The 55,881-nt window shown below is 68.5% G+C and carries 55 protein-coding genes and 1 tRNA gene (1 of these 56 only partly in view); 14 read left to right on the top strand and 42 right to left on the bottom strand.

Annotated features, from left to right (window positions below; translation table 11 throughout):
- The 10 genes from T336_RS24645 to T336_RS0102000 all read right to left on the bottom strand — a co-directional run.
- Positions 1-2,164, bottom strand: partial view of a ribonucleotide reductase barrel domain-containing protein gene (locus T336_RS24645; RefSeq protein WP_035225165.1) — the 5' portion only. 1,472 nt of this gene lie to the left of the window's left edge; only the first 2,164 of its 3,636 coding nucleotides appear in the window; its start codon is at positions 2,162-2,164; its stop codon lies off the left edge, out of view.
- Positions 2,165-2,332: 168 nt separating this feature from the next.
- Positions 2,333-3,244 (bottom strand): peptidylprolyl isomerase, encoded by a 912-nt coding sequence (locus T336_RS0102040; protein ID WP_026431308.1) that lies wholly within the window; start codon positions 3,242-3,244, stop codon positions 2,333-2,335.
- Between the two features lie 24 nt (positions 3,245-3,268).
- A complete protein-coding gene (narI, locus tag T336_RS0102035; RefSeq protein ID WP_013593114.1) occupies positions 3,269-4,051 on the bottom strand; it encodes a respiratory nitrate reductase subunit gamma in 783 nt (260 codons plus the stop codon).
- Positions 4,048-4,827, bottom strand: a complete 780-nt coding sequence (narJ, locus tag T336_RS0102030; protein ID WP_026431307.1) for a nitrate reductase molybdenum cofactor assembly chaperone — start codon at positions 4,825-4,827, stop codon at positions 4,048-4,050. The genes narI and narJ overlap by 4 nt, the downstream gene beginning before the upstream one ends.
- A gap of 1 nt (position 4,828) precedes the next feature.
- Positions 4,829-6,352, bottom strand: a complete 1,524-nt coding sequence (narH, locus tag T336_RS0102025) for a nitrate reductase subunit beta (RefSeq protein ID WP_026431306.1) — start codon at positions 6,350-6,352, stop codon at positions 4,829-4,831.
- A complete protein-coding gene (locus T336_RS0102020; RefSeq protein ID WP_026431305.1) occupies positions 6,349-10,176 on the bottom strand; it encodes a nitrate reductase subunit alpha in 3,828 nt (1,275 codons plus the stop codon). The genes narH and T336_RS0102020 overlap by 4 nt, the downstream gene beginning before the upstream one ends.
- Positions 10,177-10,390: 214 nt before the next feature.
- Entirely contained in the window at positions 10,391-11,851 is a 1,461-nt protein-coding gene (locus T336_RS0102015; protein WP_035225160.1) for a NarK family nitrate/nitrite MFS transporter, read from the bottom strand.
- Between the two features lies 1 nt (position 11,852).
- A complete protein-coding gene (locus tag T336_RS0102010) occupies positions 11,853-13,202 on the bottom strand; it encodes an MFS transporter (RefSeq protein WP_026431303.1) in 1,350 nt (449 codons plus the stop codon).
- A 147-nt stretch (positions 13,203-13,349) separates the two neighbouring features.
- Positions 13,350-14,111 carry a LuxR C-terminal-related transcriptional regulator gene (locus T336_RS0102005; RefSeq protein WP_051647027.1) on the bottom strand — a complete coding sequence of 254 codons (762 nt, stop codon included), beginning with the start codon at positions 14,109-14,111 and terminating at the stop codon, positions 13,350-13,352.
- 12 nt (positions 14,112-14,123) lie between these two features.
- Positions 14,124-16,031, bottom strand: coding sequence for a type IV pili methyl-accepting chemotaxis transducer N-terminal domain-containing protein (locus T336_RS0102000; RefSeq protein WP_035225157.1), 1,908 nt, complete (start codon positions 16,029-16,031; stop codon positions 14,124-14,126).
- Between the two features lie 97 nt (positions 16,032-16,128).
- Here T336_RS0102000 and T336_RS0101995 point away from each other — a divergent pair, with 97 nt between their 5' ends.
- Positions 16,129-16,953: a ChaN family lipoprotein gene (locus T336_RS0101995; protein ID WP_026431300.1), complete on the top strand. Its 825-nt coding sequence runs from the start codon at positions 16,129-16,131 to the stop codon at positions 16,951-16,953.
- A gap of 20 nt (positions 16,954-16,973) precedes the next feature.
- On the opposite strand, the gene T336_RS0101990 is transcribed toward T336_RS0101995, so the two are convergent.
- From T336_RS0101990 to T336_RS0101980, 3 genes are all read right to left on the bottom strand, one after another.
- Positions 16,974-17,690: an MgtC/SapB family protein gene (locus T336_RS0101990; RefSeq protein WP_013593103.1), complete on the bottom strand. Its 717-nt coding sequence runs from the start codon at positions 17,688-17,690 to the stop codon at positions 16,974-16,976.
- Between the two features lie 82 nt (positions 17,691-17,772).
- On the bottom strand, positions 17,773-18,144 hold the full coding sequence (locus T336_RS0101985) for a hypothetical protein (RefSeq protein ID WP_026431299.1): 372 nt from the start codon (positions 18,142-18,144) through the stop codon (positions 17,773-17,775).
- 294 nt (positions 18,145-18,438) lie between these two features.
- Positions 18,439-20,412 carry a putative bifunctional diguanylate cyclase/phosphodiesterase gene (locus tag T336_RS0101980; protein WP_026431298.1) on the bottom strand — a complete coding sequence of 658 codons (1,974 nt, stop codon included), beginning with the start codon at positions 20,410-20,412 and terminating at the stop codon, positions 18,439-18,441.
- A gap of 51 nt (positions 20,413-20,463) precedes the next feature.
- On the opposite strand from T336_RS0101980, the gene purU reads away from it, so the two are divergent.
- From purU to T336_RS0101960, 4 genes are all read left to right on the top strand, one after another.
- Positions 20,464-21,312, top strand: coding sequence for a formyltetrahydrofolate deformylase (purU, locus tag T336_RS0101975; protein WP_011793823.1), 849 nt, complete (start codon positions 20,464-20,466; stop codon positions 21,310-21,312).
- Between the two features lie 30 nt (positions 21,313-21,342).
- The gene (locus T336_RS0101970; protein WP_019699997.1) at positions 21,343-22,248 is read left to right on the top strand and encodes a LysR substrate-binding domain-containing protein; all 906 of its coding nucleotides are present in this window, start codon (positions 21,343-21,345) and stop codon (positions 22,246-22,248) included.
- 43 nt (positions 22,249-22,291) lie between these two features.
- Complete coding sequence (locus tag T336_RS0101965) at positions 22,292-24,286, top strand: UvrD-helicase domain-containing protein (RefSeq protein WP_026431296.1); 1,995 nt, start codon at positions 22,292-22,294, stop codon at positions 24,284-24,286.
- Positions 24,287-24,372: 86 nt separating this feature from the next.
- Positions 24,373-25,908 (top strand): FAD-linked oxidase C-terminal domain-containing protein, encoded by a 1,536-nt coding sequence (locus tag T336_RS0101960; RefSeq protein WP_051647026.1) that lies wholly within the window; start codon positions 24,373-24,375, stop codon positions 25,906-25,908.
- 71 nt (positions 25,909-25,979) lie between these two features.
- On the opposite strand, the gene T336_RS0101955 is transcribed toward T336_RS0101960, so the two are convergent.
- Positions 25,980-26,945, bottom strand: a complete 966-nt coding sequence (locus T336_RS0101955) for a hypothetical protein (RefSeq protein ID WP_244883858.1) — start codon at positions 26,943-26,945, stop codon at positions 25,980-25,982.
- Between the two features lie 309 nt (positions 26,946-27,254).
- Between T336_RS0101955 and T336_RS0101950 the strand changes: the two genes are divergently transcribed.
- On the top strand, positions 27,255-27,680 hold the full coding sequence (locus T336_RS0101950) for a hypothetical protein (protein WP_019699993.1): 426 nt from the start codon (positions 27,255-27,257) through the stop codon (positions 27,678-27,680).
- Positions 27,681-27,787: 107 nt separating this feature from the next.
- On the top strand, positions 27,788-28,216 hold the full coding sequence (locus T336_RS0101945; RefSeq protein WP_019699992.1) for a hypothetical protein: 429 nt from the start codon (positions 27,788-27,790) through the stop codon (positions 28,214-28,216).
- 22 nt (positions 28,217-28,238) lie between these two features.
- On the opposite strand, the gene T336_RS0101940 is transcribed toward T336_RS0101945, so the two are convergent.
- Positions 28,239-29,663, bottom strand: a complete 1,425-nt coding sequence (locus T336_RS0101940; RefSeq protein WP_019699991.1) for a DUF445 domain-containing protein — start codon at positions 29,661-29,663, stop codon at positions 28,239-28,241.
- A gap of 94 nt (positions 29,664-29,757) precedes the next feature.
- The gene (locus T336_RS0101935; RefSeq protein WP_026431292.1) at positions 29,758-30,897 is read right to left on the bottom strand and encodes an aminotransferase class V-fold PLP-dependent enzyme; all 1,140 of its coding nucleotides are present in this window, start codon (positions 30,895-30,897) and stop codon (positions 29,758-29,760) included.
- A 205-nt stretch (positions 30,898-31,102) separates the two neighbouring features.
- Here T336_RS0101935 and ltaE point away from each other — a divergent pair, with 205 nt between their 5' ends.
- On the top strand, positions 31,103-32,167 hold the full coding sequence (ltaE, locus tag T336_RS0101930) for a low-specificity L-threonine aldolase (protein ID WP_026431291.1): 1,065 nt from the start codon (positions 31,103-31,105) through the stop codon (positions 32,165-32,167).
- An 11-nt stretch (positions 32,168-32,178) separates the two neighbouring features.
- Here the strand turns inward: ltaE and T336_RS0101925 are convergent, their stop codons facing one another.
- A complete protein-coding gene (locus T336_RS0101925; protein ID WP_026431290.1) occupies positions 32,179-32,904 on the bottom strand; it encodes a YggS family pyridoxal phosphate-dependent enzyme in 726 nt (241 codons plus the stop codon).
- Between the two features lie 41 nt (positions 32,905-32,945).
- On the opposite strand from T336_RS0101925, the gene T336_RS0101920 reads away from it, so the two are divergent.
- The 4 genes from T336_RS0101920 to T336_RS0101905 all read left to right on the top strand — a co-directional run bounded on the left by T336_RS0101920 (position 32,946) and on the right by T336_RS0101905 (position 36,898).
- Positions 32,946-33,989: a type IV pilus twitching motility protein PilT gene (locus T336_RS0101920; RefSeq protein ID WP_011793812.1), complete on the top strand. Its 1,044-nt coding sequence runs from the start codon at positions 32,946-32,948 to the stop codon at positions 33,987-33,989.
- A gap of 84 nt (positions 33,990-34,073) precedes the next feature.
- A complete protein-coding gene (locus T336_RS0101915) occupies positions 34,074-34,712 on the top strand; it encodes a cyclic nucleotide-binding domain-containing protein (protein WP_013593088.1) in 639 nt (212 codons plus the stop codon).
- 27 nt (positions 34,713-34,739) lie between these two features.
- Entirely contained in the window at positions 34,740-35,876 is a 1,137-nt protein-coding gene (locus tag T336_RS0101910; RefSeq protein WP_011793810.1) for a PilT/PilU family type 4a pilus ATPase, read from the top strand.
- Between the two features lie 83 nt (positions 35,877-35,959).
- On the top strand, positions 35,960-36,898 hold the full coding sequence (locus T336_RS0101905) for an NAD(P)-dependent oxidoreductase (RefSeq protein WP_019699987.1): 939 nt from the start codon (positions 35,960-35,962) through the stop codon (positions 36,896-36,898).
- 130 nt (positions 36,899-37,028) lie between these two features.
- On the opposite strand, the gene T336_RS0101900 is transcribed toward T336_RS0101905, so the two are convergent.
- The 3 genes from T336_RS0101900 to T336_RS0101890 form a co-directional block, all read right to left on the bottom strand.
- Positions 37,029-37,685 carry a BON domain-containing protein gene (locus tag T336_RS0101900; protein WP_019699986.1) on the bottom strand — a complete coding sequence of 219 codons (657 nt, stop codon included), beginning with the start codon at positions 37,683-37,685 and terminating at the stop codon, positions 37,029-37,031.
- Positions 37,682-38,284 carry an SIS domain-containing protein gene (locus tag T336_RS0101895; protein ID WP_026431289.1) on the bottom strand — a complete coding sequence of 201 codons (603 nt, stop codon included), beginning with the start codon at positions 38,282-38,284 and terminating at the stop codon, positions 37,682-37,684. The genes T336_RS0101900 and T336_RS0101895 overlap by 4 nt, the downstream gene beginning before the upstream one ends.
- 71 nt (positions 38,285-38,355) lie before the next feature.
- Complete coding sequence (locus T336_RS0101890; protein WP_020424699.1) at positions 38,356-38,763, bottom strand: YraN family protein; 408 nt, start codon at positions 38,761-38,763, stop codon at positions 38,356-38,358.
- On the opposite strand from T336_RS0101890, the gene rsmI reads away from it, so the two are divergent.
- On the top strand, positions 38,763-39,725 hold the full coding sequence (gene rsmI, locus T336_RS0101885; RefSeq protein ID WP_019699984.1) for a 16S rRNA (cytidine(1402)-2'-O)-methyltransferase: 963 nt from the start codon (positions 38,763-38,765) through the stop codon (positions 39,723-39,725). The genes T336_RS0101890 and rsmI overlap by 1 nt on opposite strands.
- A gap of 9 nt (positions 39,726-39,734) precedes the next feature.
- Here rsmI and T336_RS0101880 read toward each other — a convergent pair whose 3' ends face one another.
- Positions 39,735-40,985, bottom strand: a complete 1,251-nt coding sequence (locus tag T336_RS0101880) for an Hsp70 family protein (protein ID WP_026431288.1) — start codon at positions 40,983-40,985, stop codon at positions 39,735-39,737.
- Between the two features lie 347 nt (positions 40,986-41,332).
- On the opposite strand from T336_RS0101880, the gene T336_RS25865 reads away from it, so the two are divergent.
- Positions 41,333-42,625: a D-glucuronyl C5-epimerase family protein gene (locus tag T336_RS25865; RefSeq protein ID WP_084151348.1), complete on the top strand. Its 1,293-nt coding sequence runs from the start codon at positions 41,333-41,335 to the stop codon at positions 42,623-42,625.
- A gap of 173 nt (positions 42,626-42,798) precedes the next feature.
- Here T336_RS25865 and T336_RS0101870 read toward each other — a convergent pair.
- The 21 genes from T336_RS0101870 to T336_RS0101770 form a co-directional block, all read right to left on the bottom strand.
- Positions 42,799-42,875 (bottom strand) — tRNA-Met (locus T336_RS0101870).
- A 19-nt stretch (positions 42,876-42,894) separates the two neighbouring features.
- On the bottom strand, positions 42,895-43,299 hold the full coding sequence (gene rplQ / locus T336_RS0101865) for a 50S ribosomal protein L17 (RefSeq protein ID WP_013593080.1): 405 nt from the start codon (positions 43,297-43,299) through the stop codon (positions 42,895-42,897).
- A gap of 98 nt (positions 43,300-43,397) precedes the next feature.
- Complete coding sequence (locus tag T336_RS0101860; protein ID WP_011793801.1) at positions 43,398-44,390, bottom strand: DNA-directed RNA polymerase subunit alpha; 993 nt, start codon at positions 44,388-44,390, stop codon at positions 43,398-43,400.
- Between the two features lie 111 nt (positions 44,391-44,501).
- On the bottom strand, positions 44,502-45,125 hold the full coding sequence (rpsD, locus tag T336_RS0101855) for a 30S ribosomal protein S4 (protein WP_019699981.1): 624 nt from the start codon (positions 45,123-45,125) through the stop codon (positions 44,502-44,504).
- A 104-nt stretch (positions 45,126-45,229) separates the two neighbouring features.
- On the bottom strand, positions 45,230-45,634 hold the full coding sequence (gene rpsK, locus T336_RS0101850; protein ID WP_011793799.1) for a 30S ribosomal protein S11: 405 nt from the start codon (positions 45,632-45,634) through the stop codon (positions 45,230-45,232).
- Positions 45,635-45,652: 18 nt separating this feature from the next.
- Entirely contained in the window at positions 45,653-46,018 is a 366-nt protein-coding gene (rpsM, locus tag T336_RS0101845) for a 30S ribosomal protein S13 (RefSeq protein ID WP_011793798.1), read from the bottom strand.
- 21 nt (positions 46,019-46,039) lie between these two features.
- A complete protein-coding gene (gene rpmJ / locus T336_RS25860; protein WP_011793797.1) occupies positions 46,040-46,153 on the bottom strand; it encodes a 50S ribosomal protein L36 in 114 nt (37 codons plus the stop codon).
- 145 nt (positions 46,154-46,298) lie between these two features.
- The gene (gene secY, locus T336_RS0101835) at positions 46,299-47,618 is read right to left on the bottom strand and encodes a preprotein translocase subunit SecY (protein ID WP_019699980.1); all 1,320 of its coding nucleotides are present in this window, start codon (positions 47,616-47,618) and stop codon (positions 46,299-46,301) included.
- Between the two features lie 27 nt (positions 47,619-47,645).
- A complete protein-coding gene (gene rplO, locus T336_RS0101830; protein ID WP_026431286.1) occupies positions 47,646-48,077 on the bottom strand; it encodes a 50S ribosomal protein L15 in 432 nt (143 codons plus the stop codon).
- 10 nt (positions 48,078-48,087) lie between these two features.
- Positions 48,088-48,270 (bottom strand): 50S ribosomal protein L30, encoded by a 183-nt coding sequence (gene rpmD / locus T336_RS0101825; protein ID WP_013593076.1) that lies wholly within the window; start codon positions 48,268-48,270, stop codon positions 48,088-48,090.
- A 14-nt stretch (positions 48,271-48,284) separates the two neighbouring features.
- Positions 48,285-48,803 (bottom strand): 30S ribosomal protein S5, encoded by a 519-nt coding sequence (rpsE, locus tag T336_RS0101820; RefSeq protein ID WP_013593075.1) that lies wholly within the window; start codon positions 48,801-48,803, stop codon positions 48,285-48,287.
- Positions 48,804-48,819: 16 nt separating this feature from the next.
- Positions 48,820-49,185: a 50S ribosomal protein L18 gene (rplR, locus tag T336_RS0101815; RefSeq protein ID WP_011793792.1), complete on the bottom strand. Its 366-nt coding sequence runs from the start codon at positions 49,183-49,185 to the stop codon at positions 48,820-48,822.
- Positions 49,186-49,196: 11 nt separating this feature from the next.
- The gene (gene rplF, locus T336_RS0101810; RefSeq protein WP_019699978.1) at positions 49,197-49,730 is read right to left on the bottom strand and encodes a 50S ribosomal protein L6; all 534 of its coding nucleotides are present in this window, start codon (positions 49,728-49,730) and stop codon (positions 49,197-49,199) included.
- A 23-nt stretch (positions 49,731-49,753) separates the two neighbouring features.
- Positions 49,754-50,149: a 30S ribosomal protein S8 gene (gene rpsH, locus T336_RS0101805; protein ID WP_011793790.1), complete on the bottom strand. Its 396-nt coding sequence runs from the start codon at positions 50,147-50,149 to the stop codon at positions 49,754-49,756.
- 18 nt (positions 50,150-50,167) lie between these two features.
- Positions 50,168-50,473, bottom strand: coding sequence for a 30S ribosomal protein S14 (rpsN, locus tag T336_RS0101800; protein WP_013593072.1), 306 nt, complete (start codon positions 50,471-50,473; stop codon positions 50,168-50,170).
- A 9-nt stretch (positions 50,474-50,482) separates the two neighbouring features.
- Positions 50,483-51,022: a 50S ribosomal protein L5 gene (rplE, locus tag T336_RS0101795; RefSeq protein ID WP_011793788.1), complete on the bottom strand. Its 540-nt coding sequence runs from the start codon at positions 51,020-51,022 to the stop codon at positions 50,483-50,485.
- A gap of 9 nt (positions 51,023-51,031) precedes the next feature.
- Positions 51,032-51,352, bottom strand: coding sequence for a 50S ribosomal protein L24 (gene rplX / locus T336_RS0101790; protein WP_013593071.1), 321 nt, complete (start codon positions 51,350-51,352; stop codon positions 51,032-51,034).
- Between the two features lie 9 nt (positions 51,353-51,361).
- Complete coding sequence (rplN, locus tag T336_RS0101785) at positions 51,362-51,730, bottom strand: 50S ribosomal protein L14 (protein WP_013593070.1); 369 nt, start codon at positions 51,728-51,730, stop codon at positions 51,362-51,364.
- Positions 51,731-51,920: 190 nt separating this feature from the next.
- A complete protein-coding gene (locus tag T336_RS0101780) occupies positions 51,921-53,513 on the bottom strand; it encodes a glycerol-3-phosphate dehydrogenase/oxidase (RefSeq protein WP_026431283.1) in 1,593 nt (530 codons plus the stop codon).
- A 150-nt stretch (positions 53,514-53,663) separates the two neighbouring features.
- Positions 53,664-55,397 (bottom strand): ABC transporter substrate-binding protein, encoded by a 1,734-nt coding sequence (locus T336_RS0101775; protein WP_013593068.1) that lies wholly within the window; start codon positions 55,395-55,397, stop codon positions 53,664-53,666.
- Between the two features lie 89 nt (positions 55,398-55,486).
- On the bottom strand, positions 55,487-55,795 hold the full coding sequence (locus T336_RS0101770) for a DUF2160 domain-containing protein (protein ID WP_026431282.1): 309 nt from the start codon (positions 55,793-55,795) through the stop codon (positions 55,487-55,489).
- Between the last annotated feature and the right edge of the window lie 86 nt (positions 55,796-55,881).

Below are 55,881 nucleotides of genomic sequence, written 5' to 3'. Positions count from 1 at the left end.
CCGGCTCGCCGGCGAAGCCGAAGGGGTGGCGCACGAAGCGCGGCAGGATGATGGGGCCGAGGTCGCAGCAGCCGTAGGAAGGCAGCGGTTGCTCTCCGCAGTTGTGCACGTAGAGGCCGTTGGCGTCGAAGGCATGGCAGTCGGCGACGGTGACGTCGTACACGTCTTCGTGCCCATCCGCCAGCACGTCCTGCACGGTGGCGGTAAATGGTTCTCGGTTCAGGGCGCGCCGGTATCCCGAGAGCGCCGCCGCCAGCCGCGCGGCCTTGTCCGTGTCTTCGAAGCCGATGCATTCGGCGAAGACGCGCAGGTTGTCGCCGCTCACGACGAGCTCGTGCTGCGCCCGTATGGCGTAGGGCTGCCGGCCGCCGCGCCCGTCGGGCAGCAGGCGCAACCCGGCCGTGCGCCGGTCCGGGTACAGCGTGGAGGCGATGCCCAGCCGCAGCAGCATGCGCTGCACGGCCTGCAGCAGTTCCGCATCGCTCTGCGCAAGGCGCACGCTCACGCCCTTGTCCTGGCGGCCCTGCACAGAACCATCGGTATCGAAGAGGCCGCGCAGCAGGCCCATGGAGAAGGCGGACGACGCGCGCTCCATGGCGGGAGTGATGGTTTTAGCGCCGGGGCGCATGCCCATGCGCAGCGCCAGCGCACGCACGGCGCCGCTGGCCATGCGCCGCTCCGCGCAGGCCCCGCCACTGCGCGCCACCGTGCGCTGAAAGCCGCGGAAATCCGCCCGGTGCGCAAGCGTCGCTGCGGCAGCCTCGGCAGCCCTCACGATGCCGTGCGCGCCGGCGGAGGGGACGGGCGCACCATTGGCGACAAGGCGCTCGTCTTCCTTCGCTTCCGCAATCCAGACGGAGATCACCGCCTTGTCGGCCTTCAAGGTGCCATCGCCGATCAGCAGGCCCAGCAGGTAGCCTTCGGCCTCGGTGCCCTCGCCCTTCCAGCCCGGCAGGGCGCGGTGGTCGTTCAGCACGATTTCGTCGCCAGGCTGCAGCGCGCCCGCGGCGATCCACTCCACCTCGCGCACGTAGCGGGTCTGCTTCGCCACGCGCCGCACCGGGTGGTCTTCCGTCAGCCGCAGCGCGTGGCCCTGGCGGGTGCGCAGCCGCAGCACGGGCTTGGGGCCGGTGGCGAAGAAGCCGGCGCTCAGCGTGGGGAAGGCGCGCCCGTCCACGATGGCATTGAAGGGTCTGCCGACGAGGTCGGCCACCTGCGCGGGGCCGGCATCCGTCATCACCCACGTGTCTGCGGTCACGCAGGGATTCGTGGCCGCGATGCTTTCGCAGTAGGCCAGGTTGTTGTCGGTGTTGACGCGGTCGAGGAACAGGATGCCCGGCTCGGCGAAGTCGTAGGCCGAGCGCATGATCGTGTCCCACAGCTCGCGCGCGGGCAGCGTGCGGTAGACCCATTGGCCATCGGCGCGCTGGCGGGCGCCCTCTTCGCGCAATGCGGCGCCGGGGCGCGCGGGGTGCACCAGTTCCCACGGCGCATCGTCCAGCACGGCCTGCACGAAGGCATCCGGCACGCCGACGGAGACATTGAAGTTGTTCCAGCGGCCCGGCGTGCGCTTGGCGGTGATGAAGTCCAGCACGTCCGGGTGGTCGATGCGCAGCACGCCCATCTGCGCGCCGCGGCGTGCGCCCGCGCTCTCCACGGTGGCGCAGGATTGGTCGAACACGTTGATGTAGCTGCAGGGCCCCGAGGCCATCGAGGCCGTGCCCTTCACCTCGGCGCCGCGCGGGCGGATGCGCGAGAAGTCGTAGCCCACGCCGCCGCCGCGCCGCATGGTCTCGGCAGCTTCGCGCAGCGCTTCGTAGATGCCGGGGTAGCCGCCCTCGTCCATGCCCTGGATGCAGTCGCCCACGGGCTGCACGAAGCAGTTGATGAGCGTGGCCTGGATGTCGGTGCCCGCCGCGCTCATGATGCGCCCTGCCCCGATCGCGCCGGCCCGCAGGTTGGCCAGGAAGCGCGCCTCGATCGCCTCGCGCACCTCGGGTGCCTCGACCGAGGCCAGGGCGCGGGCCACGCGCCGGTAGAGCGTCTCGGCATCGGCCTCTCCGGGCTTGAGGTATTTTTCGCGCAGCACGTCGAGGCTGATGGGCTGCTCGGGCAGGCGGGGCGCCGCATCGGGCGCGAGGGAGTCGATCGGATCGCGTTGCATGGGTTCCCGTTTCCTGAACACGGCCAAGCCGTCTTTCTACTCCTGCACCGGCTCGCCGCACTGGGCTATGTCAACGTCGGCGCAAAGGACTTGCCCGCCGTGCTCAATGCAAGGCACGCAGGGCGCACAGGGCCCTGCACCTCCAGGCACTGGAAGCGCAGGCGGGCGCTACTGCACGAGCGGCGTACCGGCGCCGTCCAGGTCCACGCCCTGCAGCGCGGCCTCGCCCGCGAGCACCTGCAGGTACTGCCGCAGCGCATTCATCCAGGACTGCTGGCGCAGCGCGAGCGCGACGGCCTCGCGCACCTCGCCGTAGCCGCGCTGGCGGCCCGCGTCGCGCGCCACCACTTCCACCACGTGCAGGCCGAAGCGGCTGTGCACCAGGCGCGGCAGCACACCGACTTCGCTGGCGCCGAACACCTCGCGCGCGAGCTCGGGCGCGCAGTCGCCGCGCGCCAGCCAGCCCAGGTCGCCGCCCTCCGCGCCCGTGGGGCAGTTGGACCATTGCCGTGCGGCACGCGCGAAGGATTCTCCACCGTCGTTCGCGCAGCGCAATTGCAGCAGCTCGGCCTCGGCGCGTTCGCGCAGGCGCTGCACGTCCACGCCCGGCGTCACGGCATAGAGGATGTGCCGCAGGTGCACGCGCTCGCCGTCGCGGTAGCGCGCGGCGTGGGCCTCGTAGTGGCGGCGGCAGGCCTCCTCCGACGGATCGGGCACGGCGAAGGCCTGCTCCAGCAGCGCCTCGATGGCCTGGGTCGCAGCTTCGGAGGTGGTGCCGTCGTCGGCGGGGGCATCGTCCGTGGCCAGCAGGCCGGCGCGCTGGGCGGCCTGGCGCAGCAGCTCGGTGCAGGCGCGCTGGCGCAGCGTGTCGGCATCGGGCGCATCGTCGGCGCGGTGCAGTGCGACGCCGTTCACCGAAGCGACCGGCACCGGGACGGCCGGCGCGGGCGAGCCGGGGCCGTGCCCGAGAAGGTCCGCATCGAAGCCGGGAGCGGTGCCAATGGCGGCATCCGTGGTGGTGCCCGAACCGGAGCCGCAGCAGCCGGTGGAGGCAGGAGAGTCTTGGCAGGTGCAGGACATGGCGTGCTCCGGTGCGAAAAGCCGCTAGCGCGTGGCGCGCGGGTTGTCGATGGCGCGGGCCACGTCGGGCGACGGCACGGCGCTGGGCTGGCCCGGCAGGTCGTGGCCGCGCGGCACGTTCATGCGGCGCGAGCGCACCACCTGCGGCGCGCGCAGCAGGTAGGCGACGGTGCCGAAGCCGCTCCACACGTGCACCAGCCGGCTGAACGGGAAGAGCAGGAAGATCGTCATGCCGAACACGATGTGGAACAGGTAGGGCCACGGCAGCACCGCGAGCGCGGTGGCATCCACCGGCCGCAGCGTGACGATGCGCTGCGCCCAGTCGGCCAGGATCAGCATCACGCTGCCGTCGGTGTGCTGCATCGAATACGGCAGCGTGACGAGTCCCACCACCAGTTGCACCCACAGCACCACGAGCACCGCGATGTCGGTCGCATGGCTGGTGTGGCGGATGCGCGGGTCGAACAGCCGCCGCCACAGCAGCATGCTGAGGCCGGCGAAGCACATCGCGCCCGCCACGCCGCCGGCCGAGACGGCCATCATCTGCTTGGCCGACGCGCTCATGAAGAGGCCGTACACGCTGTGCGGCGTGAGCAGGCCCACCATGTGCCCGAAGAACAGGAACAGCACGCCGAAGTGGAACAGGTTGCTGCCCCAGCGCAGCAGGCCGGCGCGCAGCATCTGCGAGGAATCGCTCTTCCAGGAATACTGGTTCTGGTCGAAGCGGATCAGGCTGCCCACCACGAACACGGTGAAGCAGACATACGGGTACACCTGGAACAGGAAATCGTGCAGGGCGGCGGTCATGGGTTCGCTCCTCGGGATGCGCCAGGGCCTCCGGCGCGGACGATGTGGATGGGCTGGGGCTGGGAGGGCCGGCCAGTGCGGGCCTGGCCGAGGTTCGCGCAGCCGTCGAAGGCCGCGGGCTCGGTCCAGCTCTCGTCGATGCCGGGCTCGGGTGCCGCCCTCGCAGGCACTGCGGGCACCTCGGGCACCGACTGGCCCGCGAGTTCCAGCAGCGCGGCGAACACGGCCGCGTAGGCCTGCGCATAGGGCGCCGCCTGCGCGCTGCCGCGCTGCACGAGGGCACCGTGGATGGCGGCCAGCAGGTGCGCGATCTCTCCGAGAAAGGCCCGAGCCTCGCGCGGCGGCTGGGTGGAGACGAACTCCAGCACCGCCGGCAGGTAGTCGGGCAGTTCGTCCTCGCGCAGCAGCAGGCCGGCGCGCGCGTAGGTCTCGCCCAGGTCGATCATGGCGGGGCCGCGGTCGCGCGAGTCGCCGTGCACATGCTCGAAGAGGTGCAGCGAGGTCGCGCGCCCGCGGTCGAACAGTTCCACGTAGGCCGTCTCGGCATCGAGCGGATCGCCAGCGCCGAGCAACTCCAGCAGGCCGGAGATCTGCGCGCGGCGCGGTCCGGCCAGCGCGGCATCGGCATCGAGCAGCGCAGGCAGTTCCGCCAAGTGCGCACGCAGGCCGGCGCCGGGGTAGTCGAGCAGCGCGCCCAAAACGCGCAGCGTGGCACTGCCGGGGTGTCGGCCAACGATGGCCGCCTGGGCGGAGCGAAGTTCGGTGGTGGCGCCCATGTCAGACCTCCGCGCGGATGGGGATGGTGCGCTTCTTCTCGGCACCGAACAGGCTCACGTCGCTCACGCCGTCGGAGCAGCCGTTGCCGAAGCTGAAGCCGCAGCCGCCGCGCACGTTGAAGGCGTTCTCCGCATACTCGCGGTGCGTGGTGGGAATGACGAAGCGGTCCTCGTAGTTGGCGATGGCCATGGTCTGGTACATGTCCTCCACCTCCTCCAGCGTGAGGCCCACCTGCGCGAGCACGTCGAGGTCGGTGCGCTGCTCCACGTGCTTGGCGCGCTGGAAGGCGCGCATGGCGAGCATGCGTTCGAGCGCGCGCACCACCGGCGCGGTGTCGCCGGCCGTGAGCAGGTTGGCGAGGTACTGCACGGGAATGCGCAGCTGGCCCACGTCCGGGATCAGGCCGTTGGCGCCCACGTGCCCCGCGTTGGCCGCGGCGCTGATGGGCGAGAGCGGCGGCACGTACCAGACCATCGGCAGCGTGCGGTACTCGGGGTGCAGCGGCAGGGCCACCTTCCAGTCCACCGCCATCTTGTAGACGGGGCTCCTGCGCGCGGCCTCCATCCATGCGTCGGGAATGCCGTCGATGCGGGCCTGCGCGATCACCTCGGGATCGTTCGGGTCCAGGAAGATGTCGAGCTGCGCGCGGTACAGGTCGCGGTCGCGCTCCACGCTCGCGGCCTCGGCGATGCGGTCGGCGTCGTAGAGCAGCACGCCCAGGTAGCGGATGCGGCCCACGCAGGTCTCCGAGCACACGGTGGGCTGGCCCGACTCGATGCGCGGATAGCAGAAGATGCACTTCTCGGCCTTGCCGCTCTTCCAGTTGTAATAGATCTTCTTGTAGGGGCAGCCCGAGACGCACATGCGCCAGCCGCGGCACTTGTCCTGGTCGATGAGGACGATGCCGTCTTCCTCGCGCTTGTAGATCGAGCCCGAGGGGCACGAGGCCACGCACGCCGGATTGAGGCAGTGCTCGCACAGGCGCGGCAGGTACATCATGAAGGTGTTCTCGAACTGCGCGTACATGTCCTTCTGCACGTCCTCGAAGTTCCTGTCGCGGCTGCGCTTGGAGAACTCGCCGCCCAGGATCTCCTCCCAGTTCGGTCCCCAGACGATCTTGTCCATCTGCCTGCCGGTGATCAGGCTGCGCGGGCGCGCTGTGGGCGCTGCCTTCATCTCGGGCGCAGACTGCAGGTGCGCGTAGTCGTAGGTGAAGGGTTCGTAGTAGTCGTCGATCTCCGGCAGGTTGGGGTTGGCGAAGATCTTCATCAAGAGCTTCCACTTCGCACCCTGGCGCGGCGCGATGGAGCCGTCCGCGCGGCGCACCCAGCCGCCGTTCCAGCGGTCCTGGTTCTCCCAGTCCTTCGGGTAGCCGATGCCGGGCTTGGTCTCGACGTTGTTGAACCAGGCGTATTCCATGCCCGGGCGGCTGGTCCAGACGTTCTTGCAGGTGACGGAGCAGGTGTGGCAGCCGATGCACTTGTCCAGGTTGAGCACCATGCCGATCTGTGCGCGGACTCTCATGCGGTTTCTCCTTGGTCCAGGGTGGGGCGTACGAGCGGGTCGGCGACGGGCGTGTCGAGCCAGTCCACGCGGTTCATCTTGCGCAGCACGATGAACTCGTCGCGGTTCGTGCCGATCGTTCCGTAGTAGTTGAAGCCGTAGCTCAGCTGCGCGTAGCCGCCGATCATGTGGGTGGGCTTGAGCACCACGCGCGTCACCGAGTTGTGGATGCCGCCGCGCGTGCCGGTCACCTCCGAGCCGGGGGTGTTCACGATCTTTTCCTGGGCGTGGTACATCATCACCATGCCCGGCTTCACGCGCTGGCTCACCACCGCGCGGGCGGTGAGCGCGCCGTTGGCATTGAACAGCTCGATCCAGTCGTTGTCCTCGATCTGCGCGCGCTTCGCGTCGTCCTCGCTGATCCACACGCAGGGCCCGCCGCGGCTCAGGGTGAGCATGAGCAGGTTGTCGGTATAGGTCGAGTGGATGCCCCACTTCTGGTGCGGCGTGATGAAATTGAGCGCGATCTCGGGATTGCCGTTGGGCTTCCTGCCCTGCACCTCGGCCGTGGCCTTCAGGTCCACCGGCGGGCGGTAGCTGCTGAAGCCCTCGCCGAACGCCTGCATCCACGGGTGGTCGATGTAGAACTGCTGGCGGCCCGTGAGGGTGCGCCATGGGATCAGCTCGTGCACGTTGGTGTAGCCGGCGTTGTAGCTCACCTTCTCGCTCTCCAGCCCGCTCCAGGTGGGCGAGCTGATGATCTTTCGCGGCTGCGCCTGCACGTCGCGGAAGCGGATCTTTTCGTCCTCGCGATGCAGCGCCAGGTGGGTATGGTCGCGGCCGGTCTGCCGGCCGAGCGCGTCCCAGGCCTTCACGGCCACGTGGCCATTGGTTTCGGGCGCGAGCTGCAGGATCACCTCGCAGGCGTCGATGTCGGAGTCGATGCGCGGCATGCCCTGCGTGGGGCCGTTGCCAGGCACGGTGCCATTGAGCTCGCGCAACTGCTGCACCTCGTCCTTCGTGTCCCAGCCGATGCCCTTGCCGCCGTTGCCCACCTTCTCCATCAGGGGCCCGAGCGCGGTGAAGCGGCGGTAGAGGTTGGGGTAGTCGCGCTCCACCACGCTCATCTGCGGGCCGGTCTTGCCGGGGATGAGATCGCATTCGCCACGCGTCCAGTCGGCCACGCCGAAGGGTTGTGCGAGCTCGCCGGGTGTGTCGTGCGCGATGGGGCTCAGCACCAGGTCGCGCTCCACGCCCAGGTGGCCGGGCGCGAGTTCGCTGAACGCGCGGGCGAAGCCCTTGTAGATCTCCCAGTCGCTGCGCGACTGCCAGGCCGGGTCCACCGCCGTGGAGAGCGGGTGGATGAACGGGTGCATGTCGCTGGTGTTGAGGTCGTTCTTCTCGTACCAGGTGGCGGTGGGCAGCACGATGTCCGAATAGAGGCAGGTGGTGCTCATGCGGAAGTCGAGCGTGACCAGCAGGTCCAGCTTGCCCTCCGGCGCCTGCGCATGCCATTCCACCTCGGAGGGCCTGGCGTCGCCCTCGCCCAGGTCCTTTCCCTGCACGCCGTTGCGCGTGCCCAGCAGGTGCTTGAGGAAGTATTCGTGCCCCTTGCCGGACGAACCCAGGATGTTGGAGCGCCACACGAACATGTTGCGCGGCCAGTTGTCGGGATGGTCCGGGTCGGTGCAGCTCATCTTGAGCGCCCCGCTCTGCAGGCCCTGCACGGCGTAGGCCTTCGGATCCAGGCCCGCGGCCTCGGCATCACGCACCACCTGCAGCGGGTTGGTCTGCAATTGCGGCGCGGAGGGCAGCCAGCCCATGCGCTCGGCGCGCACGTTGTAGTCGATCATGCTGCCGCCGAACTGCGCGCGGTCGGCCAGGGGCGAGAGCACCTCTTCCACGCCGAGCTTCTCGTAGCGCCACTGGTCGGTGTGCGCGTAGAAGAAGCTGGTGGAGTTCTGCTGGCGCGGCGGGCGCACCCAGTCCAGCGCGAAGGCCAGGGCCGTCCAGCCCGTCTGCGGCCGCAGCTTCTCCTGGCCCACGTAGTGCGCCCAGCCACCGCCGCTCTGGCCGATGCAGCCGCACATCATCAGCATGTTGATGATGCCGCGGTAGTTCATGTCGCAGTGGTACCAGTGGTTCATCGCCGCGCCGATGATCACCATCGAGCGGCCGCGCGTGCGGTGCGCGTTCTCGGCGAACTGGCGCGCCACCGCGATCACCTGCGCGCGCGGCGTGCCGGTGATCTTCTCCTGCCATGCGGGGGTGTAGGGCGTGTCGTCGTCGTAGCCGGCGGCGGCGTTCTCGCCGGGCAGGCCGCGCGCCACGCCGTATTGCGCCACCTGCAGGTCGAACACGGTGGCCACGAGCACTTCGCGCGCCGTGCCGCCGGCATCCACGGTGGCCAGGCGCCGCACGGGCACGGTGCGCGCGATCACGTCGGACTGCACGTTCGCCGGAAAATGCTCGCTGGCGATGCCGCCGAAGTACGGGAATCCGACCTGCGCCGTCTCCCAGCCGTGCGCCTCATCCGCGCCGGCTTCCATCAGCGACAGGCGCAGCCGCACCGCGTCGCCCGTGCGCGCGTCCTTGTCCTCCAGGTTCCACTGGCCCTGGTCGGCGCGGCCGTCCGGGCCCCAGCGGAAGCCGATCGCGCCCTGCGGGCACACGACCTCGCCATGCGCATCGAGCGCCACGGTCTTCCACTCGGGATGGTTGCCCTGGCCCAGCCGGTCCGCGAAATCGCTGGCCCGCACGTAGCGGTCGGGCACGCGCACCACGCGGCCGTCGGGCAGCGCCTGCTCGCGCAGCGTCACCAGCATGGGCATGTCGGTGTAGCGGCGCACGTACTCGTCGAAATACGCGCTGCGCTCGCCCTGCTCGGGGAAGTAGAACTCCTTGAGGATCACGTGGCCCATGGCCATCGCCACGGCGGCGTCGGTGCCCTGCTTGGGGTTCATCCACAGGTCGGCGAGCTTGGCGACCTCGGAATAGTCGGGCGTCACGGCCACCGTCTTCGTGCCCTTGTAGCGCACCTCGGTGAAGAAGTGCGCATCGGGCGTGCGCGTCTGCGGCACGTTGGAGCCCCAGGCGATGATGTAGCCGGCGTTGTACCAGTCGGCCGACTCGGGCACGTCGGTCTGCTCGCCCCATACCTGCGGGCTGGAGGGCGGCAGGTCGCAGTACCAGTCGTAGAAGCTCATGCACACGCCGCCGATCAGGCTCAGGTAGCGCGAGCCGGCCGCGTAGCTCACCATCGACATCGCGGGAATCGGCGAGAAGCCGATGATGCGGTCCGGCCCGTGGCGGCGGATGGTGTGGATGTTGGCGGCTGCGACGATCTCGTTCACCTCGCCCCAGCTCGAGCGCGCGAAGCCGCCCAGGCCGCGCACGCGCTGCCAGCCCTGGCGCGTGGCCTCGTCGCCGACGATCGCGGCCCAGGCCTCCACCGGCCCCAGCGTGGCCCGCGCCGCGCGCCAGGCCTGCAGCAACCGGCCGCGCACCATCGGGTACTTCACGCGGTTGGCGCTGTAGAGGTACCAGCTGTAGCTCGCGCCGCGCGCGCAGCCGCGCGGCTCGTGGTTGGGCATGTCCCAGCGGGTGCGCGGGTAGTCGGTCTGCTGCGTTTCCCAGGTGACGATGCCGCCCTTGACGTAGATCTTCCACGAGCAGGAGCCCGTGCAGTTCACGCCGTGGGTGGAGCGCACGGTCTTGTCGTGCGCCCAGCGGTTGCGGTAGGCGTCCTCCCAGGTGCGGTCCTCGCCGTTGACCTGGCCATGGCCGCCCGCGAACGATTCGCGCGGCTGGCTGAAGTACGTGAGGCGGTCGAGAAAGTGGCTCATCGTGGTTCCTTGGAAAATCGTCATGTCATCCGTCGTGTTGACGCCGCGCCCGCTTCGCCGGGAGCTGGCACGCCATCACGCATCCGGTGGCCGCGGAGCAGGCCGCGCCAGCACACACCGTGGAACCGGCTTTGCCGGGCCACCGGTGTGGTCCCCCTTCCCACGCGCAGCGTGAGAGAAGGGGAAGCGGCGCAGCCGCACAGGGGGTAGGTCATCAACATGGCATCTCGGCGCGGCGGCGCGCGTAGTACCACCACGTGATGCCGATGCACAGCGCGTAGAAAGCGGCGAACGCCCACAGCGCCAGCTCCGGTCCGCCCGTCGCGGAGATGGAGCTGCCATAGCTCTTGGGGATGAAAAAGCCGCCGTAGGCGCCCAGGGCGCCCGCGAAGCCCAGGGCCGCGGCGCCTTCGGTGTTGCCCTCGCGGGTGGCCTGGGCGCGGGCCTCGGCGCTGCCCGTGCGCACTTCGGCCAGGCGCAGGTTCAGGAAGATCACGGGAATCATCCGGAAGGTCGAACCGTTGCCGATGCCGGTCGTCAGGAACAGCACCATGAACATCGCGAAGAAGCCTGCGAAGCTGCCCTGCACCGGCCCGAAGGCGAGCGCGTAGCCACCCGCGCCCTTGGGCAGGAAGGCCAGCACGCCCAGCACGGCCAGCGCCATCACCGCGAAATTCCACAGCGTGACGCGCGCGCCGCCCAGCTTGTCCGCCAGCCACCCGCCCACGGGCCGGATCAGCGCGCCCACCAGCGGCCCGAGCCATGCGTAGGCGAGCGGGTTCACCTCGGGAAACTGGCTCTTGATGAGCAGCGGGAAGCCCGCGGAAAAACCGATGAACGAGCCGAAGGTGCCGAGGTACAGCACGCACATGATCCAGTTGTGCTTGCGGCGGAAGATGGCGGCCTGCGCAGCGAACGAGGCCCGCGCATCGGCGATGTCGTTCATGCCGAACCATGCGGCCAGCGATGCGAGCGCGATCCAGGGCACCCAGACGAAGGCCGCGTTCTGCGCCCACACCTGCTGCGCCTGGCCGTTCTTCACCATGGTCTGCGCATCGCCGCCCAGCACGCCGAAGACACCGGCCGTGATGACGAGCGGGCTCAGGAACTGCACCACCGACACGCCCAGGTTGCCCAGACCGGCATTCACGCCGAGCGCCGAGCCCTTGCGCTCCTTCGGGAAGAAGAAGCTGATGTTGGCCATGCTGGAGCTGAAGTTGCCGCCGCCCAGGCCGCACAGCAGCGCGAGCGCGAGCATCGTCGGGTAGCCGGTGGTGTTGTCCTGCACCGCGTAGCCGATGCCCAGCGCGGGCAGCAGCAGCGAGGCGGTGGACAGGGCCGTCCAGCGCCGCCCGCCGAAGATCGGCACCATGAACGAATAGAAGATGCGCAGCGTGGCACCCGACAGCGCCGGCGCCGCAGCCAGCCAGAAGAGCTGGTTGGTGGAATAGCGGAAGCCCAGCGCAGGCAGGCTCACGGCGACGACGCTCCAGACCTGCCAGATGGCGAAGGACAGGAACAGCGCGGGCACCGAGATCCAGAGGTTCAGGCGTGCGATGGCTTCGCCCTCGCGCTCCCAGAAATCCTTGTCCTCCGGGGTCCAGAGGGTCAGCACGCGCCCGGCCCGGGCACCGCCGCGGGAGGGTGAGGAAGGGGAAGAAGGGATGGCAGGCATGTCACGGTCTCCTTGCATTGGGCATTCCATGGTCCGCCGCGCCGCGGCCGGCGTCCATGACATCGGTATGCCGCACCTCGGTGAAATACATCCAGGCCAGCGACACCCACACCACGCCGTACATCAGCATGAAGGCGCTGGAGCGCACGCCCGTCCAGTCCAGCAGCACGCCGAACAGGATCGGCAGCACGAAACCGCCCAGGCCGCCGGCCAGGCCCACGATGCCGCTGATGGCGCCGATGTTGGCGGGGTAGTCGTCGCTGATGTACTTGAAGACGCTCGCCTTGCCGAAGGCCATGGCGATGCCCAGCACGAACATGAGCCCGGTGAACGCGTACACGTTCAGGCCGATGTGGAAGCTGCGCGGGCCGTCCGCGGCGAGCACCGTGAAATCGGTCTGCGGGTACGACAGCAGGAACAGGCACACCCAGCAGACCCACAGCACCCACCAGGTCACGCTGTGGGCGCCGTACCTGTCGCTGAGCGCGCCGCCGATGGCGCGCAGCACGCCGCCGGGCAGCGAGAAGCAGGCGGCCAGCAGCGCGGCGACGCGGATGTCCAGGCCGTATTCGCCCACGTAGTACTGCACCATCCAGAGCGACAGCGCCACATAGCCGCCGAACACGATGCTGTAGTACTGGCAGTACTTGAGCACGCGCGGGTCCTTCAGCGCCTGCAGCTGGTCCATGAAGGTGACGTGGCTGGGCACGCGGTGCGCCGGATCGCTGTGGCTGAACAGCCAGAACAGCACCAGAGTGCCGAGCATGATGGCCGCATAGGCGTGCGGCACGGCCGCCCAGCCGAAGGCCACCAGGATGGCCGGCGCCACGAACTTGTTCACCGCCGCGCCGGAATTGCCCGCGCCGTAGATGCCCATGGCCGTGCCCTGGCGCTCCCTGGGGAACCAGCGCGCCACGTAGGGCGTGCCCACCGAGAACGAGCCCCCGGCCAGCCCGACGAACAGGCCGATCGCGAGGAAGTGCCAGTACTGCGTGGCATACCCCATGATCCAGATGGCCGGCACCGTCGCGGCCATCAGGCAGGCCATCACGATGCGGCCGCCGTAGCGGTCCGTCCAGATGCCGAGCGGCACGCGCACGAGCGAGCCCGTGAGCACCGGCATGGCCGTGAGCAGGCCGAACTCGGTGGCGTTCAGGCCCAGCATCGTCCTGATCGGGATGCCGATGACGCCGAACATCATCCACACCATGAAGCACACGGTGAAGGCCAGCGTGCTCACGGCGAGCACGGACCAGGCCTGGCGGGCCGGCCGTGCGGCGGCGGCGGCGGAAAGCGGGGCGGAGGCGCTGCGGCCTGCGCGGTCAGGGGCTGTGGCACTTGCATGGGCCATGGCGATCGTCCTCGGGATGGCCCCGCGGTCGATCCGCAGGGCTTGGAAGCGATCGTCCCGCGAACAGCGTCGCCTGCACATCCTCCGGTGGGAGGTGGAAGCCACGGCGGAAGGAGGATGCGCGCGGCTCCGCCTACTCCGGAAGAACTATGCGCGCTGCCGGTCGGACGCGTAAACCGCCGCCTGCACGCGCGAACTCAAGCCCAGCTTGCGCAGGATATGCTGCACATGGATCTTCACCGTGGTCTCGGCGATGTCCAGCGCACGGGCGATTTCCTTGTTGCTCGCGCCGCGCGCGATCTCGCGCAGCACGTCCTCCTCGCGCGGCGACAGCGGGGATGCGCCGCCGGGGATCGCGGCCTCCGGTTCGCACGCGATGGTGGCGGCTTCCATGTCGGCATCCACCGCGCGCACAGGTGCCGCGGGCGGACCGCCCTGCGCCTGGAAGGCCGCCACCAGCTTGCCCATCAGCTCCATGCTCACCACCGGCTCGCCCCGCACGGCGCGGCCGATGGCATCGGCCAGCAGGTCGCCTTCGATGGTCTTGAGCAGGTAGCCCTGGGCCCCCTGGCGCAGCGCCTGGGCGAGATCCTCGCCATCCTCGCTCACCGTGAGCATCAGCACCCGCACGCCGGGCATGGCCTCGCGCAGGCCGCGGATGGCCTCGATGCCGCGCACTCCCGGCAGGTGGTTGTCCAGCAGCAAGACCTGCGGCGCGAGCGGCGGCGCCAGCCGCAGGGCCTCGCCGGCATCGCCGGCCTCCCCCACCACGCGCAGCGACGGATACTGCGACAGCAGGGCGATCAGGCCACGCCGGAAGAGCGTGTGGTCGTCCACCACGAACACCCGCAGGGGCGTGGCGTCCGGCGCCGGGAATGAGGAGCGAGGCGGCTGGAGGTCGCAAGCCATGGGAGGTGGCCCTCAGGACGCCAGCGGCGCGAAATCGGAAATGGAAAAGCTCGCCGTCGCGGCGGCGGGCGCGTCCGGCGCCCCGGCCGCAGGCAGGTCGATGCGCACCCGCGTGCCGAGCCCCGGCGACGACTCGATGCAGACCTGCGCGCCCACGCGCTCGGCCCGCTCGCGCATGATGCCCAGGCCCACGTGCACGGAGTCGGGCGGCACGGCGGCCGGGTCGAATCCGCGGCCGTCGTCCTCCACCTCGAAGCGCCAGTGCGGTTCGCGCAGCACGCGCACCTCCACGCGGCGTGCGCCCGAGTGCTTGCGCACGTTGGACAGCGCCTCCTGCACCATGTGCAGCACCTGCACCTGCACGTCGGGCGCGAGCGGCAGCCCGTGGCCGGCCATCGACAGCCCGTGCGCGATGCCGGTCTGGTGCCCGAACTTGGACAGCGTGGCGCGCAGCGCGCCCTCGATGTCTTCCTCGCTGGTGCGGGTGCGGAAATGCAGCAGCAGTTCGCGCACGTCGGCATAGCAGCCGCGCACGCCCACGTCCAGCTCGCCCATGCTGCGGTCGCGCGCCGCATCGTCGCCCCGGCCCACCGCGTCGCGCAGCAGCTGCGTCTGGATCTTCAGGAAGGCCAGCGACTGCGCGATGGAGTCGTGCAGCTCCCGCGCGATGAAAGAGCGCTCCTGCGCCACGGCGGCTTCGCGATCGAGTGCGGTGGCGCGCAGCCCCTCCATCGCCGTCGCGAGATGGCTCGCCATGGCCTCCAGCATTTCCTGCATGCCGGGCTCGATCTCGGTCGCCGAGCGGAAGAACAGGTCCACCTCGCCCAGCACGCGTTGCTGCGTGCGCACCGGCACCAGCACCAGGGTCTGGTAGCCGGCCTCGCCGCAGTGCGGCATGCCGTCCGGCGCACCGGGAAGAATCGGGATGATGCGCAGGCGCGCGGCGCCCTCCGGCTGGCCGCAATGGCAGGTGCCGGTGGGCAGGCAGTGCTCGCCCTGCTCCAGGCTTTCGGGCAGCCCGTCGCCGGCCAGCAGCATGTAGCGCTCGTTGGCCTCGTCCGACCAGCGCATGGCGGCGGCGTCCGCCCGCGCGATCTCGCGCACCCGCCGCACGAAGCCGCGCGCCAGCGCGTCCAGGCTCCCGGCCTCGGACACCTGGGCGCTCACCTCGTAAAGTGCCGCCAGCCGCGCGTTGCGCTCTTCCAGGCGCGAGGTCTTCTCGGCCACCTTGCGCTCCAGGTCCTGGTGGGACGACTGCAGCGCGTGCGCCATCAAGTTGAACCCCGTGGCGAGCTGGCCGAATTCATCCTGCGACTCCACCGGCAGCCGCGTGCGCAGGTCGCCCTGCCGCATGCGGGCCAGGGCCTGCTGCAGCCGCGCGACCGGCGCGAGCACCAGCCAGTGGCTCACGGCCATGAAGGCCACCGCCGCGGCGATCGCCACGGCCATCATCGCCAGCTGGAACAGGTGCAGCGCCGCCGTCCACCGCGCCATCTGGCGCTCGATCGCCTCCACGAAGCCGTCCACGCCCGCCACGAAGGCATCCGCCCGGGCGACGTCCGGCGCGGCGCGGCCGTCGCGCAGCCGGCTCCAGTCCTCGACGATGCGTGCGAAGCGTGCCCGCGTATCCTCGCTCCAGGGCACGAACAGGGGCCGGGCGGGGTCGCCCTGGCGCAGCAGGTCCAGGCTGGCATCGAACCGGCCGGACAGCGGTGCCAGCGCTTCCGGGGCCTCGGCCCGCCCCGCCAGTGCCATGCGCATCATCGTCATGCGCAGGCGGCCTGCCTCGTTCACGGCCGCGGCGCCGCCTTCGAGCTTCCAGGTGATCCACAGTGTGAAGGCAATGGACAGCAGGGCGACGGCAAGAAAGCCGCTGCCGATGGCGAGCAGCCGGGTGGTCAGGGTAAGGGGCCTGCGCATGGCTGGCAGTGTAGGAACGGGTATCGTCGCGGCCCTTGATGCAAGTCAAGCCGCAAGCCTTCCGGGCCGGCTGCCGCGATGGGGTAAGGTGCAGGCCATGCATCTGCCCATCCGCTTGCGGCGCTGCGCGGTGCGCGCCGTCTCCCTGGCCCTGCTGGCCCTAACCGCTGCGTGCGCCAGCCCCGCTCCGCCCTCCCCGCCTGCCGGCGGCGGCCCCTGGCAGGCGCTGCTGCCCACCGAGATCCTGCTCCTGGGCGAGCAGCACGACGCGCCTGATCACCAGCGGCTGGAGCGCGATGCCGTCGCCTCGCTGGCGGGCCGCGGGCAGTTGGCGGCGCTGGTGGTGGAGATGGCCGAGGCCGGCCACGGCACGGCCGGCCTGCCGCGCGATGCCACCGAATCCGCCGTGCGCGCAGCGCTCGCATGGAACGACGCGGCCTGGCCCTGGACGCACTACGGCCCGGTGGTGATGGAAGCCGTGCGTGCCGGCGTGCCGGTGCTCGGCGGCAACCTGCCCCGCGCGCGGATGGGCGAGGCCATGCAGGATGCGGCCTGGGATTCCCGCGTGCCGGCCCCTGTGCTGCGCCGGCAGGTCGAGGCGATGGAGGCCGGCCACTGCGGCCTGCTGCCCGCGTCGCAACTGCCCGGTATGGCCCGCATCCAGGTCGCGCGCGACGACAGCCTGGCGAGGACGGCGGCCGGCGCGCGACGTACGGGGCAGACGGTGCTGCTGGTCACGGGCGCGGGCCACGCCCGCCGCGACCTCGGCGTGCCGCTGCACTGGGACGCGGACGTGCAGGCCCGCGTCGCCATCGCGCGCACGGAATCCACCACCGATCCGCTGCCCGGAGGCGCCGCCGACACGGTCCTGCCCACGGCGCCCCTGCCGCCCACGGACCATTGCGCCGCGCTCCGGCGATAAGACGATCCCTTCCCGCAGGCCTATTCCTCCGACCCGGCGTTCCAGAACGCCTGCAGCACGCCGGGCAGTTCCTCGATCGCACGCATCACGGCATCCAGCTCATCGGCCTCCACGGCCGTGGCGTAGAGCGTCGCCTCGATCTCGGTCTCGGTACGCCCGAAGGCATGCTGGCCCACGCCGCGCACCGGGTAGTTCGCCCCCTCCAGCAACTCCACCATGCGTTCGCGCACCTCGCCGTGCACGCCGCGCTCGCACAGCACATAGACGGTGTAGATGGCCTCGCTGGTGGCTTCCTGCACCGGGCGCCGGTTGATGCGGTTGGCCACGGGGCGCAGCAACGTATTGCTCGCCAGCACGAACAGCGCGGCCAGCACCGCCTCGGCCACGAGGTGCGACCCCGCGCAGGCGCCCACGGCCGCGGAGCCCCAGAGCGTCGCCGCCGTATTGAGCCCGGTGATGTTCGCGCCCTCCTTCATGATGGCCCCCGCGCCCAGGAAGCCCACGCCCGACACCACGTAGGCGATCACGCGCACCGCGCCGGACGGCCCCTCGAGCCGGTCTGCCAGCACCACGAAGGCCGCGGCCCCCACGGCCACGAGCGTGTTGGTGCGCAGCCCCGCCGTCCGCTGGCGGATCTGTCGCTCCAGCCCGATCGCCGCGCCCAGTCCGAAGGCGGTGAGCAGGCTGACCAGGGTGTCGAGGAAGGGGAACAGGTGGAAATGGCGGAGGAATTGCATGGTGCGGTCCGGGTGCGGTGGCCTGCCGGGCAGGGAGCGGAAGAAGGCGGGAAACGGGCTGGAACAGGGCGGCGGGGCCGCGCTAGGCCGGCGTGCCGGAACGCCGGCAGCGGCGCGCCCACCAGGCCCGTGCGCGGCGCCAGGCGCCTGCCGGAACGGAAGGCCTGAAGGCGTCGAACGCCCGGCCGCCGATGCGCTCGGCCCGCTCGCGGGCGGGCCGGCTCAGGCGCCGGAAGACCGCGCGGCGCTGGTCCGCGGGCAGCATGGACAGCGCATCGGCGATCACCGCGCCCGGCTCGCGGGACAGGCACGCCGCCACGGCGCCGCGTCCGTGGCTCTGCAGCAGGCCGCACAGCGCCTGCGGGCGGCGGCGGGCGAGCGCATCGCGCAGCACCAGGGCAACCAGTTCGTCCCTCTGGAAGGAGGCAGGAAGAAAAGAACGGAAGAAGAACATGGGAAGGCTCCAGCCGCGCCAGGCGCGCGGGGAACCTCCGTGCCGTCAGCGCCGGGGCGGACGGCAGGCGGCGTCCGGGCGCGCGCCGGATGCGGCAAGGGAAATGCGGGAGAAGGGGGCGGCCATCGGGCACACCGGGGGCATGGCGGGGGAGGGCCGTCTAGGGTAGGGGTCCATGGCGTTCTCTCCCGCGCTCGCGCGCGCCGGTGGATGGGCCCGCGCAGGACGCGCGGGAAGAAGCCGGCAGGGGCCGGCAGGCAGCAGGCCGGGCGGCCCGCGGAAAAAGCGGGCGGATTATGGCTGGGCCGGCGAAGGCGCGTCAACTCCCGCGGCCTGCTGCGCCAGCAGCGCGGCGAACTCCGCCGCGGGCACCGGCCGGCGGCACAGGTAGCCCTGGTAGCGATCGCAGCCCCGGCTGCGCAGGAACGCCAGCTGCTCCGGCGTTTCCACCCCCTCGGCCAGCACCGCCAGGCCCAGGCTGTGCCCCATCGCGATGATGGCCGCGCAGATCGCCATGTCGTCCGCGCTCTGCGGCAGGTCGCGGATGAACCCCTTGTCGATCTTCAGCACATCGATCGGGAAGCGCTTGAGGTGCGCCAGCGACGAGTAACCCGTGCCGAAATCATCGATCGCCAGCCGCAGCCCCAGGCCACGCAGCCGAAGCAGCACCTGCCGCGCCTCCTCGGGGCGCTCCGCCAGAGCCCCCTCGGTGAGCTCCAGTTCCAGCAGCGTGGACGGCAGGCCGGAATCCGCCAGCGCCAGGGCCGCGCAGCCCGCCAGGTCGGTCAGGTGGAACTGGCGCGGGGAGACGTTCACGGCCATCGTCACCTCGGGCAGCCCGGCCTCGCGCCAGCCCTGGGCCTGGCGGCAGGCCTCCTGCATCACCCATTCGCCCAGCGGGCCGATCATGCCCGTGCGCTCGGCCACCGGGATGAAACGGTCGGGCGCGATGGTGCCCTCCACCGGGTCGATCCAGCGCACCAGCGCCTCCGCGCCCACGATGCGCCCGGAGGCGATGTCCACCTGCGGCTGGTAGTGCAGCTGCAGGTGCCCCTGGGCCAGCGCCGAGCGCAGCCGCGCCTCCAGGGCGAGGCGCTCGCGCGCGGCCTGGGTGAGGCTCTCGTCGAAGAAATGCCATGCGCCCTGCCCGTGCTCGCGCGCGCCGTACACCGCCGCATGGGCGCCCTGCAGCAGCGCATCGGCGGTATCGCCATGGTCCGGGAACAGGCAGATGCCCACGCTGGCCGAGGCCACCACCTCGAAGCCGTCGGGCGAGCGCCAGGGCTCGGCCAGCGCGGCCAGCAGGGCCCGGGCGGCCGCCACCGCGCCCTGCGCGCCCTCCACGCGGCGGGCGATCACGCCGATCTCGTCGCCCGCCAGCCGCCCCGCGAGGTCCCCCGGCCGCAGCGCATCCCGCACGCGCTCCGCGATGTGGCGCAGCACCTGGTCGCCCACCGCATGGCCGTAGCTGTCGTTCACATCCTTGAACCGGTCCAGGTTGACCAGCAGCACCGCCAGCGGCTCGCCGCGGGCGCGCGCGTCCGCCATCGCCTCCTCCAGCTGCTGCGCGAAAAACATGCGGTTGGGCAGGCCCGTGAGCGGATCGGTATGGGCCATCACCTCCAGCCGGCGCCGCTGCTCGTGCTCCTGGGAAATGTCGGTGAACAGGCACACGTAGTGCGTCACCTCGCCGCGCCCATTGCGCACGCTGGACAGCGACATGCGCTCGGGAAACACCTCACCGTTCTTGCGGCGGTTCCAGATCTCGCCCTGCCAGTGCCCCGTGCGGCCCAGCTCTTCCCACATGGCCTCGTAGAACGCGCGGCCGTGGCGGCCCGACTTGAACAGCCGCGGCGTGCGGCCCAGCAGTTCCGCCTCGCCGTAGCCCATGAGCCGCGTGAAGGCCGAGTTCACAGAAAGGATGCGGCTCTCGGCGTCGGTCACCACCATGCCCTCGGCCGCGTTGTCCACCACCGTGGCCGCGAGCCGCTGGCGCTCGTCGGCCTGCAGGGCACCACGGGCGAGGACCGCGATCTCCCGGCCCCGCGCGCGCCAGCGCCGCAGCGCCCACACGCCGCAGCCCGCCGGAGCGAGTACGAAGGCCGCCTGCAGCGCCGCACGCAGCACGCTGCCGGCCGGCAAAAGCGCCTCCGCGCCGGCCACCCAGGCCAGCCCGGCGGCAGCGTACAGGAGCAGTGCGGCGGGTACCCACCAGCCTGCCATCCCCCCGGGAGCGTTGCGGGGGATGCCCCCCTCCTCCTCATGCATCAATTCCTTGCTCCGCGTTGCTGCGGGCCGTGCTGCGACAATCGCCCCGCTATGACCCAAGCCTATATTCTCACCCTCTCCTGCCCGGACAAGCTCGGGCTGGTGCATGCGGTCTCCGGATTCCTGCTCGAGCATGGCGGCAACATCGAGGAAGCCGCCCAGTACAACGACCACGCCACCGGCCTGTTCTTCATGCGCGTGCGCTTCGCCTGCGACACCCACGACCAGGCCGCACTGCGTGCGCGCCTGACCGAATTCGCCGAGCCGCACCGCATGCACTGGAGCCTGCACGCCGCCAGCGAGCCCATGAAGACCGCCATCATGGTCAGCCGCGAAGGCCACTGCCTCAATGACCTGCTGTTCCGCTGGAAGTCCGGCCTGCTGCCGGTGCACATCTGCGCCATCATCAGCAACCACCGCGACTTCTACCAGCTGGCGGCCAGCTACAACGTCCCCTTCCACCACATCCCGGTCACGAAGGACAACAAGCCCCAGGCCGAGGCACGCCAGTACGAGATCATCCAGCAGGAAGGCGCCGAACTGGTCGTGCTGGCCCGCTACATGCAGGTGCTGTCGGACGACCTCTGCCGCAAGCTGGAGGGCCGGGCCATCAACATCCACCACAGCTTCCTGCCCAGCTTCAAGGGGGCCAAGCCCTACTACCAGGCGCACGACCGCGGCGTGAAGCTCATCGGCGCCACCGCCCACTACGTGACCGCCGACCTGGACGAAGGCCCGATCATCGAGCAGGACGTGGCCCGCGCCGACCACACCGACACCGTGGAAGACCTGACGGCCCGCGGCCGCGACACCGAAAGCCAGGTGCTGGCCCGCGCCGTGAAGTGGCACACCGAGCACCGGGTGCTGCTCAACGGCCACAAGACCGTCATCTTCAAGTAACGCATGCTTCCTGAAGCGCTTCGGGCCTGAATGGTTTCAACCAGCCCTCCGTTGCCATCTTCCAGAAGCGCCGCCCAGCGCATCCCGCCGATCCAGTGCCTGCTGACCTTCGAGGCGCTGGCGCGGCTGCGCAGCGTGACGCAGACGGCCGACGAGCTGTGCGTGACGCCCAGCGCAGTGAGCCACCGCGTGCGCCAGCTGGAGCAGATCCTGGGCGCGCGGCTGTTCGGGCGGGCGGATTTCTCGCTCACCACCGAAGGCAGCGCCTACCTCGCCCACGTGCGCGAGGGGCTTGGTGCGCTGCAGCGCTTTCCGGGCACGGCGGCCGCGCCGGGCAAGCGGCGGCTCAAGATCGCCGTCACCCCCACCTTCGCGCGGGCCATCCTGATCCCGCGGCTGCGCCAGTTCACCGAGGCCTACCCGGAGATCGACCTCGCGCTGCACGTCTCCATCCCCCTGCTCGACGTGGTCGCGGAGGATGCGGACCTCGTGGTGCGCTTCGGCCCGGGGCACTACGCCGACATGGAGCACGTGGAACTCTCGCGCGACGTCGTCACGCCCCTGGCTTCCCCCGGCTTCCTGCGCGAGCACGGCCCCTTCGAGCGCCCCGCGGACCTCGAAGGTTCGCCCCTGCTGCGCAGCCCGCTGGAGCCGTGGCGCACCTGGTTCGCCGCCGCCGGGCTCGGCTGGGCGGAGCCCTCGGAAGGTTCGCAATTCAACGACATCGGCCTGATGTGCGATGCGGCCTCGGCCGGCATGGGCGTGGCGCTGGTGCGCCTCAAGCTCGGCGCATCCTGGCTGGAGAACGGCACCCTCGTGCGGCTGTTCCCGCTCGATGCCCCCAGCCCCCATGCCCACTACCTCTGCTGGCGCACCGGCACCATGGACCGCTGGGAATGCGCTGCGTTCGCCGAATGGCTGCGCAGGGTCACTTGACAACACCTCCCCGAGGCCCCGCGGGCCTCCTGCATCGGATCCCATGGCCCAGCCCCCCGCCCCTGCCCCCTTCATCCAGCGCCGTCCGAACGACGAGCAGAAGGCCGTCCTCAACACCACGGCGAAAACGGTGCTCATCAACGCGCTGGCGGGCACCGGCAAGACCACCACCCTGGCGACCAAGGCGGCGGACCTGGTCCAGATGCGCGGTGCGCGCCGGGTGCTCATGCTGGCCTACTCCGACGCGGGCCTCGCCGCGCTCCACGACCGGCTGGGCCGCTACATGCCGGCCGACGCGCGCGAGGTGCGGATCATGACGGTGGAGCAACTGTGCGCCGGCCTGCTGAAGGCCCAGGGCCTGCCCGTGAACACGCTGGCCGAGCCGCTGGAGCGCCAACTGCTGATCCGCCAGGCCCACGCCGCGCTGCTGCAGGAAATGCGGCACGAGGCACCGCCCGAGGCTGCAGACTTCCTGGCCCGCGAACTCGACGTGCAGGCCTTCACCGACTTCGAGGCCCTGGCCAAGCAGCGCCTGCTGCACCGCGACATCGCCCGCGAGGGCATGCACGCTGCCACCTACTGCCGGGACCACGCGCTGGACTACGGGCTCTACCTGCTGCTGGGCCGGTACGAACGCCTGCGCCGGGGGCCGGACGACGAACCGCAGTTCTACGCCCCGGGAGACTGCACCTACGAAATCGCCCGGCAGCTCGGCGAACTGGACTTCGGCGATCCCTGCCCCTGGCTGCAGGGCCGCTACGACGCCGTGCTGTTCGACGAGCTGCAGGACCTGGACGAGGCCGCCATGCTGGTGCTGCGCCACCTCGTGGCCGGCGGCAACGGCGTGTTCGTGGGTGCGGGCGACTTCAACCAGCACATCCTGCCCGGCGCATTCTCCGTTTTCGGCAACGGGCTGCAACGCATCCGGCAGGAGCTGCCCGAGCCGCCCGAAGTGCTCACGCTCAACACCACCTACCGTTTCGGCAGGGCCATCTGCGAAGGCCTGAACCCGCTCTTCGGCGTGGAATTCGAGACGCACTACCCCACCAAGACCGCCCGCTTCGAGCGGCTCGCCTACGACAGCGACGAGGACTGCGCCCGGCAACTGCTGGCCATCCACCAGTTCGTGCAGCACGCCCCGCCCCCGGCCAGTGGCGCGGCGCCCTGTTTGACCGTGGTGCTGCGCTCGCCCGAGGACTCCGTGCTGCTGGAATGGCGCTTCGCCCACGAGGGCATCCATTACGCCTGCAAGGGCCTGAAGCGGTTCTACCAGCGCCCGGAGATCGCCCTGGTGCTGGCCCTGTTCCGGGCGCTGCCGGGCTGCGGCGGCCAGGTGCGGCTCACGCAGGGCATCCTGAGCAGCGCGCTCGACGGCCTGATGCGCTATGTGCGGCGCGGCAGCCGGCCCGATGCCGACGTGCTGGCCAACGGCCTGTTCGATTTGCAGGCCCTGGCGCAGCACTCCACCGCCGAAGTGGACACCCGCGCCGTCGCCGCCGAACTCGTCCACCAGCCGGACCGCATGCGCGACTTCCTGCTGCGCGCCAGCTTCGACCCCAGCGCGCCCGTGGCCTCCGCCGCCTGCGAGGCCTGGCTGGAGCTGCCACCCGAAGTGTGCGCGGACGCCGGCCGGCTCTGCAACCACCCGCTGCTGCACCGCTTCTTCGCCGACGCCCCCATCAGCCCTGATGAACACCGCCAGTGCCTGGACAGCCTGCAGGCGCTCTCGCGCATCTGCACGGGCCTGTCCGTCGATGAATTCCTGGGGCAATTGGCACTCATGGTGGAGTCCGGCATCCGGCAGCATCGCCAGAACGAGGCCCCCAGCCTGCAGTTGCTGACCGTGGAGCGCTGCAAGGGCCACGAATACGAACACGTCGCCGTGCCGCTGGTCGAGCGCGGCCGCTTTCCCCGCGCCGCCGCCCTGCACGAGGCCTACCGGGAACGCAACATGCTCTACGTGGCCCTGACCCGCGCCAGCCGGCACCTCTGGCTGCTGGAAGGCAGCCGGCGCCCGGTCAGCCCCGGACCGGTGTGACCCTCCGGCCGACCATCCGGCCGATTCACGCGGCTCTGAAAGAAAACTCACGCACCCGCGAGCCGCCTTCCTCTAAAGTGAAGGGCATGAGCGCCGTCGCCCCCCTCCCCGCTGCATCCCCCGGCTCCCCGACTGCCAGCCTGCCCCCCGGCGCCACAGAGCGCGCCGCCCGGCAGGCGCAGGTCGTGCAGGCCCTGTCCGCCCACCTGCCCCCCCACATGCTGCTCTGGCATGCGGAAGACACCACGCCCTATGAATGCGACGGCCTCACCGCCTATCGCCAGCGCCCGCTGGTGGTCTGCCTGCCCGAGACCGAAGCCCAGGTGCAGGCCGTGCTCCGCACCTGCCACGCGCTGGGCGTGCCGGTGGTGGCGCGCGGCGCCGGCACGGGCCTGTCGGGCGGCGCCATGCCCCACGCCCTGGGCGTCACCCTGTCGCTGGCGCGCTTCAACCGCATCCTGTCCATCGACCCAGTGAGCCGCACGGCGCGCGTGCAGTGCGGCGTGCGCAACCTGGCCATCAGCGAGGCCGCCGCGCCCTGGCAGCTGTACTACGCGCCCGACCCGTCCAGCCAGATCGCCTGCACCATCGGCGGCAACATCGCCGAGAACTCGGGCGGCGTGCATTGCCTGAAATACGGCCTCACCGTGCACAACGTGCTGCGCGTGCGCGGCTTCACCGTGGAAGGCGAGCCGGTCGAATTCGGCAGCGAGGCGCTGGATGCGCCCGGCTACGACCTGCTGGCCGCCGTGATCGGCAGCGAAGGCATGCTGGCCGTGACCACCGAGGCCACGGTGCGCCTGATCCCCAAGCCGCAGCTGGCGCGCTGCATCATGGCCAGCTTCGACGACGTGCGCAAGGCCGGCGACGCGGTGGCCGCCGTGATCGCGGCAGGCATCATCCCGGCCGGGCTGGAGATGATGGACAAGCCCATGACCGCCGCCGTGGAAGACTTTGTCCAGGCCGGCTACGACCTGGCGGCCGAGGCCATCCTGCTGTGCGAGAGCGACGGCACGCCCGAGGAGGTCGAGGAAGAGATCGGCCGCATGAGCGAGGTGCTGCGCTCGGCCGGCGCCACCGCCATCACCGTGAGCGAGAACGAGGCCGAGCGCCTGCGCTTCTGGAGCGGACGCAAGAACGCCTTCCCGGCCTCGGGCCGCATCAGCCCCGACTACATGTGCCTGGACTCGACCATTCCGCGCAAGCGCCTGGCCGACATCCTGCTGGCCATCCAGGAGATGGAGCAGAAATACGGCCTGCGCTGCTGCAACGTCTTCCATGCCGGCGACGGCAACCTGCACCCGCTGGTGCTGTTCGATGCCAACGACGCCGACGAGCTGCACCGCTGCGAGCTCTTCGGCGCCGACATCCTGGAGACCAGCGTGGCCATGGGCGGCACCGTCTCCGGCGAGCACGGCGTGGGCGTGGAAAAGCTCAACAGCATGTGCACCCAGTTCACCACCGAGGAAAACGCACAGATGTTCGCCCTCAAGGCTGCGTTCGACCCGGCCGGCCTGCTCAACCCGGGCAAGGTCATTCCCACCCTGAACCGCTGCGCGGAGTACGGAAAGATGCTGGTGCGCGGCGGACAGATCGCGCATCCGGAACTGCCCCGGTTCTAGGGCCACCCTCGCCCGCTGTTTCGCGCCGTTGCCGCATGCCGTCGCACGAGGGGTATCGCCCACGGCCGGGACTACCCCGCCGGGGTCATCAGCAGCCAGCGCCGCATGCGGGCCACGGTTTCACCGCTCTGGCGCGTCAGGCGGCCCAGGTCGTCCAGCAGGTGGACCGTCGCGGTGCGGTACAGCGCTCCGCCCAGCGTGGTCAGCATTTCCAGCACCGCTCGCTCCCCGGGCAGCAGCTCCGGAGCCAGGCCCTGCCCCGCAGTGCGCGCCGGGTGCGCCTGGCGCGCCTCCCGCAGCGCCAGCGCGATCTCGGCCCGGTGCGCCACCGGGCCGAGGCGTGCTTCCAGCCGCCCGAGCAGCCAGATGATTTCCTGCACGCGCAGGTCGATCGCGTCCAGCACGGCGGCGGCGCACTCCACCTGCTCCGCCGCGTCCTGCAGCGGTGCGGAGTGCATGCGGGCGATCGCCAGCGCCTCGTCCACCCGGCCTTCCGCGCTGGCGCGCAATGCACGCAGCACCACCGCATCGATCACCCCGCCGAACACCATGCAGGGCCCCTGCGCGTTGGCCGCCGCCACGGGGGCTCCGCTCAGCCAGGCCACCGTTGGATTCTCTGCCGCGGCGCCCACCGCGCCGGCCCCGTGCCCCAGCGCCCAGGCCACCATGGCCCCGGGGGACAGCCCCTGCCAGCCGTAGCTGCGCAGATCCGCCGCACGGCCCTCCACGGCTGCCAGGTCCTCCAGCCGCGGGGCGCCCTGCTCCGGCGCGCCCCCCAGACCTGCGCCGCGCGTGGGCGCCATCCCTCGCGGCAGCCGCCGCGCCAGGCCCAGCACCGTGTCCAGCCCTTCTCCCTGGGCCTGCAGGCGCGCCATTCCCAGGGCAGACAGCCGACCCCAGAGGGCACGCCGGCGCGCCTCGACCGCCAGTGCCATCGCGCGGAACGGCCACTCGGCCGAGGCGATCCAGCGGTCCGCCGTGGTGTCGGGGTCCTTCATGCACCACGCCAGCCGCAGCTGGGCGATGGCGCTCTCCATCGGATCGTCCGGCTCCGGCCGGCCCGCGGGCCGCGGGTTGTACCCTTCGCTACGCTCCCCGTTTTCGGCGACCCCCCAGCCCCCGATGCAAAGCGCCCTTTCCGGCGCCTGCAGCGCCATGCCAACCACGTCCTCCATCGCACGCCCTTCCCTTTGTCGTGGACCCGTCACGGGCCGTCTGCGCATGCCTGCCCGGCCCGCCAGACAGCGCCGCGCACCGAATCCGTAACCGTAACCGTAAATCACGTTGATTTCGTGACTATATAGCCGAATCACCCCGTTTCGTCGGGCGATCCATAGCGTGACTGCATGCAGGATGCAAAGCAAAATTTTGCCGAGAAGTTACGGAACGCTATGGAAAAGGCGGGCTACGAAGCCCGGCCGTCCGTTCTCGAGCGGGAATTCAACATCCGCCACTGGGGCAAGCCCATGAGCCTGCACGGCGTGCGGCGCTGGCTGCGCGGCGAAACCCTGCCCGATCACCGCAAGCTCGTCACCCTCTCCCAATGGCTGCAGATACCCCTGCAGGACTTCCTGGAAGACGCAGCGCCGCAGGCCGTGCGCCCCAGCGCCGAGCCCGCCGCCCTCTGGCATGCCGGCATGGGCTACGACGACCGCCAGCTGTTCGAGGTCTACCTGCGGCTGCCCGTGCCACAGCGCCGCATCGCCCGCGAAGTGATCCTCGCCATCGCCCGCGCGCATGCCGCCGAGGAAGAGCGGCGGGGCCGGAACTGACGTACGGATACCCGTTCCCCGCAGTCCACTGAACCAAGGATCACACCCCGGACGTAACCCGCATTCCGAGTCACGCCACGCTCTGCAGGGGTCCCTAGCGTGCCGGCATGCAGGATCAAGCAAAACAAAAATTCGCCCGGAAATTGCGGGAGGCAATGGAAACGGCAGGCTACGAGCCCAAACCCTCGGTGCTGGAACGCGAGTTCAACACGCGCCACTGGGGCAAGCCCATGACGCTCCACGGCGTACGCCGGTGGCTGCTCGGGGAAACCATGCCGGGGCCCCGCAAGCTCACCACGCTGTCGCAGTGGCTGCGCGTGCCGCTGGAGGACCTCGTCGATGCGGGGGAGGGCAGCGCCGCCCTGCGCGCGGCCGGCGAGCCCCTCCACAAATGGCATGCCGGACTCGGCTACGACGACCGCGAGCTTTTCGACATCTATCTCAAGCTGCCCGTCCCCCAGCGGCGCCTGGCACGCGAGGTCATCCTGGCCATCGCGCGGGCCCACGCGGCGGGGGAGGAACCGCGCAAGGGCTGACCCGGCAATGGAAGCTGCCGGCTCAGCCGGCGGCGAGGATTCCCAGCCCCTGGGCGATTTCCCGCGCATGCGAGAGTGCGAACAGCACGAGTCCGATCAGGCCGCCGACCACGGTGCCGTTGATGCGGATGAACTGCAGGTCGCTGCCGATGTGCAGTTCCACGAGCCGCGCCATTTCCTTGGCATCCCACCGGTCCACGGTGTTGCGGATGTGCTCGGCCACGAACTGCGACAGATCGGGCGCCACCTGCGTGGCCCAGAGCTGCAGACGCACGTTCAGCCGCACGCGCAGCGCGGGGTCGCCCGCCAGCGCCATGCCCAGCCACTGCCCCATGGCGGCCACCCTGCGGGATATCTCGGAATCGTCGTCGGCCAGGTCCTTCTGCAGCCGCTCGCGCAGGTTCGTCCACAGGTCATGCACGTAGCGGCCCAGGGTCTCGTCATTCTGCAGGTACTCGCGCAGCTCGAGGCCGCGCCGCTCCCAGTCGGGATCGGTCTGCAGCCGCTCGATCAGCCGCTGCACCGCGGCATCGAGCGCCGAGCGCAACTGGTGCGCCGGATCGCTCGCCACCTCGGCCAGCAGGCTGTCGATGGCCTGGGCAATGGCGCCGGCCCCCTTGCCGCTGAGCCAGTCGGTGGGCAGCACCTTCTCCTTCAGGGGGTGCTCCCGCTTGATCCACTGCACGATGGCTTCCGCGATGAAGGTGCGCGTCTCGGGGGCGCGCAGCAGCAGGGTCACGCGCGCGAGCACGTCGTCCAGCAGCACTTGGTGCCGCCCCCCCTGGGTGAGCGCACCCAGCGCCGCGGCCATGGTGCGCGACAGGTCCAGCTGACCCACCAGCGCGCGCGCGGCCTGGTTCATGAAGCGCTGGATGCGCGCGTCCTCCACCGTATCGAGCGCCGCGAGCGCCAGCCGTGCCACCTGCCGCCCCAGCAGCTGCGCATTGCCCGGCGACGTCAGCCATTGCGCCAGCATGTCGGCCGGGTCATGGCGGCGGATCAGCGTGACCAGCGAGGGGGCGTCCAGGAACTTGTCGCGCACGAACACGGCCAGGTTGCCGCCGATGCGCTCCTTGTTGCGCGCGATGATGTCGGTATGGCGCTGCACCCAGGGCAGCGGGATCCGGCGGAACAGGGCGGATACCGCGAACCAGTCCGCCAGCGCGCCGACCATCGCCGCCTCTGCCATCGCGCGCACGCACGACACCAGCAGGCTCGGCGGCAGGGCATAGGTGCCGGCGAAGACTGCCGCCACGGCCAGCAGCAGCCCGGTGGCCAGCCATTTCGACCGCGCCAGCGCCAGCGCGCGCTCGGTGGCGGCCGGCGATGCCGAAGGGCCTTCGGCCACGGGAGGAACCCCCAGGAGGCCGCCCGCGGCGCCCAGGGCTTCCATGCCCGGCGCGGGTCCGCCGTCGCCAGGGTTGCGGTTGCGACTGCTGCTGTCCATGCCCGGAGAATAGCCCGCCCGCCGCCCGGCGGGGCGTAAGGAACTGTTGCCCGTACGGGCTTGGCGGTTTAGGGCCGCCGCGCCCGGTGCGGATTCAGCCCTGGGCGGGCGCGATGCGGTCCAGGGCCGTGGCCAGGTGGCCGACCGTGCGGTCCACGTTGCGCCACTTGTCCAGGCCGAAGAGGCCCAGGCGGAACGTCTGGAACTCCGGGCCCTCGCCGCACTGCAGCGGCACGCCCGCGGCCGTCTGCAAGCCGGCCTCCAGGAACTTGCGGCCGTTCTGGATGCCCGGGTCGGTGGTATAGCTCACCACCACGCCCGGCGCCTTCCAGCCTTCGGCCGCCACGCTCGGGAACCCGCGGGATTCCAGCAGCGCGCGCACCTTCGCGCCCAGTTCGATCTGCCGTTCGCGCACCCGATCGAAGCCGTCGTCCCGGGTCTCGAACATCACGTCCCGCAGCCGCACGAGCGCATCGGTCGGCATGGTCGTGTGGTAGGCATGCTGCCCCTTCTCGTAGCCTTCCGCGATCTGCATCCATTTCTTGAGGTCGCAGGAGAAGCTGGAACTCTGCGTTCCCTCGATGGCCTGCCGCGCGCGCTCGCTCAGCATGACCATGGCGCAGCAGGGGGAGCCGCTCCAGCCCTTCTGCGGCGCGGAGATGAGCACGTCCACGCCCGTGGCGCGCATGTCCACCCACATCGCGCCGGAGGCCACGCAGTCCAGCACGAACAGCGCGCCCACCTCGTGCGCCGCCTCCGCCACGGTGCGCAGGTAATCGTCCGGCAGCAGGATGCCGCTGGCCGTCTCCACGTGCGGCGCGAACACCACCTTCGGCCGCTCGGCGCGGATGGCCTGCGCCACTTCGTCGGCAGGGCACGGCGCCCAGGGTGCCTGCGGGCCCTCGCCCTGCTGGCGCGCCTGGCAGACCACGGCTCCACCGCCCAGCCCGCCCACGTCGAAAATCTGGCTCCAGCGGTAGCTGAACCAGCCATTGCGCACGATCAGCACCTTCTCGCGGTTGGCGAACTGGCGGGCCACCGCCTCCATGCCGAACGTGCCGCTACCGGGAACGAGCACGGCGGTGTGGGCGCCGTACACCGACTTCAGCATGGCGAGGATGTCCTGCACCACCCCGGCGAACCGGCGGGACATGTGGTTGAGAGCCCGGTCGGTGTACACGACCGAGAACTCCAGCAGGCCATCGGGATCGACATCGGGCAACAGACCGGGCATGGCGGGGCAACTCCTTGGAAAACGGAAAAGGGGACAGACCCTGGAAAGGGCCCGGCACGAAAGCGCCCCAGCTTACACCGCCCGCAGCCGGGAGCGCACCGGCATCCCGAGGGGAATTGCCCCGTTTCGCTCCCGGAGGGGGTCGCCGCAGCTACTATCGCAGCCGAAGCCCGCCCCTTCTCCCGCCTCCCAGGAGCTCCTTCCGATGCACGACTTCCGCAGCGATACCGTCACGCAGCCCACCGCGGCCATGCGTGAAGCCATGCAGGCCGCCCCCCTGGGCGACGACGTCTTCGGCGACGACCCTTCCGTGAACGACCTGCAGAACCATGCCGCGGAACTGCTGGGATTCGACGCCGCGCTGTTCGCCCCCAGCGGCACGCAGGCCAACCTCATCGCGCTCATGGGCCACTGCCAGCGGGGGGACGAAGCTATCGTGGGCCAGAGCTGGCACACCTACCGCTGGGAAGGCGGCGGCATGGCGACGCTGGGCTCCATCCATCCCCAGCCCATCGAGAACCGCGCCGACGGCACGTTGTGCCTGCGCGATATCGCGTCCGCCATCAAGCCGGACGACCCGCACTTCGCCCGCACCCGCCTCGTGGTGCTGGAAAACACGGCCGGCGGCCAGGTCCTGCCCAACCCGTACATCGCCGACGTGGCCGCCCTCGCGCGCAGCCGCCAGCTGTCCATGCACCTCGACGGCGCCCGCCTGTTCAATGCGGCCACCGCCAACGCCATGGCCCACGGCACGGACGTGTACGACGAGGCGCGCGCCATCTGCGCGCATTTCGACTCCGCCTCAATCTGCCTGAGCAAGGGCCTGGGCGCCCCCGTGGGCTCCCTGCTGCTCGGCTCCCATGAATTCATCGCACGCGCCCGCCGCACCCGCAAGATGCTGGGCGGCGCCATGCGGCAGGTCGGCATGCTCGCCGCCGCAGGGCACTATGCCCTGGACCACCACGTGCGCCGCATGGCGGACGACCATACCCTGCTGCGCTCGCTGGCCGAGGGCCTGGCGGAGGTCGGCCGCAGCCATCCGGTGCTGCGCCGGCGCCTCAGCGTGGCCTCCGCGCACACCAACATCCTGTTCACCGACGTGCACTCCGACATCGCCCCGGCCCTGATGGCCTGGCTGTCCCAGCACGGCATCTACGTCACGCGCAGCCTCTGCGGCGGGCAGATCCGCCTGCGCTGGGTCACCCACCTGGACGTGGGCCCCGAAGATGTCGAACACACCCTGGGCTGCGTCGAGGAATTCCAGGGCTGACCCTGCGCTCCTCAGCGCGCAGGATAGCTGCGCGCGCCGAAGATCCCGCTGCCCACGCGCACCATGGTGCTGCCCGCGTGGATGGCGGCCTCCAGGTCGGCCGTCATGCCCAGCGAGAGCGTGTCGAAGTCCTCCAGGCCCGGTGCGCCGGATGCGCGCAGGCGGTCGAAGAGCGCCCTCGCCTGCGCATGCACCGCGAACTGCGCCGCGAAGTCCGGCGCCGGCTCGGGGATGGCCATGAGCCCCCGCAGCCTCAGGCGTGGCAGTCGCGCCACGGCCAGGGCCAGGCCGGGCACCTCTTCCGGCGGCAGGCCCGCCTTGGTGGTGCCGCCGTCCACGTTCACCTGGATGCACACCTGCAGCGCCGGCAGGTGGTCCGGACGCTGCTGCGACAGGCGCTCGGCCGTCTTGAGGCGGTCCACCGTGTGCACCCAGTCGAAATGCTCCGCCACCAGCCGTGTCTTGTTGCTCTGCACGGGGCCGATGCAGTGCCATTCCAGCGCATGGGCGAGGCCGGCCTCCGGCGCACCCAGGGCAACGATCTTCTCGACGCCCTCCTGGATGTAGTTCTCGCCGAACGCCCTCTGCCCTGCCAGCGCCGCCTCGCGGACGGCCGGGGCACCGAAGGTCTTGGAAACGGCCAGCAGCCGCACGCTGGAGGGCGTCCGACCCGCCCCCGCGCAGGCCTGCGCGATGCGGTCCAGGACCCCTTGGAGGTTGTTACCAATCGTCGTCATAATGATTGCTCTCAAGCGTACCAAACGACCAAGGGCTTTTCGTGGACATCACCCAACTGCTCGCCTTCAGCGTGAAGAACAAGGCTTCCGACCTGCACCTGTCCGCGGGACTGCCTCCGATGATCCGCGTGCATGGCGACGTGCGCCGCATCAACGTCGATGCACTCGACCACAAGACGGTGCATGCCATGGTGTACGACATCATGAGCGACGCCCAGCGCAAGGTGTACGAGGAGTTCCTGGAAGTGGACTTCTCGTTCGAGATCGAGGGCCTGGCGCGCTTCCGGGTCAACGCCTTCAACCAGAACCGCGGCGCGGCCGCCGTGTTCCGGACCATCCCGAGCAAGATCCTCACGCTCGAGCAACTCAACGCCCCGCGCATCTTCGCCGACCTCGCCCTCAAGCCGCGCGGCCTCGTGCTCGTCACCGGCCCCACGGGCTCGGGCAAGTCCACCACGCTCGCGGCCATGGTGAACCACCTCAACGAGACCGAATACGGGCACATCCTCACGGTGGAAGACCCGATCGAGTTCGTGCACGACTCCAAGAAGTGCCTGATCAACCAGCGCGAGGTCGGGCCGATGACGCTGTCCTTCGCCGCCGCGCTGAAATCCGCGCTGCGCGAAGACCCGGACGCCATCCTCGTGGGTGAAATGCGCGACCTCGAGACCATCCGCCTGGCAATGACGGCCGCCGAGACGGGCCACCTCGTGTTCGGCACCCTGCACACCTCCAGCGCCGCCAAGACCATCGACCGGATCATCGACGTGTTTCCCGCCGAAGAGAAGGAAATGGTGCGCGCCATGCTGTCCGAATCGCTGCAGGCCGTGATCTCCCAGACGCTGTGCAAGACCAAGGACGGCCAGGGCCGCGTGGCGGCGCACGAGATCATGCTGGGCACCAGCGCCATCCGCAACCTGATCCGCGAGGCCAAGGTGGCTCAGATGTACTCCACCATCCAGACCAGCAGCAGCGTCGGCATGCAGACGCTGGACCAGAACCTCACCGACCTCGTGCGGCGCAACATCATCAGCCCCGCGGAAGCCCGCGGCAAGGCCAAGATTCCGGAGAACTTCCCGGGCTGACGCCGGTCCGGGCGCCCCGTACCCTCATCCCCAACACACCGCGCGGCAGGCCGCCACCGCCGCCGCACGCACCGGAGCATCTCCATGAAAGGCATCCTCGGCCTGCTCAAAGCCAAGTCCCGCGGCAACAAGTCCGGCGGCGAAGGCGCCAGCGATTCGGTCTTCTTCACCACGGCCTTCGCCGGCCAGGGCGTGGACAGCTCCATGCTCGTGCCCTGGGAAGCCCGCGCCGTGGAGGTCGCCGCGCAGCGCCTGCCCGCCAGCCGGGGCGGCAAGCTGCTGCAGGCGCTCTGGTCGAAGGACCGCTACATGGCCCACCTCGACGCCTCCGCCGTCGAGCGCATGGAGCGGTTCTTCCATTTCGCGGCCGTGCCCGCCGACCGCGACGTCATCCGCCAGGACGAATACGGCAACTTCATGGTCGTGCTGCTGACCGGCACCATCGCCGTGGACCGAGTGCAGCCCTGGGGCGAACACCTGCGGCTCGCGGAAACCCGCCCGGGCGACATCCTCGGCGAGATGTCCCTGCTGGACAGCGGCATCCGCTTCTCCGCCTGCACCACGCTGACCGACTGCGAGATCGCCGTGCTCAGCGCCGAAGCACTGGACGACATGATGGCCAAGGACCCCCAGCTCGCCGCGAGCCTGGTCGCCCTGCTCGCGCGCAAGCTCTCGCAGCGCCTGCGGGTCGTCAGCGCCCGCCTGAGCGACAGCCAGCGCTGACGCCGCGGCGCAAGACCGGAGCACTGAATGGAACGCGATCAGGCCAGCAAATTCATCAACGACCTGCTGAAGCTCATGGTGGGGCGCGGCGGCAGCGACCTCTTCATCACGGCGGAATTCCCCCCCGCCATCAAGGTGGACGGAAAGGTCACCAAGGTCTCTCCCCAGCCGCTCACGCCGGCGCACACCCTCACCCTCGCGCGCGCCATAATGAGCGACAAGCAGGTGGCGGACTTCGAGCGCACGAAGGAGTGCAACTTCGCCATCTCCCCCGCGGGCATCGGCCGCTTCCGCGTGAACGCTTTCATCCAGCAGGGCCGCGTGGGCATGGTGCTGCGGACCATCCCGCTCACGCTGCCCACCATCGACGGGCTGGGCGTGCCGCAGGTGCTCAAGGAAATCACCATGTCCAAGCGCGGGCTGTGCATCCTCGTGGGTGCCACCGGCTCGGGCAAGTCCACCACCCTCGCGGCCATGGTGGACTGGCGCAACGAGAACTCCTTCGGCCACATCATCACGGTGGAAGACCCCATCGAGTTCGTGCACCCGCACAAGAACTGCGTCGTCACCCAGCGCGAAGTGGGCCTCGACACCGACAGCTGGGAGGCGGCACTCAAGAACACGCTGCGCCAGGCGCCCGACGTGATCCTCATGGGCGAAATCCGCGACCGCGAGACCATGGACCACGCCATCGCCTTCTCCGAGACCGGCCACCTGTGCCTTGCCACGCTGCACGCCAACAGCGCCAACCAGGCACTGGACCGGATCATCAACTTCTTCCCCGAGGAACGGCGCGCGCAGCTGCTCATGGACCTGTCGCTCAACCTGCGCGCCATGGTGTCCCAGCGCCTCATCCCCAAGCAGGACGGCAAGGGCCGCGCCGCGGCGGTGGAGGTGATGCTCAACACGCCGCTGATCGCCGACCTGATCTTCAAGGGCGAGGTCGCCGAGATCAAGGAGATCATGAAGAAGAGCCGCAACCTCGGCATGCAGACCTTCGACCAGTCGCTGTTCGACCTCTTCGAGGCCAACGTCATCAGCTACGAGGACGCCCTGCGCAACGCCGACTCGCTCAACGACCTGCGGCTGCAGATCAAGCTCGGCAGCCAGCGCGCCCGCAGCACCGACCTGTCGTCCGGCACCGAGCACTTCGCCATCGTCTGACGCCAGCCCCACACCGCGCCCGCCGCAGCCCGGCGGGCGTTGTCTTTTCCACCGTTCACAAGCACCCGACAGGAGACCGACCCATGCCATCCAGCACCGCACCGCGCACCTACGACGCACTCCCTTCGCGCAAGGTCGCCTTCCTGGGCCTGGGCGTCATGGGCTATCCGATGGCGGGGCACCTGGCGCTCGCCGGCCACCAGGTCACCGTCTACAACCGGACCGCCGCCAAGGCCTCCGCCTGGTGCGAAGAATTCGCCCAGGCAGCCGGCCCCCGGCATGCTGCCACTCCGCGCGAGGCCGCCCAGGGCGCGGACATCGTGTTCTGCTGCGTGGGCAACGACGACGACTTGCGCTCCGTCGTGCTCGGTGCCGACGGCGCCTTCGCCGGCATGCAGCCGGGCGCCATCTTCGTGGACCACACCACCGCATCCGCCGAAGTCGCTCGCGAACTGGCCCAGGCTGCCCGCACGCTGGGCCTGCGCTTCATCGATGCACCCGTCTCCGGGGGACAGGCCGGCGCGCAGAACGGCCAGCTCACCGTCATGTGCGGCGGTGACGCCGAAGCATTCGACAACGTACGCCCCGTGGCGATGGCCTTCTCGCGCGCCTTCACGCGCATCGGCGACAGCGGCGCCGGACAGCTCGCCAAGATGGTCAACCAGATCTGCATCGCCGGCATCGTCCAGGGCCTGTCGGAAGCGATCGCCTTCGGCCAGCACGCCGGGCTGGACATGCCCCTGGTGCTCGACGTGATCGGCAAGGGCGCCGCCCAGAGCTGGCAGATGGACAACCGCGGCAAGACCATGGTGGAAGGCCGCTTCGACTTCGGCTTCGCCGTGGACTGGATGCGCAAGGACCTGGGGCTGGTGCTTCAGGAAGCCCACCGCAACGGAGCACGCCTGCCCCTGACGGCGCTCGTGGACCAGTTCTACTCCGACGTCCAGCAGGCCGGCGGCGCGCGCTGGGATACGTCGAGCCTCATCACCCGCCTGGGCGTGAAAAAGCCGAAGAACAACTGAGTGCGGCGCAAGAAACCGCCGCGGCCTCACCCGTCAGAAGGCCGCGGAGCAGGCCACACCAGCAGACGCCGTGGAACCGGCTTCGCCGGGCCGCTGGCGTCTAGTCCCCCCGCCAGAGTCGGGGGGCCTCTTACTTGCTATCCGTGGTGACCGGCGCAGGGCCCTGGGGCTGCTGCGAGAAGCCGCGCGCCAGCTCCTGTTCCGAGACGATCTCGAACACGCGCACCACCTTGCGCACGTCGTTCACGCCGCGCGCGATCTCCGTGGCGCGGTCCGCCTCACGCTGCGTCACGCGGCCCATCAGATAGACGGTGTTGCGCTCCGTCACCACCTTGAAGGCGGTCGCGAAGATGTCCTTGGCGTCCACCAGGCTGGCGCGCACCTTGCCCGTGATCAGCGTGTCGTTGGCGCGCTGCGAGAGCGTGCTGGCCGACATCACCGCCAGGTCGTTCACCACCGAGCGCACGTTCTCGACGGTCAGCACCGTCTGCTCCACCCGCTCCTTGTCCTGCTGCGAAGGCACCTCGCCCGTCAGCAGCACCTGGCGGTTGTAGCTGGTCACGTTCACGTGGACCCGGTCACCGAAGGTGTCGCGCAGCCGGTTGCCTGCGCGCAGTTCGATGGTCTCGTCCTCCACCTGGGTCCCGGTGGTGCGCCGGTCCGCGGCCATCATGGTGCCCACGGCGGCTCCGCCGATCACCAGCGGCGCGCATGCCGACAGCACGGTCCCCAGGGCGACGGCGGCCAGCACGGCGCCAGTGGTACGGGTCAACGTCTGCAAGGTCATAGCGGTATCTCCTGTTCACCAAATAACTGGGCATCCACCCCATCGCACAGACAGTGCAGCACCAGAGCATGCACTTCGCGCACACGGGCCGCGCGGTCGTGCGGCACCTCGATCAGCACGTCCGTCTCGCGCAGCAGCCCGGCCAGCGCGGCACCGCCCCGCCCGATGAGGGCGATCACGGTCATGTCCCGCTCGTGCGCGGACTGGATGGCCTCGACCAGCGCGGCATCGGTGGCCGCGCTGCCATCGGCGACCGCCAGCAGCACGTCGCCCGCCTGGCCGAGCGCCCTCACCTGGCGCGCCAGCACCTGCGCATCGCCGCCGGGCATGCCGGGCGCGGACCAGAGCGCATCGGGCTCCAGCGCGACGGCCGCCAGTTCGGGCCGCTCCCGCTCGAAACCGGCCACGCAGAGCGCCGCGAACTGCCGCGCCTGGGCGGAGGCCGCGCCGCTGCCGCAAGCCAGGACCTTGGCTCCGCTGGTGACGCACGCCAGGATGGCCTGCACGGCCGCCCCGATGGGTTGACTGAGGATCTGCGCGGCCTGGTACTTGAGATCCGCGCTGTCGATGAAATGCTGTTGGATGCGTTGCTCGAGCATGTATGCCGATGATACCCCCCGGGTGCTATCGCCCTGATGGCAAAGCGTTGGCACGGCATGCGGCCGCCACGCTAACCTGCATCGAACGCCGCCTGCAGCCACTGCACCGCGTCGCCGCTCACCAGTACCGCATCGAAGCGGCACGGAGGCAGCGACGGCCAGCGCAGCAGGTAGTGCCGCGCCGCGAACACGATCCGTCGCCGCTTGGCCGCACCGATACTCGCGCCCGCGCCACCGTAGGCATCGCTCGCCCGGCTGCGCACCTCCACGAACACCACGGTGCCATCGCGATCGCGCAGGATCAGGTCGATCTCCCCGCCCCCACGGCCCGGCGTCCGATAATTGCGCGTCAGCAGCCGCAGGCCGGCGGCCTGCAGATGGGCCAGCGCACGGTCCTCCGCGGCCATGCCCGCCGCCCGCGTCGTCGTCTTGCGCACGGTGCCATCCGTGCCACCGGTCTTTTTTTCAAGGATTCCCATTGAGCGCCTCTTTCGCCTCCGCCCTGTCCGCCGCGCGCGACGCGGCCGCAGCGCAGCATTATCCGCAGGGCGCCCTCTACGTCGTCGCCACGCCGATCGGCAACCTCGCGGACATCACCCTGCGCGCCCTGCACGTGCTGCAACTGGCCGATGCCATCGCCTGCGAGGACACCCGCCACACGCAGTCCCTGCTGCGCGCCTATGGCATCGACAAGGCCTCGCCGCAATGGATGGCCGTGCACCAGCATAACGAAGCCGAAGCGGCCCAGGCCGTCGTGCAGCGGCTGCAGCGCGGCGAACGCGTCGCCTACGTGAGCGACGCCGGCACCCCGGGCGTGAGCGACCCGGGCGCCCGGCTCGTCGCCGCCGTGCAGGCGGCAGGGCTGCGCGCGCTGCCGCTGCCCGGTGCGAGCAGCGTGACGGCCGCGCTCAGCGTGGCCGGCGCCCTCGATGCCGGAGCGGCCTCGCACCGGCCGCTGGCCGGTGGATTTCTCTTCGCCGGCTTCCTGCCCACGCGCGCCTCGGAGCGCCAGGCCGCCGTCCAGGCCCTGGCGGCCGAACACCGCTGCACCGTCCTGCTGGAAGCGCCCCACCGCATCGCCGACCTCGCGATAGCGCTGGCCCCCCTGGGCGACCGGCAAGTCACCCTGGCACGGGAGATCACCAAGCAGTTCGAGGAAATCGCGACCCTGCCCGCCCAAGCACTGGCGGCCTGGCTGGGGGAGGAAGGAAGCTCGCGCACGCGCGGGGAATTCGCCATCGTCGTGCATCCCGCGGCCCTGCCCGGGGGCGATGACAACCCCGCGACCGCCTCCGGCCTGCGCATCCTGCGCCAGCTGCTGGCCGAGCTGCCCGTCAAGACCGCCGTCCGCCTGGCGGCCGAGATCAGCGGAGCGCCGCGCAACACGCTCTACGACGCTGCGCTGGCCATGAAGAAGGAGGGCGCCGAGGGCGGCGGCTGAGCGGCCGCCTCAGGAGCGGACGGTGTAAGCCAGCCCGGAGGCCACGCCGCCGAACAGGTCCCCTTCGACCTGGGGCACACCGGGAAACGCCATGGCCAGCGCATCGCGCAAAGGCTTGAGCGCAGAGGAGCCGCCCGTGAGGTAGAGCGCGTCCACGCCCCGGGCCCCGAGGTCGGCCGCGGCAAGGCATTCCGCAGCGCACCGCACCACCTCCTGCAACGGTTGCTGCAGCGTGTCTGCCAGCGAAACCGGGGTGACGGCCGCCTCCAGGTCCCGCTCCACCCATCCGAGCGGCAGGGCTGCCGGAGCCCCGCTGCCCGAGACATCGATCTTTGCCTGCTCCACCGCCTGGGCCAGGCGATGCCCCCACCGCTCCGAAAGCACCACCATCAGCCGGTCGTGCAGGCGGGTGTCGCGATAGTCCGGCCTCAGCCCCTTCGCTTCCGCGAGGGCCTTGGGGCTGTACAGCCACTGGATCAGGTGCCAGGTCGAAAGGTCGAAGAAGATGCGGCTGGGCACCTCGCGCCCCGATGGACCGTGGTGGCCCAGGCCGAGCAGGGGCATCACCTGCGAGCGGCTGAGCCGCTGGTCGAAATCCGTGCCGCCCAGGTGCACGCCTGCGGTGGCGAGCACGTCGCTGCTGCGGTCGGCGCGGCGGGAGCGCTCCGGCCCGAGCAGGACCACCGTGAAATCGGAGGTCCCCCCGCCGATGTCCACCACCAGCACGCGAGTTTCCCGGTCCACGCGCTGTTCGTAGTCGAGCGCCGCCGCGATGGGTTCGAGCTGGAAGGAAATATCCGCGAACCCGGCCATTTCCGCCGCGCGCCGCAGCGCCCCTTCCGCCAGTGCGTCCCGCGCCGGATCACCGTCCACGAAATGCACCGGCCGCCCCAGCACCACATGCGCGGGAACGCCGCCCACCACGGCCTGCGCACTTTGCGCCATCGTGCGCAGGAACAGCGCGATGATGTCCTGGTAGCTCATCAGCGTTCCCTGCACCGCCGTCTTCTCTTCCAGCAGCGCGCTGCCCAGCAGGCTCTTGAGCGAACGCATCAGCCGCCCTTCGGTGCCCGCCAGGTACTGGGCGATCGCATCCCGGCCCACGTGCGTCCGGGACTCTTCGGTGTTGAAGAACATCGCCGTCGGCAGCGTGTGGAACGACTGCTCCACGGGGACCATCTGCGCCGCCCCGCCCTCCCGCCGGACCGCCATCGCGGAATTGGAAGTGCCGAAGTCGATGCCAAGGGTCAGCGGGCGCATGAGCGGTGAACGAAACAGGAATGGAGAAAGACATGCGATGCACCAACGGACATCTGTCCAGCGATGGCATGCAAACGCAGATGGCTCAAACAAAACGCCCATGACGACATGGGCGTTGGTCGAATGCACCGAGCGGCAAGAGATGCGCGTCATTTTACCGGTGGAGCACCGTCCCTGCCGTCACGCCATGCAGGGCCGCCTCCCAAGCAGTTCCATGGCTGGTGATGGAGTTGGCATCCCCGGCAAGTCGAACATGGGCAGCAACCCGGGGCGAACATTCCTTTCGGTTGTCTACAGCCAGCAGGTGGCCACAAAAGCGCTCGAGCACCGGGATGTAGCATCTGGCAATGCACCGGCTCAAACGACTGATCCCTCTCGCCGCACTCTTTTTTACCTGGCATGCGACGGCAGATACCCCCCCTCGCCTTCAGGCGTTCTACAACAGCGCGCCCCCAAAGTATGAATGGGCATTCGGCGCCAAGCCGGGCTGTGATCCACGCCTTCCTGGCTCCGGGTTGCTTTCGCCGACGAAACCCGCAGTCAGGGGGCTGGAGGCTGCTGTTGCAGGCGACCTTGTCCTGGCCAGGCAATGTGAGAAGGAACTTCGGCAGTTTGCCCGGGTACGAAACGGCGCCCTGTTTTTCGCATTCAAGCAGGACTACATCGGTGAGTGGCCTTATCACATGCATGCGCCCTGGGTCTCGGCGCTGACGCAAGGTGTGGCGCTTGAGTTGTACATGGCCCTGGCCAAAGCGACCGGGGAATCGCACTACAGACTTCGCGCCCAGAAAATTTTCGCGTCGTACCTCGTACCAATCAACCAAGGGGGCTTTGCTCGCCGGACAGACCAGGGAGTGGTTCTCGAAGAATACCCCGCACCCACCCGGATTGCCGTCCTCAATGGTGGGCTGGTCTCAGCCATTGCATTGAAAGACTACGCCGACTGGAGCCACGACAGGAGAGCGGCAGATTTGTTCGGGCAGGCGGCGGCCTGGTTGGAACGCCACATTTCCGCCTACGATGTGACGAAGGCCGATGGCGGGCATACCTCTGCCTACGCGCTTGCCCCCCGCCGCCTGGACGTTATCTTCAGGTTTGTGGGAGGGACCGGCGATGTGGAGATCGATTCGATCTCGGTGAGCGGACAAGGATTCCGCCATGACATTCCCGTCGGCGACGGCTCGGCCGATCAGCAAGGCTTCCGCCATGCCAGCGTCATCACATCACCCAATATGAACTGGTCACAGCCTGTCAAATCCGGCGAACGCACGACCAGAAAAATCATACCGGGCTTGGGAAAATTCGATCATGCACCATTCCGAGTGCAGGTATCCACCCCCGAAGAACTGCACCGATGGGCATCGAATGCAGAGATCACGGTGACCTACCGGGCATCCGCACCGATCGACTTGCAGATCAACGATGGCCGCGAATACCACCGCATCGCCATCATGCAAGCATCGCGAGGATTCACCACCGGCAAGTTCTCCATACCGCAGGCAGCCATCGGCGCATTGCGATTTCCTGCCGGCCTGGTGGTGAACGACCTGTACACGGGATACAACCAGCAGCTTACGGCCATATTTGCGGAGATCACCGGCTCGTCAGCGATGCGCAGCTATTCAAGCCTATGGCGGTGAACCTGCGGGGCGGCTGCCCCAGGCTGGAGCCATCGCCCGATGAAAACAGCGGCATCGGCACAGCACACGGGCCAACGTCAACAGGCTTTTGACTGCTCCCACCGGGCCTGCTTGCGACAGAAAGTTGCCAAACAAAAAAAAGAGCCACGACATTGTCGTGGCTCTTTACTGTTTGGTTGCGCGAGAAGGATTTGAACCTCCGACCTTTGGGTTATGAGCCCAACGAGCTACCAGACTGCTCCATCGCGCGGTAAGAAATGAATTATAGCTTACTTTGCGGCGTCTGCGGAAGAATCTTCAGAAACTTCTGCGACTTCCGGGCGATCGACGAATTCGACGAAGGCCATGGGGGCATTGTCGCCCACGCGGTAACCCATCTTCAGGATGCGGGTGTAGCCACCGGGACGGGCCTTGAACAGGGGGCCGAGCACGTTGAAGAGCTTGGTCACGCTGTCGCGGTCACGCAGGCGATCGAAGGCCAGGCGGCGGTTCGCCACCGTGTCTTCCTTGGCCAGGGTGATCATGGGCTCGATCACGCGGCGCAGTTCCTTGGCCTTGGGGACGGTGGTCTTGATGGCCTCGTGCTCGATGAGCGAGTTCATCATGTTCTGCAGCATCGCGAGGCGGTGCGAGCTGGTGCGGTTCAGTTTACGGAGTCCGTGTCCGTGGCGCATGGTGCTTTTCCTTATCAGTCAATTAAAACGGGCAGCCGTATCAGGTACTGCCCGCAGCACTGGTTCCCCGGAATGGGGAACCGAAGATTATAGAACGATCAGCGCTTGTCGAGGCCAGCCGGGGGCCAGTTCTCGAGCTTCATGCCCAGCGTCAGGCCACGCGAAGCCAGCACTTCCTTGATCTCGTTGAGCGACTTGCGGCCCAGGTTCGGGGTCTTGAGCAGTTCGTTCTCGGTACGCTGGATCAGGTCGCCGATGTAGTAGATGTTCTCGGCCTTCAGGCAGTTGGCGGAGCGCACGGTGAGTTCCAGCTCGTCCACGGGGCGCAGCAGGATCGGGTCGAACGTGGCGCTGCCGCGCGGGCCGGCCGGTGTGTCGAATGCAGCCAGTTCGCCGCCCTCGAGCTGTGCGAAGACCGCCAGTTGTTCGACCAGGATCTTGGCGGAGGCGCGCACGGCGTCTTCCGCGGTGATCGCACCGTTCGTCTCGATCTCGACCACCAGCTTGTCCAGGTCGGTGCGCTGCTCGACGCGGGCGCTCTCGACCGTGTAGCTCACACGCTTGACCGGCGAGAAGGAGGCATCCAGCACGATGCGGCCGATCGACTTGGTCGATTCGTCGGCATAGCGGCGCAGGTTGCCCGGCACGTAGCCGCGGCCCTTCTCCACCTTGATCTGCATGTCCAGCTTGCCGCCTTGCGACAGGTGGGCGATCACGTGGTCGGGATTGACGATTTCCACGTCGTGCGGCGTCTGGATGTCGCGCGCGGTGACCACGCCCTCGCCATCCTTGCGCAGGCTCAGCGTGACTTCGTCGCGGTTGTGGAGCTTGAACACGACGCCCTTCAGGTTCAGCAGGATGTTCACGACATCTTCCTGAACGCCGTCGATGGACGAGTACTCATGGAGCACGCCGGCGATCGTCACTTCCGTTGCTGCGTAACCCACCATGGACGACAGCAGCACGCGGCGGATGGCGTTGCCGAGCGTGTGCCCGTAACCGCGCTCGAAGGGCTCCAGCGCGACCTTGGCGCGGTTGTGTCCGAGCTGCTCGACGTTGATCGTCTTGGGTTTCAGCAAATTGGTTTGCATGCAGACTTCCTCTCAATACCCCCAGCTCGTTACACCGGTAAGGCTGGCGAAGCACCCGTACCGCGATGCCTCGCGGTACGGGAAACAATTGCGATCGATGAACGCTGTGGATTAGCGCGAGTACAACTCAACGATCAGGGATTCGTTGATGTCTGCACCGAACTCGTCGCGGTCAGGCGCCTTCTTGAAGATGCCTTCGGCCTTGTCGGCGTTGACTTCCACCCAGGCAGGCATACCGACCTGCTGTGCCAGTTGCAGGGCTTCCGCGATGCGGGTCTGCTTCTTGGACTTTTCGCGCACGGCCACGACGTCGCCGGGCTTCACGAGGTAGGACGCGATGTTCACGGACTGGCCGTTCACCGTGATGGCCTTGTGGGACACCAGCTGGCGCGCCTCGGCGCGGGTGGAGCCGAAGCCCATGCGGTACACCACGTTGTCCAGGCGGGACTCGAGCAGCGACAGCAGGTTGGCGCCGGTGTTGCCCTTGCGGCGATCAGCGGCTTCGAAATAGCGGCGGAACTGCTTTTCCAGCACGCCGTACATGCGCTTGACCTTCTGCTTCTCGCGCAGCTGCAGACCGAAGTCGGAGGTGCGGGCGCCGGAGGTGCGGCCGTGCTGGCCAGGCTTGGAGTCGAACTTGGCCTTGTCCGCGATCGAGCGGCGTGCGCTCTTCAGGAACAGGTCGGTGCCTTCACGGCGGGAGAGTTTGGCCTTGGGGCCGAGATAACGTGCCACTTGAGCTTCCTTGAAATGTCATCTGCCGCGCCGAAAAACGCGGGAGCCACCCGCACCATGCCTTGCGGCATGCGCCCGGGTGGCGGTGGGCTTACGCAAAAAAATCAGATACGACGGCGCTTTTGCGGACGGCAGCCGTTGTGCGGGACCGGCGTCACGTCGGAGATGGACGTGATGCGGATGCCCAGGGCACCCAGTGCGCGCACCGACGATTCGCGACCCGGGCCGGGGCCCTTGATCTCGACGTCGAGGTTCTTGATGCCTTGCTCGATCGCGGCGCGGCCGGCCACTTCGGAAGCCACCTGGGCTGCGAAGGGGGTCGACTTGCGCGAACCCTTGAAACCCTGGCCACCGGAAGAGGCCCAGGACAGGGCGTTGCCCTGGCGGTCCGTGATCGTGATGATCGTGTTGTTGAACGAAGCGTGCACGTGCGCGATGCCGTCGGAAACGTTCTTGCGAACCTTCTTGCGCACACGCTGCGCTGCGTTATTGGCGGGAGACTTTGCCATGTGGATCTTTCAATCTGCTTATTTCTTGAGCGCTGCGGCACCCTTGCGCGGACCCTTGCGGGTGCGGGCGTTCGTGCGGGTGCGCTGACCACGCATCGGCAGACCACGGCGATGGCGGAAACCACGGTAGCAGCCGATGTCCATCAGGCGCTTGATGTTCATCGTGGTTTCGCGGCGCAGATCACCCTCGATGGTGAACTGGGCGATCTGGTCGCGGATTTTTTCGAGATCGCCGTCCGTCAGATCCTTGATCTTCTTGGAGTAGGCGATGCCGCAGGCTTCGCAGATCTTGCGAGCGCGCGTGCGTCCGATGCCGAAGATAGCCGTCAGGCCGATTTCAGCATGCTGATGCGGCGGAATGTTGATGCCAGCGATACGTGCCATTTGCGTCCTCTAAACTTTCAATCAACCTTGGCGCTGCTTATGGCGCATGTCGGTGCAGATGACCCGCACGACACCCTTGCGGCGGATGATCTTGCAGTTGCGGCAGATTTTCTTGACCGAAGCCGAAACTCTCATTTCACTCTCCTAAAACTAGTCCATTCGTTCCGGCCACGCGCGGAACACATTTGCGTGCCCGCGATGGATCGATGGGCATCATTAACCGTAACATGCTGGAGGCGAACCCGCGATTGTAGCGGATCCGCTTCCGGCTCGCCAGACCTCAGGTGCCTGGTGTTGCTTTGAAGTTCGCCTTCTTGAGCAGCGACTCGTACTGCTGGGACATCATGTAGTTCTGCACCTGGGCCATGAAGTCCATGGTGACGACCACGATGATCAGCAGGGACGTGCCGCCGAAATAGAACGGCACGTTGTACTTCAAGATCAGGAACTCGGGCAGCAGGCAGACGAAGGTGATGTACACCGCGCCGGCCAGCGTCAGCCGCACCAGGATCTTGTCGATGTAGCGGGCCGTCTGCTCGCCGGGACGGATCCCGGGAATGAACGCACCGCTCTTCTTCAGGTTGTCCGCCGTCTCACGGCTGTTGAAGACCAGCGCCGTGTAGAAGAAGCAGAAGAACACGATCGCGGCGGCATAGAACATCACGTAGACGGGCTGGCCAGGGGTCAGCGCACCGGAGATGTCACGCAGCCAGCGCATCGATTCGCCAGCACTGAACCAGTTCACGATCGTGGCAGGCAGCAGGATGATCGACGACGCGAAGATCGGCGGGATCACGCCGGCCATGTTCAGCTTCAGCGGCAGGTGCGACGACTGGCCCCCATAGACCTTGTTGCCCACCTGGCGGCGCGCATAGTTCACGAGGATCTTGCGCTGCCCGCGTTCGACGAACACCACGAAGTAGGTCACTGCGGCCACCAGCAGCACGATGAAGATCGCCGCCAGGATGCTCATCGCACCCGTGCGCACCAGCTCCAGCAGGCCACCGATGGAGCTCGGCAGGCCGGCCGCGATGCCGGAGAAGATCAGGATCGAGATACCGTTGCCCAGGCCACGCTCGGTGATCTGCTCGCCCAGCCACATGAGGAACATGGTGCCGGCCGTCAGGCTGACCACCGCGGTGAGGCGGAAGCCGAAGCCCGGGCTCAGCACGAGGCCGGCGGAGCTCTCCAGCGCAACGGCGATGCCGAGCGACTGGAAAATGGCCAGGCCCAGCGTTCCGTAGCGCGTGTACTGGGTGATCTTGCGGCGTCCGGCCTCGCCTTCCTTCTTCAATTGCTCGAAGGTGGGAAGGACATAGGTCATCAGCTGCATGATGATCGATGCCGAGATGTACGGCATGATCCCCAGCGCGAACACCGTGAAGCGGGACAGGGCCCCGCCCGAGAACATGTTGAACAGGTTCAGGATACCGCCATGCTGGCCACTGAACAGCTGCTGCAGCTGGGCCGGATCGATGCCCGGCACCGGGATGTGCGCCCCGATGCGATAGACGATCAGGGCCAGCAGCAGGAAAACCAGCCGGCGACGCAGGTCGCCGAATTTACCGGTCTTTGCAATCGACGCTGCACTGGTAGCCACGAATGCGTTCCTTCTTCAGGGTGCCGTTCAGGCCAGGCTGCCGCCGGCTGCCTCGATGGCTGCCTTCGCACCCGCCGTGGCACCGATGCCGTTCAGCTTCACGGCCTTGGTCAGCTCACCGCTCTTGATGACCTTGACCACCTTGGCGAGCTGGCCCACCACGCCGGCGCTCTTGAGCGCTGCGAGATCGACTTCGGCCAGGCCGAGCTGCTCGAGCGCGCTCAGGGTCACTTCGGCATTGAACTTCAGCAGGTGCGACTTGAAGCCGCGCTTGGGCAGACGGCGCTGCAGGGGCATCTGGCCGCCTTCGAAGCCCACCTTGTGGTAGCCACCCGAACGCGACTTCTGGCCCTTGTGGCCACGGCCTGCGGTCTTGCCCAGGCCGGAGCCGATGCCACGGCCCACACGGCGCTTGGCATGCTTCGCACCTTCTGCGGGCTTGATGCTATTGAGTTCCATCATCAACCTCTCAGAGGACCTTGACCAGATAGCTGATCTTGTTGATCATGCCGCGCACTTCGGGGCTGTCCTTGAGCTCGCTGATGCTGTTCAGCTTGCGCAGGCCCAGGCCGCGAACGGTGGCGCGGTGCGATTCCTTGGTGCCGATGGGGCTGCGCACCAGTTGAATCTTGACGGTTTGTTGCGTAGTCATTTGCAGAGCTCCGTTCAGGCGAAGATGTCTTCGACCGACTTGCCGCGCTTGGCTGCCACTTCCGCGGGGGTCGTGGAGTTCACCAGCGCGTCGAACGTGGCGCGGACCATGTTGTAGGGGTTCGAGGAACCGTGGCTCTTGGCCACGATGTCGGTGATGCCCACCACTTCGAACACGGCGCGCATGGGGCCGCCTGCGATGATGCCGGTACCCTTGGGAGCCGGATGCAGTTCGACCGAAGCGGCGCCGTGATGGCCCTTCACCGAGTGGTGGATGGAACCGTTCTTGAGCGCAACCTTCACCAGGTTGCGACGGCACTCTTCCATCGCCTTCTGCACGGCTGCCGGCACTTCCTTGGACTTGCCCTTGCCCATGCCCACGCGGCCGTCACCGTCGCCGACCACCGTCAGTGCAGCGAAGCCGAGGATACGGCCGCCCTTCACGACTTTGGTCACGCGGTTGACCGCGATCATCTTCTCGCGCATCCCGTCGTCTTGTCCTTCGGTCTGCACTTTGGGTTGAAACTTAGCCATTTTCTATTCGCTCCGCTTAGAACTGCAGGCCGGCTTCACGCGCGGCTTCTGCGAGGGCCTTCACGCGGCCGTGATATGCGAATCCAGCGCGGTCGAATGCGACTTTCTCGATGCCGGCGGCCTTCGCCTTTTCAGCGATGCGCTTGCCGATCATCTGGGCCGCGGCGGCGTTGCCGCCCTTGCCGGAACCGCCCAGTTCCTTGCGCACTTCGGCTTCCGCCGTGGATGCGCTGGCAAGCACGCGGCTGCCGTCTTCGGAAATGACGCTGGCGTAGATGTGGAGGTTCGTGCGGTTCACCGTCAGACGGACCACGCCTTGCTGTGCAATGCGGATACGGGTCTGGCGCGAACGACGAAGACGCTGCTCTTTCTTGGTCAACATGCTGCAGCTCCTTACTTCTTCTTGGTCTCTTTGATCGTGACCTTTTCATCCGAATAACGGATGCCCTTGCCCTTGTAGGGCTCGGGAGGACGAACGGCACGGATTTCGGCGGCCAGCTGGCCGACGCGTTGGCGGTCTGCGCCCTTGATCACGATTTCCGTGGGAGTCGGCGTGGCCACCGTGATACCGGCGGGCATGTCGAAGTTCACGGGGTGCGAATAGCCGACGGCGAGGTTCAGCTTGGCGCCCGAAGCCTGGGCCTTGTAGCCCACGCCGATCAGGTTCAGCTTCTTCTCGAAGCCCTTGCTGACACCCACCACCATGTTGTTCACGAGCTGGCGGATGGTGCCGCTCATGGCATTGGCTTCGCGGGAATCGTCGGCAGGCTCGAAGCTGAGCTTGCCTTCCTTGTTGGCGATCTTGACCAGGCGGTTCTGCGCCACGGACAGCGTACCGCCCGAGCCCTTCACGCTGATCTGGTCTTCCGTGATGGACACATCGACCCCGTTGGGGATGGCCACCGGCATTTTTCCTACGCGGGACATTTCAGTTTCTCCTCGATGCCACGTTAAGCGACGTAGCAAAGCACTTCGCCGCCGACGCCGGTGGCACGTGCCTTGCGATCCGTCATCACGCCCTTGGGCGTGGTGACGATGGCAACGCCCAGGCCGTTCATGACCTGGGGGATGGAGTCGCGACCCTTGTACACGCGCAGGCCGGGACGGCTCACGCGCTCGATGCGCTCGATCACCGGACGGCCGGCGTAGTACTTCAGGGAAATTTCGAGTTCGGACTTGTTGCCTTCGGACTTCACTTCGAAGCCGTCGATGTAACCCTCGTCCTTCAGCACCTGCGCGATGGCGATCTTCACTTTGGAAGAAGGCACGGAAACGGTGGCCTTGGACACCATTTGCGCATTGCGGATGCGGGTCAGCAAGTCGGCGATGGGATCACTCATGCTCATGTGTTTTCTCCTGCCTGCTTACCAGCTGGCCTTGGTGACACCCGGGATGTCACCGGCAAAAGCCAGTTCACGGATCTTGGCGCGGGCCAGACCGAATTGGCGGAACGTGCCACGGGGACGACCCGTGATTTCGCAGCGGTTGCGCTGGCGCGTGGGGTTCGCGTTGCGGGGAAGCTTCTGCAGGCCGAGGCGTGCGGCTTCGCGCTCCTCGTCGCTGCGCTTGGCGTCGCCGGCGATGGCCTTCAGTTCCGCATACTTCGCGGCGTACTTGGCTGCCAGTTTTTCGCGCTTCAGTTCGCGCTGGATCAAAGCTACTTTAGCCATACGCTGCCTTTAGTTCTTGAAGGGGAAACGGAAACCGGCGAGAAGGGCCTTGGCCTCTTCGTCCGACTTGGCCGTCGTGGTGATGCTGATATTCAGGCCGCGCAGGGCATCCACCTTGTCGTATTCGATTTCGGGGAAGATGATCTGCTCTTTGACGCCGATGTTGTAGTTGCCGCGGCCATCGAAGGCACGGCCGGAAATGCCGCGGAAGTCACGGACGCGGGGCAGTGCCACGGTCACGAAACGATCCAGGAATTCGTACATCTGGACGCCGCGCAGCGTGACCATGCAGCCGATGGCCTGGCCTTCGCGGATCTTGAAGCCGGCGATGGCCTTCTTGGCCTTCGTCACGACGGGCTTCTGGCCGGCGATCTTCGTCAGGTCGGCCACGGCGTTGTCCATGACCTTCTTGTCGGACACCGCTTCGCTCACACCCATGTTCAGGGTGATCTTCGTGAGGCGCGGGACCTCCATCGGCGAGGTGTAGCCGAACTGCTTGGTGAGTTCGGGAACGATCTTTTCGCGGTAGTGTTGTTGCAGTCGTGCCATGTTGACTCCTTAGGCCGCCTTGATTTCAGCGCCGCTGGACTTGAACACGCGAACGCGCGAACCATCCGCCTGCACCTTGATGCCCACGCGATCGGCCTTGCCCGTGGCAGCGTTGAAAATGGCCACGTTGGACTGGTGGATGGGCATGGCCTTTTCCACGATGCCGCCGGTCGTACCCTTCATGGGGTTCGGCTTCACGTGCTTCTTGACCAGGTTGATGCCGTCGATGACCAGATGGGAGTCATCCTTGCGCAGCGACACCGTGCCGCGCTTGCCTTTGTCGCGCCCGGTGAGCACGATCACTTCGTCGCCCTTGCGAATCTTGTTCATGGCGCGTCCTCAGAGAACTTCAGGAGCCAGGGACACGATCTTCATGAAGCGCTCGGTACGCAGTTCACGCGTCACGGGGCCGAAGATGCGGGTGCCGATAGGCTCCAGCTTTGCATTCAGCAACACTGCTGCGTTGCCGTCGAATTTGACGAGCGAACCGTCGCCGCGACGGATGCCCTTGGCGGTGCGGACCACCACTGCGCTGTAAACCTCGCCCTTCTTGACGCGGCCACGCGGAGCGGCTTCCTTGATGCTCACCTTGATGATGTCGCCCACGCTGGCATAGCGACGCTTGGAACCACCCAGCACCTTGATGCACAGGACGGACTTCGCGCCGGTATTGTCGGCAACGTCTAACCGAGATTCTGTCTGGATCATGTGAATATTCCCAACTTGCACCAGAAGATCGACAGCCCTGGAAACCTCGCAGGGCTGCTTATCAGCCAGTCAGTCTTGGGCCCGTCGTCCGCGGCGCAAACCATTTGCACCGCTTCCCGCTGGGCAGAAATCCGCGTAGAGAAACGCGAAGCCCTCGATTCTTTCAAAAAACCAAAGGCGTGTCAAGCAGTTAGCGGGGCACGGAGAGGTACTGCGCCGCCAGGGCCTCGAAGGCGGCGAGCGCGGGGTCCCTGCCCAGCTCCTCCTGGAGGATGCGGGCTACGTCGGGGGCGATCGCGAGGGCGCGGGCGGCATCGAGGAACAGCATCCGGCTGCGCCGCGAGAGCATGTCCTCGACCGTGCGGGCGTATTCATGGCGTGCGGCGAAGCGGACCATGGCCTCCGACAGCCCCGGCGCCAGCCAGCGCTGGGCGCCGGGCACGGTATCCAGGAACTCCGCCTCCGAGCCGTAGGAATGCGGCCCCTGGGCCTCGTCCATGCCGTGCCGAACGGCGCCCTGGGGGGCACCCACTACCGGCAGGCGCTGGGTGACGCCGCCGGCGCGGGCCGCCAGCAGGCCGGCATCGAAGCATTTTTGCAACACATCCTCCGCCATGGCACGGTAGGTGGTCCATTTCCCGCCGGTCACCGTGACTAGGCCACTGGGGCTGGCCAGCACGGTGTGCTCGCGGCTGATGCCCTTGGTGCTGCCACCCTCGTCGTCCGGCGGCCGGACGAGCGGGCGCAGGCCCACCCAGATGCTGCGCACATCCGACGCGGAAGGCGCGCGGGTGAGGTAGCGGGCCGACTCGCTCAGAATGAAGTCGGCTTCTTCCCGGAAAGGCAGGGGTTCGCGTTCGAGGTCCTGCCGGGGGCTGTCGGTGGTTCCGAGGATGACCTTCCCGAGCCAGGGCACGGCGAAGAGGACGCGGCCGTCGGCCGTCTTGGGGACCATCATGGCATGGTCGGAGGGCAGGAACTCCCGGTCCACGACGATGTGCACGCCCTGGCTGGGGGCAACGATGGGCTTGGCCGGACGGCCGAGCGCTTCGGCGTCCTGGCGCAGCAGCCCGTCCACCCACACGCCGGTCGCGTTGACCACGCAGCGCGCACGCACCGTGTAGCGGGTGCCGGTTTCCACGTCCTCGCAGTGCAGGCCCGCCACCTTGCCGTTTTCATGGATGAGCTCGCGGGCGGGGCAATAGTTGACCAGCAGCGCGCCGCGGAGAGCAGCCGTGCGCGCCAGCGCCAACGCCAGCCGGGCGTCGTCGAACTGGCCGTCCCAGTACTTGACGCCGCCCCGCAGCCCTTCGCGGCGCACGGTGGGCAGCAGGCGCATGGTGCCTTCGCGGCCGAGGAATTCGGTAGTGCCCAGGCCGGCGCGACCCGCCAGCAGGTCGTAGGCCTTCAGGCCCACTCCGTAGAACGGCGTCTCCCACAGGTGGTAGGAGGGCATGACGAACGGCAGGGGCTGGGCCAGGTGGGGCGCATTGCCCAGCAGGGTCGTGCGCTCGTGGAGCGCCTCGCGCACCAGGGAGATGTTGCCCTGGGCCAGGTAGCGGACGCCGCCATGCACCAGCTTGGTGGCGCGCGACGAGGTGCCCTTGGCGAAGTCATGGGACTCCACGAGCACGACGCTGAAGCCGCGCGCGGCAGCGTCGAGCGCCACGCCGAGCCCCGTGGCGCCGCCCCCGATGACCGCCAGGTCGTACTGCCGGGGTTCGGCAAGCCGCGCCAGGAGCTGGGCGCGCACGGTGGGCTGGGGCGTGTTCGGGGAGGTCATGGGATGGATTGTCCATTCAACCGGGGCGAAATTCAGGGTTTACCCTGATACCACCCCGCAAAGGCAGGTCTCCCGCGCGGCCCCGGGGACAGGGCCGGGCGGGAGACCGGAGAAAGAAAGTGGCGGCCCGCGCCGGGCCGCCGCCGGTCGTCAGCGCACCTTGCCGTCCTTCCAGGCCTGCAGCAGGCGGTCGTAGGCGATGGTTTCACCCTTCGGCTTTTCGTTGGCCAGCTTCTTCCAGGGGGCGTGCTCGTCGCTCAGCCACTTGGCGGGGTCGCCCTTGGGGTTGAGCTTGGGCGCGCAGTGGGCCATGCCGGCGCGCTGCAGGCGGGCCATCACCTGGTCCATTTCCTCGGCGAGGTTGTCCATGGCGCCCTGCGGGGTCTTCTCGCCCGTGACGGCCTGGGCCACGTTTTTCCACCAGAGCTGCGCGAGCTTGGGGTAGTCGGGCACGTTGTTGCCGGTGGGGGTCCAGGCGACGCGCGCCGGGCTGCGGTAGAACTCCACGAGGCCGCCCAGCTTGGGCGCCGCGTCGGTCATGGCCTTGGAGCGGATGTCGGATTCGCGGATCGGCGTCAGGCCCACCAGGGTCTTCTTGAGGGACGTGGTCTTGGCCGTGACGAACTGGGCGTAGAGCCAGGCGGCGGCCGTGCGGTTGGCGTCATGGTCCTTGAAGAAGGTCCAGCTGCCCACGTCCTGGTAGCCGTTCTGCATGCCGTCCTTCCAGTAGGGGCCGTTGGGGCCGGGGGCCATGCGCCACTTCGGGGTGCCGTCGGCATTCACGACCGGCAGGCCGGGCTTGACCATGTCGGCGGTGAAGGCGGTGTACCAGAAGATCTGCTGGGCGATCTGGCCCTGCGCGGGCACGGGGCCGGATTCGCCGAAGGTCATGCCCATGGCTTCCTTGGGCGCGTACTTCTTCATCCAGTCGATGTACTTGGTCAGCGCATAGACGGCGGCAGGCGAGTTGGTGGCGCCGCCGCGCGAGACGGATGCGCCGACCGGCGTGCACTTGTCGTCGGCCACGCGGATGCCCCATTCATCGACGGGCATGCCGTTGGGGATGCCCTTGTCGGCGGCACCGGCCATGGAGAGCCAGGCGTCGGTGAAGCGCCAGCCCAGCGACGGGTCCTTCTTGCCGTAGTCCATGTGGCCGTAGATGGGCTTGCCGTCGATCTGCTTGACGTCGTTGCTGAAGAACTCGGCGATGTCCTCGTAGGCGCTCCAGTTCTGCGGCACGCCCAGCTCGTAGCCGTACTTGGCCTTGAACTTGTCCTTCAGGTCCTTGCGCTCGAACAGGTCGGCGCGGAACCAGTACAGGTTGGCGAACTGCTGGTCGGGCAGCTGGTACATCTGGCCGTCCGGCGCCGTGGTGAAGCTGGTGCCGATGAAGTCCTTGATGTCGATGCCGGGGTTGGTCCACTCCTTGCCCGCCTTGGCCATGTAGTCGGTGAGCGACATGATCTTGCCGTAGCGGTAGTGGGTGCCGATCAGGTCGGAGTCGGAGATCCAGCCGTCGTAGATGGACTTGCCGGACTGCATGGAGGTCTGCAGCTTCTCGACCACGTCGCCTTCCTGGATCAGGTCATGCTTGACCTTGATGCCGGTGATCTCCTCGAAGGCCTTGGCCAGCGTCTTGGACTCGTATTCGTGCGTGGTGAGGGTTTCGGAGACGACCGAGATGTCCTTCACGCCCTTGGCCTGCAGCTTTTTGGCGGCGTCGATGAACCACTTCATCTCGGCCATCTGCTGGTCCTTGCTGAGCGTCGAAGGCTGGAATTCGCTGTCGATCCACTTCTTGGCCTCCGCCTCGCCGGCCCATGCGGCCTGCCCGATCACCAGGGCCGTGGCGGCGAACGCCAGGGCGGTCAAACGCATCTTCATGACTGTCTCCTTGTTAGGTGGGTGTCCCCTGCTGCCATTGCGACCGGCCGGCGGCCCCGGGGAGCGGGGGGCCGCGCGTCCGCGAAAAATCAGCCCTTGCGCAGGATCAGCGCCAGGACCAGCATCGACAGCACGAAGCTGATCCAGACGGAAGGCTCCTGCTCGAGCTTGAACCACTCGGCGAACTTCGCGCCCAGGCCCACGAAGATGAGGTTGATGTAGGCTGCCGAGAGCAGGCCGATGAAGAGCCGGTCGCCGCGCGTGGTGGCGATGGGCAGGAAGCCACGGCGCAAGGTGGTGGGGGACTTGACCTCCCACACGGCCATGCCGGCGAGCATGAGCACGATGCAAACGAAGAAGACCGCAACAGGCGTGGTCCAGGCCATCCAATCAAACATGATCGCCCCCCTGTGCGCCTGCGGCGCTTCCCCCCAGGGGGACGCAGCCAGTGGCCGGGCAAAGCCCGTTCCACGGCTGCTGCTGG

Origin of the sequence: Paracidovorax oryzae ATCC 19882 (genome assembly GCF_000687165.1) — a bacterium.
Classification (GTDB): Bacteria; Pseudomonadota; Gammaproteobacteria; order Burkholderiales; family Burkholderiaceae_C; genus Paracidovorax; species Paracidovorax oryzae.
The sequence above is the reverse complement of the archived record's forward strand: the minus strand, read 5'-3'. Positions and strand labels throughout refer to the sequence as shown.

Coding starts and splice junctions, on each gene's coding strand:
- T336_RS0102040 (WP_026431308.1), bottom strand. CDS start 3,244: ATGTCCTGCACCTGCCAAGACTCTCCTGCCTCCACCGGCTGCTGCGGC.
- narI (WP_013593114.1), bottom strand. CDS start 4,051: ATGACCGCCGCCCTGCACGATTTCCTGTTCCAGGTGTACCCGTATGTC.
- narJ (WP_026431307.1), bottom strand. CDS start 4,827: ATGGGCGCCACCACCGAACTTCGCTCCGCCCAGGCGGCCATCGTTGGC.
- narH (WP_026431306.1), bottom strand. CDS start 6,352: ATGAGAGTCCGCGCACAGATCGGCATGGTGCTCAACCTGGACAAGTGC.
- T336_RS0102020 (WP_026431305.1), bottom strand. CDS start 10,176: ATGAGCCACTTTCTCGACCGCCTCACGTACTTCAGCCAGCCGCGCGAA.
- T336_RS0102015 (WP_035225160.1), bottom strand. CDS start 11,851: ATGCCTGCCATCCCTTCTTCCCCTTCCTCACCCTCCCGCGGCGGTGCC.
- T336_RS0102010 (WP_026431303.1), bottom strand. CDS start 13,202: ATGGCCCATGCAAGTGCCACAGCCCCTGACCGCGCAGGCCGCAGCGCC.
- T336_RS0102005 (WP_051647027.1), bottom strand. CDS start 14,111: ATGGCTTGCGACCTCCAGCCGCCTCGCTCCTCATTCCCGGCGCCGGAC.
- T336_RS0102000 (WP_035225157.1), bottom strand. CDS start 16,031: ATGCGCAGGCCCCTTACCCTGACCACCCGGCTGCTCGCCATCGGCAGC.
- T336_RS0101995 (WP_026431300.1), top strand. CDS start 16,129: ATGCATCTGCCCATCCGCTTGCGGCGCTGCGCGGTGCGCGCCGTCTCC.
- T336_RS0101990 (WP_013593103.1), bottom strand. CDS start 17,690: ATGCAATTCCTCCGCCATTTCCACCTGTTCCCCTTCCTCGACACCCTG.
- T336_RS0101985 (WP_026431299.1), bottom strand. CDS start 18,144: ATGTTCTTCTTCCGTTCTTTTCTTCCTGCCTCCTTCCAGAGGGACGAA.
- T336_RS0101980 (WP_026431298.1), bottom strand. CDS start 20,412: ATGCATGAGGAGGAGGGGGGCATCCCCCGCAACGCTCCCGGGGGGATG.
- purU (WP_011793823.1), top strand. CDS start 20,464: ATGACCCAAGCCTATATTCTCACCCTCTCCTGCCCGGACAAGCTCGGG.
- T336_RS0101970 (WP_019699997.1), top strand. CDS start 21,343: ATGGTTTCAACCAGCCCTCCGTTGCCATCTTCCAGAAGCGCCGCCCAG.
- T336_RS0101965 (WP_026431296.1), top strand. CDS start 22,292: ATGGCCCAGCCCCCCGCCCCTGCCCCCTTCATCCAGCGCCGTCCGAAC.
- T336_RS0101960 (WP_051647026.1), top strand. CDS start 24,373: ATGAGCGCCGTCGCCCCCCTCCCCGCTGCATCCCCCGGCTCCCCGACT.
- T336_RS0101955 (WP_244883858.1), bottom strand. CDS start 26,945: ATGGAGAGCGCCATCGCCCAGCTGCGGCTGGCGTGGTGCATGAAGGAC.
- T336_RS0101950 (WP_019699993.1), top strand. CDS start 27,255: ATGCAGGATGCAAAGCAAAATTTTGCCGAGAAGTTACGGAACGCTATG.
- T336_RS0101945 (WP_019699992.1), top strand. CDS start 27,788: ATGCAGGATCAAGCAAAACAAAAATTCGCCCGGAAATTGCGGGAGGCA.
- T336_RS0101940 (WP_019699991.1), bottom strand. CDS start 29,663: ATGGACAGCAGCAGTCGCAACCGCAACCCTGGCGACGGCGGACCCGCG.
- T336_RS0101935 (WP_026431292.1), bottom strand. CDS start 30,897: ATGCCCGGTCTGTTGCCCGATGTCGATCCCGATGGCCTGCTGGAGTTC.
- ltaE (WP_026431291.1), top strand. CDS start 31,103: ATGCACGACTTCCGCAGCGATACCGTCACGCAGCCCACCGCGGCCATG.
- T336_RS0101925 (WP_026431290.1), bottom strand. CDS start 32,904: ATGACGACGATTGGTAACAACCTCCAAGGGGTCCTGGACCGCATCGCG.
- T336_RS0101915 (WP_013593088.1), top strand. CDS start 34,074: ATGAAAGGCATCCTCGGCCTGCTCAAAGCCAAGTCCCGCGGCAACAAG.
- T336_RS0101910 (WP_011793810.1), top strand. CDS start 34,740: ATGGAACGCGATCAGGCCAGCAAATTCATCAACGACCTGCTGAAGCTC.
- T336_RS0101905 (WP_019699987.1), top strand. CDS start 35,960: ATGCCATCCAGCACCGCACCGCGCACCTACGACGCACTCCCTTCGCGC.
- T336_RS0101900 (WP_019699986.1), bottom strand. CDS start 37,685: ATGACCTTGCAGACGTTGACCCGTACCACTGGCGCCGTGCTGGCCGCC.
- T336_RS0101895 (WP_026431289.1), bottom strand. CDS start 38,284: ATGCTCGAGCAACGCATCCAACAGCATTTCATCGACAGCGCGGATCTC.
- T336_RS0101890 (WP_020424699.1), bottom strand. CDS start 38,763: ATGGGAATCCTTGAAAAAAAGACCGGTGGCACGGATGGCACCGTGCGC.
- T336_RS0101880 (WP_026431288.1), bottom strand. CDS start 40,985: ATGCGCCCGCTGACCCTTGGCATCGACTTCGGCACTTCCAATTCCGCG.
- T336_RS25865 (WP_084151348.1), top strand. CDS start 41,333: ATGCACCGGCTCAAACGACTGATCCCTCTCGCCGCACTCTTTTTTACC.
- rplQ (WP_013593080.1), bottom strand. CDS start 43,299: ATGCGCCACGGACACGGACTCCGTAAACTGAACCGCACCAGCTCGCAC.
- T336_RS0101860 (WP_011793801.1), bottom strand. CDS start 44,390: ATGCAAACCAATTTGCTGAAACCCAAGACGATCAACGTCGAGCAGCTC.
- rpsK (WP_011793799.1), bottom strand. CDS start 45,634: ATGGCAAAGTCTCCCGCCAATAACGCAGCGCAGCGTGTGCGCAAGAAG.
- rpsM (WP_011793798.1), bottom strand. CDS start 46,018: ATGGCACGTATCGCTGGCATCAACATTCCGCCGCATCAGCATGCTGAA.
- rpmJ (WP_011793797.1), bottom strand. CDS start 46,153: ATGAGAGTTTCGGCTTCGGTCAAGAAAATCTGCCGCAACTGCAAGATC.
- rplO (WP_026431286.1), bottom strand. CDS start 48,077: ATGGAACTCAATAGCATCAAGCCCGCAGAAGGTGCGAAGCATGCCAAG.
- rpmD (WP_013593076.1), bottom strand. CDS start 48,270: ATGACTACGCAACAAACCGTCAAGATTCAACTGGTGCGCAGCCCCATC.
- rpsE (WP_013593075.1), bottom strand. CDS start 48,803: ATGGCTAAGTTTCAACCCAAAGTGCAGACCGAAGGACAAGACGACGGG.
- rplR (WP_011793792.1), bottom strand. CDS start 49,185: ATGTTGACCAAGAAAGAGCAGCGTCTTCGTCGTTCGCGCCAGACCCGT.
- rplF (WP_019699978.1), bottom strand. CDS start 49,730: ATGTCCCGCGTAGGAAAAATGCCGGTGGCCATCCCCAACGGGGTCGAT.
- rpsH (WP_011793790.1), bottom strand. CDS start 50,149: ATGAGCATGAGTGATCCCATCGCCGACTTGCTGACCCGCATCCGCAAT.
- rpsN (WP_013593072.1), bottom strand. CDS start 50,473: ATGGCTAAAGTAGCTTTGATCCAGCGCGAACTGAAGCGCGAAAAACTG.
- rplE (WP_011793788.1), bottom strand. CDS start 51,022: ATGGCACGACTGCAACAACACTACCGCGAAAAGATCGTTCCCGAACTC.
- rplX (WP_013593071.1), bottom strand. CDS start 51,352: ATGAACAAGATTCGCAAGGGCGACGAAGTGATCGTGCTCACCGGGCGC.
- rplN (WP_013593070.1), bottom strand. CDS start 51,730: ATGATCCAGACAGAATCTCGGTTAGACGTTGCCGACAATACCGGCGCG.
- T336_RS0101780 (WP_026431283.1), bottom strand. CDS start 53,513: ATGACCTCCCCGAACACGCCCCAGCCCACCGTGCGCGCCCAGCTCCTG.
- T336_RS0101775 (WP_013593068.1), bottom strand. CDS start 55,397: ATGAAGATGCGTTTGACCGCCCTGGCGTTCGCCGCCACGGCCCTGGTG.
- T336_RS0101770 (WP_026431282.1), bottom strand. CDS start 55,795: ATGTTTGATTGGATGGCCTGGACCACGCCTGTTGCGGTCTTCTTCGTT.